Source organism: Agrobacterium sp. (genome assembly GCF_032092815.1).
In the GTDB taxonomy this organism is placed as follows: Bacteria; Pseudomonadota; Alphaproteobacteria; order Rhizobiales; family Rhizobiaceae; genus Agrobacterium.
The window spans coordinates 67,497-110,631 of the sequence record NZ_DAMDBP010000017.1; the positions used below are offsets into that span (position 1 = coordinate 67,497).

General features: G+C 56.0%; 36 protein-coding genes. 16 read left to right on the top strand and 20 right to left on the bottom strand.

What is annotated here, in order from left to right; translation table 11 throughout:
• A partial coding sequence (locus RT613_RS12550) for a DeoR/GlpR family DNA-binding transcription regulator (RefSeq protein WP_409558818.1) occupies nucleotides 1-687 on the bottom strand: 687 nt, incomplete at its 3' end.
• 389 nt (nucleotides 688-1,076) lie between these two features.
• Between RT613_RS12550 and RT613_RS12555 the strand changes: the two genes are divergently transcribed.
• The 9 genes from RT613_RS12555 to RT613_RS12595 all read left to right on the top strand — a co-directional run bounded on the left by RT613_RS12555 (nucleotide 1,077) and on the right by RT613_RS12595 (nucleotide 12,149).
• Nucleotides 1,077-2,123, top strand: coding sequence for an autoinducer 2 ABC transporter substrate-binding protein (locus tag RT613_RS12555; protein WP_313615796.1), 1,047 nt, complete (start codon nucleotides 1,077-1,079; stop codon nucleotides 2,121-2,123).
• 71 nt (nucleotides 2,124-2,194) lie between these two features.
• Nucleotides 2,195-3,694: a sugar ABC transporter ATP-binding protein gene (locus RT613_RS12560; RefSeq protein ID WP_313615798.1), complete on the top strand. Its 1,500-nt coding sequence runs from the start codon at nucleotides 2,195-2,197 to the stop codon at nucleotides 3,692-3,694.
• A 13-nt stretch (nucleotides 3,695-3,707) separates the two neighbouring features.
• Nucleotides 3,708-4,685: an ABC transporter permease gene (locus RT613_RS12565; RefSeq protein ID WP_313615799.1), complete on the top strand. Its 978-nt coding sequence runs from the start codon at nucleotides 3,708-3,710 to the stop codon at nucleotides 4,683-4,685.
• Nucleotides 4,686-4,699: 14 nt separating this feature from the next.
• Entirely contained in the window at nucleotides 4,700-5,698 is a 999-nt protein-coding gene (locus RT613_RS12570; protein ID WP_313615800.1) for an ABC transporter permease, read from the top strand.
• Between the two features lie 4 nt (nucleotides 5,699-5,702).
• On the top strand, nucleotides 5,703-6,785 hold the full coding sequence (locus RT613_RS12575; RefSeq protein ID WP_313615801.1) for an aldose 1-epimerase family protein: 1,083 nt from the start codon (nucleotides 5,703-5,705) through the stop codon (nucleotides 6,783-6,785).
• Between the two features lie 25 nt (nucleotides 6,786-6,810).
• Nucleotides 6,811-7,737, top strand: coding sequence for a ribokinase (gene rbsK / locus RT613_RS12580; RefSeq protein WP_313615803.1), 927 nt, complete (start codon nucleotides 6,811-6,813; stop codon nucleotides 7,735-7,737).
• 19 nt (nucleotides 7,738-7,756) lie between these two features.
• Complete coding sequence (gene deoC, locus RT613_RS12585) at nucleotides 7,757-8,716, top strand: deoxyribose-phosphate aldolase (protein ID WP_313615805.1); 960 nt, start codon at nucleotides 7,757-7,759, stop codon at nucleotides 8,714-8,716.
• Between the two features lie 11 nt (nucleotides 8,717-8,727).
• A complete protein-coding gene (locus RT613_RS12590; RefSeq protein ID WP_313615807.1) occupies nucleotides 8,728-11,124 on the top strand; it encodes an aldehyde dehydrogenase family protein in 2,397 nt (798 codons plus the stop codon).
• 263 nt (nucleotides 11,125-11,387) lie between these two features.
• The gene (locus RT613_RS12595) at nucleotides 11,388-12,149 is read left to right on the top strand and encodes a siderophore-interacting protein (RefSeq protein WP_313615808.1); all 762 of its coding nucleotides are present in this window, start codon (nucleotides 11,388-11,390) and stop codon (nucleotides 12,147-12,149) included.
• A 233-nt stretch (nucleotides 12,150-12,382) separates the two neighbouring features.
• Here RT613_RS12595 and RT613_RS12600 read toward each other — a convergent pair whose 3' ends face one another.
• Nucleotides 12,383-13,207, bottom strand: coding sequence for an arginase family protein (locus RT613_RS12600; protein WP_313615809.1), 825 nt, complete (start codon nucleotides 13,205-13,207; stop codon nucleotides 12,383-12,385).
• A 147-nt stretch (nucleotides 13,208-13,354) separates the two neighbouring features.
• Here RT613_RS12600 and RT613_RS12605 point away from each other — a divergent pair, with 147 nt between their 5' ends.
• Entirely contained in the window at nucleotides 13,355-13,699 is a 345-nt protein-coding gene (locus RT613_RS12605; protein WP_313615811.1) for a gamma-glutamylcyclotransferase family protein, read from the top strand.
• Nucleotides 13,700-14,074: 375 nt separating this feature from the next.
• Here RT613_RS12605 and RT613_RS12610 read toward each other — a convergent pair whose 3' ends face one another.
• From RT613_RS12610 to dinB, 5 genes are all read right to left on the bottom strand, one after another.
• Nucleotides 14,075-14,683 carry a J domain-containing protein gene (locus RT613_RS12610; RefSeq protein ID WP_313615812.1) on the bottom strand — a complete coding sequence of 203 codons (609 nt, stop codon included), beginning with the start codon at nucleotides 14,681-14,683 and terminating at the stop codon, nucleotides 14,075-14,077.
• Nucleotides 14,684-14,927: 244 nt separating this feature from the next.
• The gene (locus tag RT613_RS12615) at nucleotides 14,928-15,152 is read right to left on the bottom strand and encodes a hypothetical protein (RefSeq protein ID WP_313615813.1); all 225 of its coding nucleotides are present in this window, start codon (nucleotides 15,150-15,152) and stop codon (nucleotides 14,928-14,930) included.
• Between the two features lie 7 nt (nucleotides 15,153-15,159).
• A complete protein-coding gene (locus tag RT613_RS12620; protein ID WP_313615814.1) occupies nucleotides 15,160-16,938 on the bottom strand; it encodes an EAL domain-containing protein in 1,779 nt (592 codons plus the stop codon).
• Between the two features lie 235 nt (nucleotides 16,939-17,173).
• Complete coding sequence (locus RT613_RS12625; RefSeq protein WP_313615816.1) at nucleotides 17,174-17,692, bottom strand: 2'-5' RNA ligase family protein; 519 nt, start codon at nucleotides 17,690-17,692, stop codon at nucleotides 17,174-17,176.
• 116 nt (nucleotides 17,693-17,808) lie between these two features.
• Nucleotides 17,809-18,900 (bottom strand): DNA polymerase IV, encoded by a 1,092-nt coding sequence (gene dinB / locus RT613_RS12630; RefSeq protein WP_313615818.1) that lies wholly within the window; start codon nucleotides 18,898-18,900, stop codon nucleotides 17,809-17,811.
• A gap of 315 nt (nucleotides 18,901-19,215) precedes the next feature.
• Here dinB and RT613_RS12635 point away from each other — a divergent pair, with 315 nt between their 5' ends.
• Nucleotides 19,216-20,622, top strand: a complete 1,407-nt coding sequence (locus RT613_RS12635; protein ID WP_313615819.1) for an adenylate/guanylate cyclase domain-containing protein — start codon at nucleotides 19,216-19,218, stop codon at nucleotides 20,620-20,622.
• Between the two features lie 120 nt (nucleotides 20,623-20,742).
• On the opposite strand, the gene RT613_RS12640 is transcribed toward RT613_RS12635, so the two are convergent.
• From RT613_RS12640 to RT613_RS12690, 11 genes are all read right to left on the bottom strand, one after another.
• On the bottom strand, nucleotides 20,743-21,807 hold the full coding sequence (locus RT613_RS12640) for an HD domain-containing phosphohydrolase (protein ID WP_313615820.1): 1,065 nt from the start codon (nucleotides 21,805-21,807) through the stop codon (nucleotides 20,743-20,745).
• A 4-nt stretch (nucleotides 21,808-21,811) separates the two neighbouring features.
• Nucleotides 21,812-23,995: an ATP-binding protein gene (locus RT613_RS12645; RefSeq protein ID WP_313615822.1), complete on the bottom strand. Its 2,184-nt coding sequence runs from the start codon at nucleotides 23,993-23,995 to the stop codon at nucleotides 21,812-21,814.
• The gene (locus RT613_RS12650; protein WP_313615823.1) at nucleotides 23,996-24,493 is read right to left on the bottom strand and encodes a molybdopterin-dependent oxidoreductase; all 498 of its coding nucleotides are present in this window, start codon (nucleotides 24,491-24,493) and stop codon (nucleotides 23,996-23,998) included.
• A gap of 90 nt (nucleotides 24,494-24,583) precedes the next feature.
• A complete protein-coding gene (locus tag RT613_RS12655) occupies nucleotides 24,584-26,185 on the bottom strand; it encodes a globin-coupled sensor protein (protein ID WP_313615825.1) in 1,602 nt (533 codons plus the stop codon).
• A gap of 284 nt (nucleotides 26,186-26,469) precedes the next feature.
• Entirely contained in the window at nucleotides 26,470-27,492 is a 1,023-nt protein-coding gene (locus RT613_RS12660) for a PAS domain-containing protein (protein ID WP_313615827.1), read from the bottom strand.
• Between the two features lie 377 nt (nucleotides 27,493-27,869).
• Complete coding sequence (locus RT613_RS12665; RefSeq protein WP_313615829.1) at nucleotides 27,870-28,466, bottom strand: ATP-binding cassette domain-containing protein; 597 nt, start codon at nucleotides 28,464-28,466, stop codon at nucleotides 27,870-27,872.
• Nucleotides 28,463-29,197, bottom strand: coding sequence for an ABC transporter permease (locus RT613_RS12670; RefSeq protein WP_313615831.1), 735 nt, complete (start codon nucleotides 29,195-29,197; stop codon nucleotides 28,463-28,465). The genes RT613_RS12665 and RT613_RS12670 overlap by 4 nt, the downstream gene beginning before the upstream one ends.
• Nucleotides 29,194-30,108 (bottom strand): ABC transporter substrate-binding protein, encoded by a 915-nt coding sequence (locus RT613_RS12675; protein ID WP_313615833.1) that lies wholly within the window; start codon nucleotides 30,106-30,108, stop codon nucleotides 29,194-29,196. The genes RT613_RS12670 and RT613_RS12675 overlap by 4 nt, the downstream gene beginning before the upstream one ends.
• Before the next feature lies 1 nt (nucleotide 30,109).
• Nucleotides 30,110-31,114 (bottom strand): class I SAM-dependent methyltransferase, encoded by a 1,005-nt coding sequence (locus tag RT613_RS12680; protein WP_313615835.1) that lies wholly within the window; start codon nucleotides 31,112-31,114, stop codon nucleotides 30,110-30,112.
• Nucleotides 31,108-33,216 carry a TonB-dependent receptor gene (locus RT613_RS12685; RefSeq protein ID WP_313615837.1) on the bottom strand — a complete coding sequence of 703 codons (2,109 nt, stop codon included), beginning with the start codon at nucleotides 33,214-33,216 and terminating at the stop codon, nucleotides 31,108-31,110. The genes RT613_RS12680 and RT613_RS12685 overlap by 7 nt, the downstream gene beginning before the upstream one ends.
• Before the next feature lie 90 nt (nucleotides 33,217-33,306).
• A complete protein-coding gene (locus tag RT613_RS12690) occupies nucleotides 33,307-34,227 on the bottom strand; it encodes an AraC family transcriptional regulator (protein ID WP_313615838.1) in 921 nt (306 codons plus the stop codon).
• Nucleotides 34,228-34,602: 375 nt separating this feature from the next.
• Between RT613_RS12690 and RT613_RS12695 the strand changes: the two genes are divergently transcribed.
• The 5 genes from RT613_RS12695 to acnA all read left to right on the top strand — a co-directional run bounded on the left by RT613_RS12695 (nucleotide 34,603) and on the right by acnA (nucleotide 41,370).
• Nucleotides 34,603-35,574 carry a Bug family tripartite tricarboxylate transporter substrate binding protein gene (locus RT613_RS12695; RefSeq protein WP_409558817.1) on the top strand — a complete coding sequence of 324 codons (972 nt, stop codon included), beginning with the start codon at nucleotides 34,603-34,605 and terminating at the stop codon, nucleotides 35,572-35,574.
• Nucleotides 35,575-35,627: 53 nt separating this feature from the next.
• Entirely contained in the window at nucleotides 35,628-36,101 is a 474-nt protein-coding gene (locus RT613_RS12700; protein ID WP_313615839.1) for a tripartite tricarboxylate transporter TctB family protein, read from the top strand.
• A gap of 10 nt (nucleotides 36,102-36,111) precedes the next feature.
• Complete coding sequence (locus tag RT613_RS12705; protein ID WP_313615841.1) at nucleotides 36,112-37,611, top strand: tripartite tricarboxylate transporter permease; 1,500 nt, start codon at nucleotides 36,112-36,114, stop codon at nucleotides 37,609-37,611.
• An 86-nt stretch (nucleotides 37,612-37,697) separates the two neighbouring features.
• Nucleotides 37,698-38,582 (top strand): GntR family transcriptional regulator, encoded by an 885-nt coding sequence (locus tag RT613_RS12710; protein WP_313615842.1) that lies wholly within the window; start codon nucleotides 37,698-37,700, stop codon nucleotides 38,580-38,582.
• 172 nt (nucleotides 38,583-38,754) lie between these two features.
• Nucleotides 38,755-41,370, top strand: a complete 2,616-nt coding sequence (gene acnA / locus RT613_RS12715) for an aconitate hydratase AcnA (protein ID WP_313615844.1) — start codon at nucleotides 38,755-38,757, stop codon at nucleotides 41,368-41,370.
• A 223-nt stretch (nucleotides 41,371-41,593) separates the two neighbouring features.
• On the opposite strand, the gene RT613_RS12720 is transcribed toward acnA, so the two are convergent.
• Together RT613_RS12720 and RT613_RS12725 are read right to left on the bottom strand one after the other, a co-directional pair.
• Nucleotides 41,594-42,118 carry a GNAT family N-acetyltransferase gene (locus RT613_RS12720; protein ID WP_313615846.1) on the bottom strand — a complete coding sequence of 175 codons (525 nt, stop codon included), beginning with the start codon at nucleotides 42,116-42,118 and terminating at the stop codon, nucleotides 41,594-41,596.
• A 453-nt stretch (nucleotides 42,119-42,571) separates the two neighbouring features.
• The coding region (locus RT613_RS12725) for an EAL domain-containing protein (RefSeq protein ID WP_313615847.1) at nucleotides 42,572-43,135 on the bottom strand (564 nt) is incomplete at its 5' end.

Here is a 43,135-nt window from a genome sequence, read left to right on the forward strand (position 1 = left end):
GGCAGCTTGGTCTGAAATAATCGAATTGAAGTCACTGATCGACGCGTAACGTGCCGCACGTACCTTGCTGAACTTGCTGCTATCCACCACCAGATGTTTTTGCACCGATCGTTGCATGACCATCTGCTTGATCGGGACCTCGTGGAAATGCGAGCAGGTCACGCCGTGCTGTTCGTCCACGCCACCGGCCGACAGAAACGCCTTGTTGATGTTGATGCGTTTCAGAACCTCAATGCCTTCATCACCGGAAAACGAAGCAGCTTCCGGGTGGTAGACACCGCCCAGCATGATCAGGCGAACATCATTTCGTCTTGCCAGTTCCTCTGCCACGTTAAGCGAATAACAAATCACGGTCAGGTGCGCATTGGCCGGAATCTGCCGTGCCAGATGCGGGGTTGTCGTGCCGCAATCGATAAAGACCGTATCGTAGGGTTCAATCAGCACTGCTGCTGGCGAACAGGCGCGCGCTTTGGCGCTGGCGTGGCTATCCTTTTCCTGATCCAGCACGTAATCGCTGACAACGGCTCCGTCCTGAATGGGCAGGATATAACCGCCCAGGCAGCTTAGCTGCTCGCTATCGGTCGCAATGTCGCGACGAATGGTGATTTCGGACACGCCAAGCCGGGAGGCCGCATCGCGCAGTCGCAATACGCCTGTTTCCTGAACCAGAAGGGCCAGAGCATCCATCCTGGCATTGCGTGCACTTGTTCTGCTCACCGTATCTCCGTTTGGGTTCGTCCCATCTGCGCTTCATATTGTGATGTTACTTTCTTAGCAATTACCCTTTGCTGAGCTTGACAAGGGAACATCAAACATGAAACGATCGAAACATAATGATCGGATTGTAACATTATAATTCGCATTATCGGGAGAGGAAAACAACAGGTTTCTGGGTCACGTGGTGATCCCTGGGTCAAGCATGATCCATCGGTACAGGGCATGGGAAGCCTTTTCCGCAGGAGTGAGGAGGCGTCAGGCGCGCGACAGGCGATTGCCGACGTTAGAGATTGAACATTTAAGGGTGCAGCAGTCGGTTACGGCGCTGGCCTGTTGAGCTTCAAAGGGAGGAGTTGTCAGTGAATAAAATTTTCGCAACCATCGCGCTTGCCGCCACGCTTTCGGCGTCGGCTGTTTTTGCGCAAAGCGCCGTCGATACGTCCAAGGTCAACAAGGAGTTGATCACCTCGGCGAGCGGCAAGAAATACACCATCGCCACCGTTGTGAAGGTGGATGGTATCGCCTGGTTCGACCGCATGCGCGAAGGTGTTGAACAGTTCAAGGGCGACACTGAAAATGACGTTTGGATGGTTGGCCCAAGTCAGGCCGATGCTGCAGCCCAGGTGCAGATCATCGAAAACCTCATTGCGCAGGGCGTTGACGCCATCACCGTCGTGCCGTTCTCGGTAGAAGCCGTTGAGCCGGTGCTCAAGAAGGCCCGCGATCGCGGTATCGTTGTCATCAGCCACGAAGCATCCAACATCAAGAATGTCGATTTCGATATCGAGGCTTTTGACAACAAGGCTTACGGCGCCAACCTGATGAAGGAACTTGGCAAGTCGATGGGCGGCAAGGGCAAATATGTTGCCACTGTCGGCGGTCTGACCTCCAAGTCGCAGATGGAATGGGTTGATGGTGCCATCGAGTACCAGAAGGCCAACTTCCCTGAGATGTCGCTGGTGACCGAGCGTCTGGAAACCTATGATGACGCCAACACCGACTACAACAAGCTCAAGGAAGCAATGACCACCTATCCGGATATCACCGGTATTCTGGGGGCGCCAATGCCGACATCGGCAGGTGCTGGTCGTCTGATCGCTGAAGGTGGTCTGTCGGGCAAGGTGTTTTTTGCAGGCACGGGTCTGGTTTCCGTTGCTGGCGAATATCTCAAGGACGACAACATCCAGTACATCCAGTTCTGGGACCCAGCCGTTGCTGGTTATGCCATGAACATGCTGGCCGTTGCGGTTCTTGAAAAGAAGAACGACCAGATCAAGGCCGGTCTCAATCTCGGTCTGCCAGGTTACGAAAGCCTGCTGGTTCCTGATGCCACCAATCCACACCTGCTGTACGGCGCAGGCTGGGTCGGTGTGACCAAGGACAACATGGATCAGTACGACTTCTGATCTCAATCGCGGAGGGAGGGGCAACCCTCTCTCCCTTTCAATCCGCGTTTCCAGCCTTGTACGAGGCCATTATGACTGAAAATCTGATCGAACTGCGCCATATCGGCAAGCGGTTTGGCGGGGTGAGGGCGCTCGACGATGTGTCGCTCAGCATCCGGCCGGGAGAAATCCATTGCCTTGCCGGTGAAAACGGCTCCGGTAAATCCACTGTCATCAAGATCATGTCGGGGGTTTACACACCCGAAGACGGCGAGATCCTGATTGACGGAAAACCTGTCGGCAAGCTCGATCCGGTCAAGTCCGTTCACCATGGCATTCAGGTGATCTATCAGGATTTCTCGTTGTTCGGGAACCTGACCGTGGCCGAAAACCTGTCGATCAACACCTTCCTGATGGAAGGCCGCAAGACGGTGGACTGGCGGCGTGTGCGCCACCTGGCGCAAGAGGCGCTGGATCGCCTTGGCGTGACCATCGATCTCGACGCCGAGGTGGAAAGCCTGCCAACATCAGGAAAGCAGATCGTGGCGATTGCCCGTGCTTTGATGGCTGACGCCCGTCTGATCATCATGGATGAGCCGACCACGGCTTTGACGCGCCACGAGGTCGACGCGCTGTTCAAGATCGTGCGGGATATTCAGGCGCAGGGCATCGCCGTGCTGTTCGTCAGCCACAAGATGCGTGAAATGCTTGAAATCAGTGAACGCCTGACGGTGTTTCGCAACGGCAAGAAGGTTGCCGAGGGCCCAATTTCAGAATTTGACGAGCCGGCAATCACCCGCGCCATGACAGGCCAGGACCTTGCTGCCCACAGCTATCACTGGGTACCGCAAGCGGGAGCAGATACGCCGGCGCTGGACGTCCAAAATCTCTCCGTTCCTGGGGCAGTGGAAAATGCAAATCTGACCCTCCGGCCGGGTGAAATCGTCGGGATTTCCGGCCTGATCGGCTCGGGCCGTACCGAACTTGCGCTTGCTTTGTTTGGCATGCGGCCTGATTTTACCGGGTCCGTGCGTGTCGCAGGTCGTGAGGTTCATCCCCGCACCGTGCAGGATGGCATTGCCGGCGGCATTGCCTATGTGCCGGAAGACCGACTGACCGAGGGCCTGTTCCTGACCCAGTCGATCGAACGCAATATCATTGTCACATCAATCGACAAATTTGTTCGCGGGTTGTTCATCAACCGCAAGAAGGCCGATGACACGACCCGCGAGATGTTTTCAGCCATGCAGATCGTTGCGCCAGGACCGCATACGCCGGTCAACCACCTCTCCGGCGGCAATGCGCAACGCGTGGTTCTTGCCCGCTGGTTGCTGACCGGTGCCAAGGTGCTGATCCTCAACGGTCCGACGGTTGGCGTCGATGTCGGCTCCAAGGCACAGATCCACAACATCATCCGCAATCTCGCCGAAAAAGAGGGGCTGGCCGTGCTGATGATTTCCGATGACGTGCCTGAACTCGTGCAGAACTGCAACCGCGTGCTGGTCATGCACCGGGGCCGTTTTGTGGGTGAATTGTCGGGAGACACCATGACTGAAGACGCCGTCAATGACCGGCTCAAGACGCTGAATTGAGGGGTCAAACACCATGAAATTCGTCAAAAGCACAGAATTTATCATCGCCTGCGTTCTGCTCGCAGCCATGGTCATCATCGGCCTCATCAACCCGGCCTTCTGGTCACTCGACAACATCTTTGGTCTGCTGCGTTCCAATGTCGTCATCGGCATCATGGCGCTTGGTGTGCTCTTGGTGATGATCTCGGGCGGTATCGACGTGTCGTTCACGGCCTTTGCCATTGCCGCGATGTATCTGACCGTGCGCGCCATGGTCTATCTCGGTTATGATGGCGTTCTCATTCCCTTTATCGCTGCGACATTGATCGGTCTGGTGCTCGGCGCATTCAACGGCTTCATCATTCACCGCTTCAAGATGATCCCGCTGATTGTGACCTTGGGCACCGGTTCGATCGTGCGTGGCCTGGTTCTCGGCGTTGTTGGCACCAGCATCGTCAATATCAACAAGATGCCGAAGGAACTGATCGGCTTTGGCAAGACCGACGTGATTTCGCTGACCTCGGCCACCGGTTCGACCTTCGGTCTGACGGCGATGTTCCTCGTCTATCTTGGGCTGGCCTTGGTCATTCACCTCATCCTCACCTACACGATGATGGGGCGCAGCGTATATGCCTATGGCGGTTCGCCTGAGGCGGCAAAACGTGTCGGGTTCAACACCGGTGCAACCATCTTCTTTGTCTACTGCGTTGCTGGCGCGCTGGCGGGGTTTTCGGGCCTGCTGCACTCCTCGATGATCTGGCTTGCAAACCCGCGTGACTTCGTTGGTCTGGAACTGGATGTGATCGCGGCCGTGGTTCTCGGTGGCGCGTCGATCTTTGGTGGTCGCGGTACGGTTCTCGGCACCTTGATGGGCGTGTTCATGCTGGTGATGGTCAAGAACTCACTGATCATCATGAAGGTAGACACCACCTGGCAGAAGGTCGTCGTCGGCCTGATCATCATCGTCGCCACCGCCATCACCGCATGGCGTGATCGTAAAAGCATAGCGTGACGGGAGAGCGCATCATGAAAAATTCGTTCGACATGCGCCGGCTTCTCGGCAACGACAACAACATCATTCAGCTGCTTGTCATCACCGTCATCGTCTTTGCGCTGATGACGTGGATGAACCCCAACAAGTTCCTGAACTACTACAATTTTGAGTCCATCAGCTACATCATGCCGGAACTGGGGATCCTCTCCATCGCCATGATGATTGCCATGCTGACAGGCGGCATTGACCTGTCGGTGGTTGGCATTGCCAATCTCGCGGGCATCATTGCCGGTGTCTATTTCCACTCCACCATGGTTCAGGCAGGCCAGTCTTCCACCTCCAGCATGATATTCTACACGGCCCTTGGCATTCTGCTTGCCATGGCGGTTGGTCTGGTGGCCGGCCTGGTCAATGGCCTGCTGGTTGCCAAACTGCGTATCACCCCGATCCTGGCGACCCTTGGCACCGGCCAGGTGCTGATGGGACTGGCACTCGTCATGACCGGTGGTCCGGCCATTGTCGGTTTTCCCGATGCATGGAACTGGATTGGTAATGGCAAGATCCTTGGCATCGCTACACCCTTCATCCTGTTCATCGTGGTCTGCCTGATTGTCGCTGTGCTGCTGACGCGCTCGACGCTTGGCATCAATCTCATGCTGATCGGCACCAACCCGCGTGCAGCGGTATTTGCCGGGATCCGCAAGGATCGCATGATGCTCTATTCCTACATGCTGACCGGTGTGTTGGCATCTTTGGCGGGCATCATCCTGTCCGGTCGCACCAATGCGGCGAAGTCCGATTACGGCGCATCCTACCTGTTGCAGGCGGTGTTGATCGCGGTTCTTGGTGGCACCAATCCGGCTGGCGGCAAAGGGCGCGTCCTTGGCATTGCCATTGCCCTGATTGCACTGATGCTGCTTTCCTCCGGCTTCCAGATGATGCGGTTCTCCAACCATCTCATCGATTTCATCTGGGGCGCATTCCTCATCATCGTCATCGCCATCAATGCATGGCGCAACCCCGGCAGGTGATCCCATGCAGGCGACAGAATTTCATCTCCGCAAGCAGGACTTCACCGAGGTCCCGCATCTGCTGGCTGCTGCCGACGGGCTGAAGGTTACGACCTTTCGTTACGCCAGCGGTATCGAAGCGCTACAGTTGGAAAACCGCCACGGTCGCATCGTCATCCTGCCTTTCATGGGGCAGATGGTCTGGAGCGTGGAATTCAATGGCGTCGATCTGACCATGGGAAGCCGTTTTGCCATGCCGCGACCGGCCGGTTCGATCGTCGAGACCTATGGCTGTTTTGCGTTTCACAGCGGCATGCTGCGCAACGGTTGCCCGTCACCGCAGGACAATCATGCCCTGCATGGTGAAATGCCCTGTGCGTTGATGGACAAGGCCGGTTTCGTGATCGGTCATGATGATCGAGGCGCTTATGTCAGGGGCACCGGTGAATATGAATATGTCATGGGGTTTGGCGCCAATTATCTGGCCCGCCCCAGTGTAACGCTGCATGCCGACGATACGCTTTTCGACATGGTCATGGACATCCAGAACCTGTCATCGGCACCCATGGACCTCATGTATATGTGTCATGTGAACTTTGCCTATGCCGAAGGTGCACGGATCGTTCAACCGGTGCCTTACACGCCGGAGCAGGTGAAGGTGCGCACCGCCGTGCCGGGCCACGTCACACCCAATCCGGATTATATGGCGCTTCTCGATACGCTGGCAAAACAGCCCTCCGCCATGGAAGTGCTGGACGAGCCGCAACGCTACGATCCCGAGCAGGTGTTTTATATCAACGGTCTGCCAGCTGATGCAGAGGGGCATACCCATCTGATGATGCAGCGACGTGAGGGTGATGGTTTTGCCATCTCCTATCCGCTTGCCGCCTTCCCGAAGACGGTCCGTTGGGTTCTCGTCAACGGCGATTCACAGGTGGCGGCATTTGCGCTGCCGTCGACCTGCGAACCCGAGGGTTATCTGGCGGAAAAAGCCAAAAACAACGTGCAAATCCTCTCGCCGGGCGAACGTAAGATGTTCCCCGTGCGGCTCGGTTATCTCGACCGTGCCGCCGCCGATCAGTTCGGCGCCAGGATAGGCACTCTTTGAAACAGCATATTCAGGGACGTTCATCATGAGCAAGAAAATCGGGGTCGTTGGCTCCAACATGGTCGACCTCATCACCTATGTGGACCGCATGCCAGGTCCAGGCGAAACGCTCGAAGCGCCAACCTTTGAAATGGGGTGTGGTGGCAAGGGCGCCAATCAGGCGGTTGCTGCGGCCCGCCTCGGCGCTGACGTGATGATGGTGACGCGGGTTGGCGATGATGTTTTTGCCGACAACACCATTCGCAATCTGAAAAGTTTTGGCGTCGATACCCGCCATGTCGGCAAGGTCGAAGGCAAGTCCAGCGGCGTTGCACCCATTTTCGTGGAGCAATCCGGCGAAAACTCGATCCTGATCGTCAAGGGCGCCAATGCCGATCTTCTGCCAGCGGAAGTCGACAAGGCGGCCAATGACCTGAAGCAATGCGGCCTCATCCTCATGCAGATGGAAGTGCCCGTCGAGACCGTGTACCACACCATTGCTTTTGCGGCTGAAAACGGCATTGAAACAATTCTCAACCCGGCACCTGCTGCTGCCAATCTTGATCCGGAGCGCATTCGTCAGGTGACGTTCCTTGTGCCGAATGAAAGCGAGCTGGCCCTGCTTTCCGGCCTGCCAACAGACACTGATGACGACATTGTCAAAGCTGCCCGTTCATTGATTGCGCGTGGTATCCGCACCGTGATGCTGGGCGGACGCGGCGCACGCATGATCACCGCCACCGAAATCGTCAATATCGAACCCGTCAAGGTCACGCCAAAAGACACCACCGGTGCAGGCGATGCATTTATCGGCTCCTTTGCCCGCTTTTATGCCGAAACGGGCGATGTCGTATCCTCACTGAAGAAGGCGTCGCTGTACGCGGCCCACTCCATCACCCGTCCCGGAACACAGAAGGCCTATGCCAGCATCGAAGAGTTCGAGGCATTTTGCCGCGAACATGGCGCAGCCTGACCCAAAGAATGGACAGAACATGAGCGAAACATTTCCCAGAAACAATGGCACGGCGCTCAAACCGGAATGGTTTGAAGATGTATCGGTCAATCGCAGTGCCTCTGAACGGCGCGCAGCAACCATAACGGCCCGTCGATCCATCAAAAAGGAATATCAGGTTGCATGGCAGATCAAGGCCATCACCTGCATCGACCTGACGACCTTGTCCGGCGATGATACTGCCGGACGTGTCCGCCGCCTGTGTGCAAAAGCACGGCGACCGGTGCGTGACGATATTCTTGAGGCGCTCGGCCTTGCCGATGCTGGCATCACGACGGGTGCTGTCTGTGTTTATCCGACCATGGTTGCCCATGCCGTCAAGGCACTGGAAGGCACCAATATTCCCGTTGCGTCAGTAGCGACAGGTTTTCCGTCCGGTCTTACACCGCTGCCGCAACGCCTTGCTGAAATCCGCTATGCGGTGGAGCAGGGTGCGAAGGAAATCGATATCGTCATTACCCGCGAATTTGTTCTGACGCAGAACTGGGCAGCACTTTATGACGAGATTGCCGCGATGCGCGAAGCCTGTGGCGATGCCCATATGAAAGCCATTCTGGCCACCGGTGATCTCAATACGCTTACCAATGTCTATCGTGCATCCATGGTGGCCATGCAGGCGGGTTCTGATTTCATCAAGACCTCCACCGGCAAGGAAGAGGTCAATGCGACGCTGCCGGTCAGCCTGACCATGGTGCGCGCGCTGCGCGACTACGGCGAACTCTCCGGCCAGATGGTCGGTTTCAAACCTGCGGGCGGGCTGAAGACGGCAAAGGACGCTTTGTCCTGGCTGACGCTGATGAAGGAAGAACTTGGCAATCGCTGGCTGGAACCTGACCTGTTCCGCATCGGTGCAAGCTCGATGCTCGGTGATATCGAGCGGCAGCTCGAACATTTTGTAACCGGCCGCTACTCCAGCGCTCATCATCACGCTGCCGCATAAGGACTGAAAAAATGGTATCCATTAAGGACATTTTGCAAACCATGGAATATGGACCTTCTCCTGAGGCCAACGGCGATGTGAAGCAGTGGCTCGACAAGCACGGCCGCACGTTCGGTCACTATATTAACGGCCGGTTCGTGTCTCCCGAAGGCCGTAAGGTGATTGCCGTATCGAACCCTGCCAATGGTGAAAGCCTGGCGGAGATCATCTGCGGCAATGACGAAGACGTCGATCAGGCGGTCAAGGCTGCCAGAGCCGCCTTCGGCAAGTGGTCGAAACTGTCCGGCCATGAGCGTGCCCGTTATCTCTACGCGATTGCCCGTCATGTTCAAAAGCGCGAACGTTTCTTGTCGGTGCTGGAAACCATGGACAATGGCAAGCCGGTTCGCGAAACCCGCGACATCGATATCCCGCTTGTTGCCCGCCACTTCTACCATCACGCCGGTTGGGCAGAGATGGTCGAAGACGAGTTCCGTGGCTTCTCACCGGTTGGCGTTTGCGGTCAGGTCATTCCGTGGAATTTCCCGCTGTTGATGCTGGCATGGAAGATTGCGCCCGCACTGGCCGCCGGCAACACCGTTGTGCTGAAACCTGCCGACCTGACGCCGTTGACAGCGGTTGCTTTTGCCGAAATCTGCCATGAGGTCGGTCTTCCAGCCGGTGTTGTCAATATTGTTCAGGGCGATGGTTCAACCGGTGCCGCAGTTTGCGGCCACCCGGGTGTCGACAAGGTCGCCTTCACCGGTTCGACCCAGGTCGGTCGGGTCATCCGGGAACAGATTGCCGGTTCGGGCAAAAAACTGTCGCTGGAACTGGGCGGCAAGTCGCCATTCATCGTCTTTGAAGATGCGGATCTCGATGCTGCGGTTGAAGGTGTGGTTGATGCCATCTGGTTCAACCAGGGTGAGGTCTGCTGCGCCGGTTCCCGCCTGCTGGTGCAGGAAGGCATTGCCGAGACATTTTACGCTCGCCTGAAAAAGCGGCTTGAAACGCTGCGCGTTGGTGACCCGCTCGACAAGTCGACGGATGTCGGCGCCATTGTTTCCGCCACGCAGGTCAAGCGCATCACCGATCTGGTTCGCAAGGGCGTGGATGAAGGGGGCGAACTCTGGCAGAGCAAGAACCCGCTGCCAGCGAAGGGCAATTATATCGCCCCCGGCTTCTTCACCGATGTCGATCAGGCCTCGACCGTGTGCCAGGTGGAAATCTTTGGCCCGATTGCAGCCGCCACCACCTTCCGCACACCGGATGAAGCGGTGTCTCTGGCCAACAACACCCGTTATGGCCTTGCCGCCTCGATCTGGTCGGAAAACATCAATGTCGCGCTTGATCTGGCCGCCCGTGTGAAGGCAGGCGTGGTGTGGATCAACTGCACCAACATGCTGGATGCCGGTGCTGGTTTTGGTGGTTACCGTGAAAGCGGCTTCGGTCGCGAAGGTGCGCGTGAGGGTCTCTACGAATATCTCGCTGCCGATTGGGAAAAGAGCCTGCCGGTTGCCAAGGCCCTTGAAGCTTTCACACCATCTGCCTTGCCTTCAGGTGATACAAAGACGGCGATCGATGGTCTCGACCGCACCATGAAGAACTATATCGGCGGCAAGCAGGCCCGTCCGGACGGTGGCTACAGCTACTCCGTGACAGGCAAGGGCGGTGTCGTGATTGGTATGGCGGGTATCGGCAACCGCAAGGATATCCGCAACGCCGTGGAAGCCGCCTCCAAGGCAACAAGCTGGAGTTCTGCCACCGCCCATAACCGTGCGCAGGTTCTCTATTATCTCGCAGAAAACCTTGATGCACGGCGCGCGGAATTCATTGCACGCATCGTTGAAAGCACCGGGGTCAGCGAAAAGAAGGCAACGGAGGAGTTCGAGGCATCCCTGCGTCGTATTTCCTATTACGCTGCGCAGGCCGACAAGTTTGATGGCGCCGTGCATTCGACCAAATCGCGTCACGTCACGCTCGCCATGAATGAGCCATGGGGCATTGTTGGTGTCGTTTGCCCTGACGAGGCGCCGCTTCTGTCACTGGTATCGCTGGTGCTGCCGGCAATCGCCATGGGTAACCGCGTTGTTGTCATCCCGTCGTCGCGACATCCACTGATCGCCGGTGATTTCTATCAGGTGCTGGACACATCGGATGTGCCCGGCGGCGTGATCAACATCGTCACCGGCGAACGTGATGTGCTGGCCAAGACACTGGCTGAACATGATGAGGTGGCAGCCGTCTGGTACTTCGGTTCGGGCGAGGGCAGTGCGATGGTCGAAAAGGCATCGGCCGGTAACCTCAAGGCAACCTGGGTCAATAATGGCCGCCAGCCGGATTGGCAAAATCGCGCCGAAGCGCAGGGTCGTGACTATCTGCGCCGGGCCGTTCAGGTGAAAAACATCTGGGTGCCATACGGAGCCTGACCGGCATTGCCGGGACGGTGAACATCATACGCGCGAATTTGCGGGGCCGCACCGGCCCCGCATGTTTTTGAAGGTGAGCGATCATTCTGCTGCCTTGCAAAACATAAGTCTCCGTCCTATTTGACAGGCATACTGTCGAGCATAGTGCTTGGCACGTAAGCGTTAACGTCACTCAACGCGCATGATCAAACGGGCTTTCCCGGTTCTGATCTGCGCGACCGTGTCCTGCAGATCGATCCGTCGGCCCTCTGAAAGGACATAAATTGCCAACCGACGTATTTGCTCCTGCACCAAAAATCGAACGCATCCGCCATGAGTTGAAGCGGCGCGACCTTGTGGTTGTCGCCAAGCAACATGTGACGCCTGCCATGCTGCGGATAACCCTGAGCGGTGAAGCTGCGGCTGACTTTGTCAGCCTCGCGCCCGATGACCACATCAAGATTTTCATCCCGGCAGAGACTGGCGACATCGAGCGCCGGGATTACACGCCAAGATCCTACAATCCCGCCACACGAACGATCGTCATCGACTTTGCCCTGCATGAGGCAGGTCCGGCAACCCTATGGGCACTTGAAGCACAGGTGGGCGATACGCTTTCCATCGGCGGCCCCAAAGGCTCTGCTGTCGTCTCACCCGATATTGCCCATTGGTTGCTGATTGGAGATGAAACGGCGCTGCCAGCCATTGGGCGTCGTATCGAAGAGGCACGTGCGGGCCAGAACATCACGGCGCTGATTGCAGTGACCGGACCAGACGAACAGCAGGATTTCGTGTCGCAGGCCAATCTCGACATTCATTGGGCGCACAGGCCGCTTTCCGATGCCGCCAATGCTGAGCCACTGCTTCAGAAACTGCAGGATATCGAAATCCTGCCGGAAACCTTCGTCTGGATCGCGGCTGAAGCCATGGTGACACGGGAACTGCGTCGTTACCTCCTGGAACAGCGGGCTCACCCACTATCCTGGACAAAAGCTGCCGGTTACTGGGTCAAGGGCAAGGCGGATTCCCACGAAAAATTTGAATGACATCGTGAGATAAGGGCGACCTTTATTGCTCTCTTGCAGGGACCTCGCCTGCAAGAGGCAGGTCGGCCAAGATTGCGACGCGCTTCTGTTGTCGAAGAGGCACATTGCCTGCGCGTGTTCTTTGCACGCTCCCGTCATGCTGTAGCGATGTAGGCTGGACGATCTGGCGTACATCGCTCATCGTTTCGGCTGATATTCCTGTCGGTTCGTTTCGATCATGTGCAAGGCTTGTTTCATGCGGCGATGGCGGTACTTGGCAACAACGACGAGACGATGTCGAGCAGATGGGCGAGGTATGACGCGTTTTCGCTGTCATCCTGGGACGCCTCGAATTCTGTCAGTTCCACACCGACAATCTGGTCGCGTGGGATGGCCTGCAATATGTCGCGCAGGGTGGCGGGCAGCAGGCCGTCAGCGATGGCATAGGCTGCCGGTACGAAGCCCGGTTCCAGGACATCCCAATCAATGTGAATCCAGATCGGTGCCTTGCCAATCATCTGCCTGATTGTCTGCGGTTGCGTCTGTGCAGGTGACAGAACCTGAACGCCCGCTTCCTGCAGGTGTTCTGCCTCCAGCGTATCGATGTCACGTGCCCCGGCGATCAGCACCTGTGCCGGTCTGATGCCCTTGCCAAGGCCACTGTCCCAGCGGCCGCAGGCCGCGGCAAGTACCATGCCCCCGAGATAACCGCTTGCTGTCGTGTCTGGCGTGTTGAAATCGCCATGAGCATCGATCCACAGAACCACCGCATCAGGATGGTGTTCTGCCAGGACAGGCAGCGTGGCAAGACTTGCAGAGCAGGTGTTGGCCACGATCAATGGTCTGTTACCACGCGCGAAAATGGCGATTGTCGCTTTTTGCAGAGCATCAAGTGTCCTGCGGGCGGCCGGAAGACTGTCAGTCCAGTCGTCACAGCTGGGCGGCGATGGTGTGCCGACAATAAGCGGGATCAGTCCGGTTTTGTGCTGAATGGCGCCGGCGGCCAACTCCGCCCCTTTGATGGCACCTGCACTTCGGTCTGCGACACGGCCCTGCGAAACAACAAATTCAAATGACAAACCAGACTCCCGGTGGTTGGATGATCGCCTCGTCAATTCTCCAGCGGAATTGCCAAATGGCGGTCATGGACGTTATGTCTATCTGGATATATCGCTGGTAACGATAATTGCAATCACTGGTTTCCACGCAATGAAAGGGGTCACAACATGACGACGGACACTGTCCATCTTTTCTCCTACGGGACACTGCAGTTGGAGAGTGTGCAACTGTCGTCTTTCGGACGTTTGCTAACAGGGCATCCCGACACGATGCCGGGCTTCCGCAAGGAGATGGTTGAAATTACCGATCCGGACGTTCTTGAAAAGAGCGGCGAAAAATTCCACCCGATCGTCATTCCCTCAAATGACCCTCAAGACACTGTATCCGGAACCGTCTTCCGGATGACCGAGGCAGAGCTTGCAGCGGCCGACGATTACGAAGTCGCTGACTACAAGCGCATTGAGGTGGTACTGGCCTCAGGGATCAGCGCCTGGGTTTACGTCAAGGCGTGACCCTTGCTGTCATGACCCGCCGGTCCAATTTGTTGTAAGTTGAGTTCACGTCGCTGCCGGTTAATCTCCCCTGAACAGCCAGGGAAAAGGGTTGAATCGGCAGCGATGAGCACGATGCGGCGGCCGACCTTGCTCATCACCAAATTCCAAGCCGCCGTTTCAAAACCAGGATCGCGAGAGACTTGCGGTGTCTGGCCCCATCGGCGGGCGTCACCATGGACCTTGCCGAGCAGGCTTTGATTTCAAAGCGTAATCAGCAGGCCGTGCAGGATAATGATGGGGCGCGGCTTTGACAGCAAAATGCTCAAAGCCACGCCCAGACGATTACGCGGTCAGAAATTTTACCGTGCCAGCAGTGCGGCCCAGGTCGCTGTCTCAACAAAAGCCATTCAGCTTGAGGATTTTGTGGGCATTGATCGTTGCCTGAAGCTCCTCTTCAGAGCTGCGGTTGCCCTGGTTTGCATCCGGGTGATGCTGCTTGAGCTTCTGTTTGTAGCGCGCCTTGATTTCGTCAGGCGTGGCGTCCTGCGTCAGACCGAGGGTCTCAAACGCTTTCGCCTCAAGCACCTTCAACTTGCGTTGCTGAAGGTCAGCTTTTTCCTTCTGTCGCTGCTCGGCATTTTTGCGGGCATTGATTGTCTTGGCAGAGCCTGAACGGGCAGACGAAGGAAGAGGTGCTTCCGACGGCCGGTTAACCGCCGTACCCCAGGTCTTTCTAAGACCAGTCGCCGCCTCTTTTTGATAGCGTGCAACCACGGGGTCGGACAGCTCGGTCGCGAAATTATAACCGCTGTTATATTCCTTGGTGTGCTTGGGACAGAACAGAAGATACAGGCCTTCGCCGTCTCTTCCGACGGGGGCGCGATGCACACCTTCGTTTTCACAATTGTCCCACTGACATTTGTGGCCGAGCGATTTGGACGGCGAAGCCGCCTTCTTTTTGGTTGACCGGAGGCCAACGAAGATTTTTGAATCAGAAGTCATGGGGCCTTATAAGTTGATCGGGATCATACGATCAAGAAAGCAGGTCAAATACCTGCCTAAGGCTTATCAGAAAAGAGGCCCAAGCCAAATTATGCAGATTTTTGGGCGAGTGTTGCACCGTCGTCAAGCAGATCTGCGGCAAGGGTGAGGCCTTGCGGGCCGGGGCCACCAACCTCATGAGAGAGTGGTGCCCCCTTATTTCAGGGTTATTCAGATCACGCAGACTGTCTTTGCAGCGTGAGCCTCAAAACTCCGTCCAGTCCGTTTTGACGGCTGCATTACCGACGAAAGCTGTCGCAATCTTGCTGGTCAGCGAGCGAACCGGCGATGCCTGCTGGAGGCGATGCGATGAGGTTGCTACCTCTACCGTCTTTGCCACATCCGATGTCGTCTTGAACTGCGCAAGCAACTGGCTCAGCGACGAGACTTCGCGGGCAAGACCATGGCTTGCAGCCGTGGTTTCTTCCACCACTGGTTTATGTGTTCGATGAACGCGGTGATGTGTGCCGGCCCAACAGGGCTGCCGCCTGGGCCTTGCTCGCGACACCCAGTTTCTTGAGTATCTGCTCCATGTGATATTCGACGCCCCGTCGCGACAGCCCGGTGATGGTCGCAATATCGGTGTTTGATTTCCCAGCGGCTGCCCACGTCAGAAGATCGAGCTGCTGGGCGCTGAGTTTTGTCAGCGCAAGGCTGCTTTCAAATTTACCATCGCTGCGTGCGGATGATGATGGGTCGGCGGCATCTGTCATCAGGCCAATCCAGCTCTCCGCCCGACCGTGCTCATTGAAACTGGGTTTTGCGGTACTTCTAACAAGGCGCCAATGGCCGGATGCATCAAGAACCCTGAAATGTTCCTCAAAAGGCTTCTTGGACGGCAACCATTCCAGCCACTTTTTACGCACCCTGATATGATCGTCTGGATGCATGCGCGCATACCAGTCCTTGATACGATCTTCCATGCTGACGCTTTCCGTCGCGGTGAGGGTCGGCCCCAGATATTCAACGGTGCCAGCCTCATTGGCCGCCCAGATAATGTGGAGCCTCTGTTCCGTGCCGAGCAACCGGGCATACCCTTCATCGGCTTTCAAGACCTCCTCAACCTGCCGGAGGCGGCTGATATCCGTCAGAGCCAGTGAAAAGCCGATGAAATCGCCATCATCATCTCTAACATGTGTGCAATTGACCACATAGGTCTTGCCGGATCGGCGAACGTGCAACTCCTGCTGGCGGATTTGACGACCGCGCTTCAGATGGGACAGTATTTGCGTGATCTTGCTGCAATTTTTGTCGTCAAAATGCTCCGCGAGGCGTGAGCCTATCGCCTGATTTCCAACAAAGTGCATGATATGCGCAAACTGATCGTTCATGCGCAAAAGCCGCCCGTCTGCATCAAGCAGCGCCAACGCACTTGGGCTGTGTTCATAAATGGCCTGCGAATGAAACATCCGCTGATACCGCGATGCGGCCGACGAGCGTTTCGACGCGCAGCCCAAGGGGTAACGAAGATCGGTTGGCAATGTCCCGATGGATGGGCGGCCAAGATAAAATCCCTGACCGACATTACATCCCATGCGCTGCAGTAAATTGAGCTGATGCGCGGTTTCAATGCCTTCTGCGACAACACTCATGCCCAGGCTCTGGCCGAGATCGATGACAGAGGAGACAATACGTCGGTTGGGCGGGCTGTTTTCCATGTTGCCCACAAACTGCTTGTCTATTTTAAGCGTGTTGAACGGCAATGCGTGCAGGCGTGTGAGGCTTGAAAACCCGGTTCCGAAATCGTCGAGGGACAATAAAAAGCCTTCAACCTTGAAGCGGTTCGCAACCTCTTGCGCTGTTTCGATGTCTTCGATGAGCGCGCTTTCCGTCAGCTCTATTTCGATCTGCGAGGGAAGAAGCCCCGCATCTGCGACAATTTTGCAGATGGGGGAAACAATCTCTGCATTTCGAAACTGGACGGGGGAGAGGTTCAGGGCAAGTGTGAGATCATTTTTGGCCTGGCGAAATTCACGACATGCCTTTTCCATGACCTGTAATGTGATCGAATTGATCACACCTGCGATCTCCGCCTTGGGGATGAAAACATCCGGACCGATCACGCCAAGGTCAGGATGCATCCAGCGTGCAAGGACCTCAAAACCAATTGTCTTGTGTGTCTCCAGATCAACAAAAGGTTGGAACGCCGGCACGAACTGACTTGCCTCGGCCGCAGCCAGCAAATCTTCTATGGAGGGCAGAAACGTGCTCGTCATAATCGCTCATGTGGCTCGACAACTGGAAGTCCTGCGGACTTACAACCAGTTCCGATAGAAAAGTATGAACGATAACAAATTATCACGCGCTTTTGAGATGTGACACGGACCAAAGGTGGAGTTCCCCATCCTTGATTTCATGGCGGGCGTTGCATGATCGCTGATAGGGCCAAATCCACACGGCGTGGCGCAGGCTCTTGCGAGAACCATGTTGCCAACAGCCTTCCATGCCTTTTCAAGAGCCTCGACCAAACTGCACCGTTGTCGTGTGCTGCCATGGACCGCCAAGATATTGCCAGACATCAAGCCCTGATATGTGGATCGGATGCGGCTGAAAGCTGTGGCTCAAGTTGCGGTAGAGGTCGTCAGCCCTCTGTTTCGATACCTTGTTCTGCACCGTGATGTGCGGTTGCCATTTCTGTCTGTCCTGCGGACCAAGCCACGCGATCAGTTCAGCCGCTATCGTCGCCCTGATGTCGAGCAATTGCGGGCAGGTAATGGCATAGGCAACGCCTGCACCGAGATGCCTGACACCGCTGACTTCGGCGATCATCATATCGGTGTTTTGAACGATGCCATTGAGTGTATCGACAATCCGTGCCTCGTATTCACCAGGCAACCGATGAAACATCGTCATATGAGCGCGCAGGAAATTGCGATCCGCTGGGAAATGCGCCTGTCGAAGACGATCAAACGGCTCGAGGTCACTATCGGTGATCCGGGCCGTGACAATAAGCGGTTGGCGGGTTTTCAATCGCGGGTCCTGCTGCTGTTTGGCTATAACAAGACTGCACTATTTTTGCAGCCGCGCAAACTTTCAAGCGAAGGCATGAGCTTGCACCGTTGCCGTTTTGGGCAGCCTGGCCTCGATCACAAATCAAATCCGAGCTGTTTCTGGTCTGTATTTGCAGCAATGTCTTCATTGGTCAGCGCTGACAGCGTCACCCCCAAAAGCCGAACAGGTCGTTTGAACGGGTAGACCGTGGCCAGCAAGCCTGCCGCCGCTTCCAGAATGTCATTGCTGTTGGCGAAAGGCAGGGCTGTCGTTCTGCTGCGTGTCGCCTGCGTGAAGTCGGAATATTTGATCTTCACGGTCACGGTCTTGCCGCTGAACCCTTTCGTTTCGCAATAACTCCAGACCTTTTCGGTCAATGGTTTCAGCTCGCTGGTAGCCGACGCGAGATCGTCAATGTCCTGCATGAACGTGTCCTCAGCACCGACGGATTTTCTCACCCGGTCAGGCTGAACCTGGCGCTCGTCAATCCCACGGGCAATGCCATAGAAATAGGGGCCTGATTTCCCGAAATGCTCAGACAGAAACTGCAATGACTGCGCCTTGAGGTCTGCGCCGGTCTCAATCCCCAGCCTGTGCATCTTCTCTGCGGTGGCTGGCCCAACGCCATGGAATTTCTTGACTGCCAGTCGCTCGACAAAACCAGGCCCATTCTTTGGTGTTATCACCGCCTGGCCGTTTGGTTTGTTGAGATCGGATGCCATCTTGGCGAGAAACTTGTTGTAGGAAATCCCGGCCGATGCATTGAGCCCGGTTGCTGCCTTGATCTTTGCCCGGATTTCCAGCGCAATCTCGGTGGCGATTGGCATATCCTTGAGGTTCTCGGTGACATCAAGATAGGCTTCATCAAGCGAAAGTGGCTCGATCAGCGGCGTATATTCGGCAAAAATCTCCCTGATCTGCTGCGAGACGGCGCGATAGACCTCAAAGCGCGGCTTTACGAAAATCAGGTCAGGGCATTTGCGGGCGGCCGTCACCGACGGCATGGCAGAATGAACCCCGAATTTGCGAGCTTCATAACTTGCGGCGGCGACAACGCCTCTGGCGGCCGCACCGCCGACGGCAATCGGCTTGCCGCGCAGGTCAGGATTGTCCCGTTGCTCGACGGAGGCGTAAAAGGCATCCATGTCCACATGGACTATTTTTCTCAACCGTGCGGTGTCACTCATGGCGCAAACTGAAAACAGTCCTGCTTGTGTTGTCTGGAACAAAAAAAGAACATAGCAGTTTTGCGACAAACCGCAATCGTGAACCTTTGAAGGTCGATTGGACAATGGATGTTTTAGCCGTCGTCTACGACCTTGATGTCCCGACCGGTGACGAACCTGTTCAGAGGGGGTAGATTGGTTGCTCGCTCGACCCCGCGACTAATCAGATAAGGGTAGGGGTCACCCAAGACCTATCGATTTCTATTGATAAGCTCCCGTGATATAATCACGACCCTGGCGTCGTCCGCCGTGGTCTTGCACACGGAGACTTGTCTCATGAGCGAAATGGACGTGATTTTTGCCAATCTGCGACAGGCGGCTGATCCGAACACGGTCGCCTGCATTGAAACCGTCGTCAAACATGGCGCAGATCGTGACCTCAACCGCATCAATGCGCTTGCCTTTGCCGGTAAACATCATCTCGACGAGGAGAAAACCATTGCGGCGTTTCTCCATGCCGCGCGCATAGGCGCATTCGAGATGACCTGGAATGTCCTTTGTCCAGGATGTGGCTGCGTGCTTGACAGTGGCACCACCCTCAAGCGCGTCGTTCAGGACACCTACCATTGTGCGCTCTGCGCCGCCGGTTATGAACCGTCCCTCGACGAAATGGTCGAGGTAACGTTCACCGTCAGCCCGAGAGTGCGCAGGATCGCAGCGCATGACCCCGATCGGCTGCCGCCGCTTGAATATTACCGCCAGATCTTCTTCGGCTCCGGCATGGACCTGCCGGACGATCTGGAGGCGCGGTTCGAACGTATCCTGCTGGAGATGATCGAACTCGCCCCCGGCGAAAAGGCCTTCGTTTCTCTGCAACTGCCGGCACAGTTTGTGATCATTTTTGATGCCGTCACCCATTCGGCACAATTCATTGACGTGCAGGGTGAACCGACCGATGAACGGCAAAATCTCTCGATGTTTCTGAGCCAGGCGCATACGCTGAACGAAACGATTGCCCTGCATCCTGGCCCACTGCGGCTCACCTTCGAAAACCATACCGATCGCCGGGTGGTGCCCAATGTCTGCGTTGCGGGAGATGACCTGCACGATCTCTTGAGCCAGCGCCGTGCCTTTCTGACGGCCAAACGGCTGCTGACCAACCAGAGCTTTCGCGATATTTATCGAACCGATACGCTCGATGTCGACCAGCGCCTCAAGATCACCAGCCTGACGTTTCTGTTTACCGATTTGCGCGGCTCGACCGCGCTTTACGAGCGTGTTGGTGATCTTCCCGCTTTCGATCTGGTGCGTGCGCATTTCAAGGTGCTGCACGAAATCGTTGCGACAGAGGCCGGAGCCGTGGTCAAGACCATCGGCGATGCGGTGATGGCGACCTTTCCGAGCCCCGACCGCGCGGTGGCAGCCGCGCTGAAGATGCGTGAAGCGATGCGTCGGTTAAACGCTGAACATGGCAGTGACGATCTCCTGTTGAAGATCGGCATTCATGAGGGACCATGTCTCGCCGTCAACCTCAATGACCGCCAGGACTATTTTGGCCAGACCGTCAATATCGCCTCCCGCGTGCAGGGCCTTGCCGATCCCAATGTGATCATGGCAACGGAATCGATCATCGGTGACAGCCATGTTTCCGAAATCCTCCGCAATGGTGGCATCACTTCGGTGTCGAACATGGAGGAACTGCACGGCATCGGGCATGAGGTGAGGATTTTTGCGCTGTCGTGAGTTATTTTGCCTGTCGCCGAAATTCCCGGTCGCCATTCCATTATGGGCCATACTTGCGGATTGCAAAAATCCTGTCCAATCAGTCGTCACAATGTCTGTTCGCGCAACCGCAGGAGCCAATCAGCCAGCTTCGAGTTGAATATATTCTTGTGGTGAATCCGAATAGCTATGCATTATTTCTCGAATGCGGGATTTCGCAAAAGTAAAGGCGACCACACAGGCTGGATCGAAGTGTGAATCCGCACAGGATACGATGTGTGAAAATGCCTCTTCGAAACTCCAGGCTTGTTTGTAAGGTCTTGCCACAGTCAATGCGTCGAACGTGTCAGCGATCGCCACAATTCGGGCAGACAGAGGAATGTCGAAATTGCGCTTTTGTTGCGGATATCCGGTTCCATCCCACCGTTCGTGATGGTTTCCAGCAATCTCTGCTGCAAGCTGCAACAACGTCGACTTTGACCCGGCAAGTATCTGATAGCCGATGGTCGCATGTTGTTTCATTTCGTTAAACTCGTCGTCCGTCAGCTTGCCCTTTTTCAAGAGTATCGCGTCGGGTGTAGCGACCTTGCCTATGTCGTGCATGGGCGCGGCCCAACGAATATCAGTGGCCAGGTCTGGTTCCAGCCCATAGGCGATCGCTATGGCTTCGGCATAGGCACCAACGCGTTGCGTGTGTTTGCCAGTTTCAGGATCCTTGTAGCCCGCTGCCATGGTCAGTCGGTCAATGATTTCATGCTCGCGCTCTTTCAGTTCCGCCGTTGCCTTGTCGACTTCAGATTTGAGCCAGGCAGCATGATTTGAAAGCTTTTTGCGGGCATCTGCCAACGCGATGAGATTTCGCACCCGTGCGCTGAATTCCAATGGGTTGATCGGCTTGGTTAGATAATCGATTGCACCGCAATTTAAAGCGGTCATCCGTGTGTCCAGATCGGTGTCACCCGTGACAAAAACAAATGCCTTTTCACGATGTTGATCAAAGGTCACGAGTGCCTTCATCAATTCAATGCCGTTCATGCCAGGCATCTGGAAATCAAATATTGCGATATCGAAGTCGAGTTGCGGTGCCTGCTCCAGCACAAGATCCGGCCTTATAAAAGGCACGGCCTCGCAACCATCCAGTCGCTCTACCAATTGGGTCAACAGGGCTAGGTTTGTCTTGTTATCGTCCACCAGTAGAATACGCATCTGTTTACCTGACAACCTGGTTGCGGGATTGGTCAATCATATTGGAAAGGGCATTCAGTTCAGAATAGCCAGTCTGGGGACTGCGCAAGGACTGCGATTTCTGGGCAATGCTGTCAAAGCCCAGATTGGCGGCGGTCCCTTTCAAGGTGTGAAGACAGGCATCCATGGCACGATGATCGGCATTTTTCAGCGCAGTGCGGGTGTCTTCCAGCAGGACTACTGCATCATCGAAAAATGACAGAACCAATTCGTCGAAGGCGGATCTGCCAAGGACTGCGATGAGTTCTTGTGCGCGGGGTGATATGTCGTCGGTTTCTGCCTTGTCGGCTATTTCGGTGACTTTCGGTTGATGTTGGGAAATCACCTCATGCAGGTGTTGCAGCTTGATGGGTTTAAGCTGGAAGCCGTCCATGCCTGCCTCCAGGCAGCGTTCGCGATCCTGATCGGACGCATTGGCAGTCATCGCAAAAATTGGAGTGCTGGCACATGGGCCAGAGCCTGACCTTATCCGACGCGTCGCTTCGATCCCGTCCATGACGGGCATCTGCATGTCCATGAAGATCATATCAAAATGGCGTGTAGCGGTTACTTCGACCGCGATGACGCCATTTTCAGCAAGTGTGACATTCTGCCCAAGGTGTTTCAGAAATTGCAGTCCCACCTGTTGGTTGACGAGGTTGTCTTCAACCAACAGAATGTCCAACCGTGGTAATGGTTTTGCGTTCGTCTCGGTTGTTTCCACCACGGCAGGACCGGTGGCGGCGGCATGTTCTACCGGCACTTCAAACCAAAACGTGCTCCCTTGGCCCAAAACGCTGTCAACGCCAATCTCGCCATTCATGGCGGCAACAATCTGCTTGCAGATGGTAAGGCCAAGGCCGGTGCCACCGTATTTGCGAGAAATACTGGCATCTACCTGGCTGAATGGCTGGAAAAGTCTGGCCATGCCATCCGCGTCGATGCCAAGCCCGGTGTCGCGCACGGCGATGCGCAGTCGCAGGCCTGTTGATGTTTCCAACTCCCTTACCAGCAACGTCACCGTACCATTGTTCGTGAACTTGATGGCGTTGCCAAGCCGGTTCAGAATAACCTGACGCAGACGGGTGGGATCAGTCATTATATGCTGGACCGGCAAGCGGGTCGGAATATCGACCAGAAGTGTGTTGCCACCATCAGTTGCGCGGCCACGCATCATCTCAGCGGTGTTGTCGATCAACTCTGCCAGATCGGCCGCACGATACTCCAGTTCCAGTTTGCCATGCTCGATCTTTGCAAAATCGAGTATCTCGTTGATGACATCCAGAAGCGCTTCACCAGCGCGCTGAATGGTCTTGATGTTGGGAACGACATGGTCTGGTAGCGGTTTGAGCTTGAGCAACTCGACCATTCCGAGAATGGCATTTAACGGCGTTCTGATTTCATGGCCCATGGTTGCCATGAATTGCGATTTCGCGCGGTTGCCTGCCTCTGCTGCGTTGTACGCATCGTTGATACGGCGCGCCATCGCTTCAAGACTAAGACCAGCTTCACGCACATTCTTGAGTTGGCGACGCAACGTGTAGATAAGGAAAGCTACACATAGAATTATCAGCAGCGTCAGAACCATGGACGCGCGTGCGAGCCCGCTGAGAATGTTGCGATTTTCCGCCCGTGCAATGCTCAGAGCGTTGTTGCTGTAATTGAGCAGTTGTTCACTGCTCCTGGTCATCTGCACGGCATCTTTCAGCAGCAGTTTCAGATCTTGCGTGTCTGGTTTCTTGTCGGCGGCGATTGTGTCAAACAATGGCGCGTTGGAAAATATGACCGACCGAATGCTCTGAAGGTAGTTTTGAACGGTGGGGTCGGTTGAAAAATAATGTTCAAACCGGGCCTGATCAAGCATCTCCATGCGTGAATAGAGAATGTCATAACGCAACGACAGGTTCTGGACGGCCGCGTTCGATGTGTCTGACACCAACATCATGCGGGTAAGTTCTTCTTCAAACCTGCGGGATTCCCGCTCAAGTTGGTAGACAGACCACAGGGCATTTTCCTTGATGCCGTCCTGAAGCTCACTGTAACGTTTGGATATGTCGGAATAGACCCATGCCAGCAATGCCAGCAGAATGACGGCGAAGACCTGCAGGATAGCTGTCGATTTGCCAGCCTTGCGGATGACTTCACCACTGGCATGGGCCGCCTGGATCATTTAGTGGACCTCGATCGACTTGATTTGCCAGACCGAGCGCGAGAAGTACTTTTCATTGTAGGTTTCCGGCTTGAGGTCAAATGGATAGACAAGGAAGAGTGGACCTTTTTCCCTGACATTCATTGGTGCATCATTCATGCGTGTTGCAAGAATTGTGTCCAGGTCATAGGCATCGGCAAGCGGCACGTCCGCCGCGTAGTCGTTCAAGGCAACCACTTTCAGATTGGCACCGTCGGCACCTGCTGCTTCCAAAACCGAGCGCAATAGTGGACCGCTAAACTTCACTGTTCCTTCCGTCCAGGGCGTTTCCATCGAGCCGCTTCGACCAGCCAGTGCCTCAAGCATCGGAAGGTCAAATTGTGCCGTGTCACCGACATTGGCATGGCTGACATGACCGGTGATGGTCAAAACCACCTTGCCCTTTGGGGAATCAAGGCAGAACGCATGCTGTGCCGACATCAGACTGATGGCAAAGCCGGTGAGAAGTGCGAGTTTCATTGGAGTTCCCTCTGTGGATGTTAAAGACGCGTCGGTCGTTCGTTGCGAGCAACGCTGACTGCGGGTGGCGGGCTATGTTTGTGTAGGGGCTCAGAACTCTTCCCAAGTATTGCCACGCAGTGCAGCGGTTGGACCGCTGGAAAAGCCGGATTTTACAGCCTTTAAAAGCTGATGGGCGGGAGAGCGAATGGGGCGCACGGCGGGATCGGTCATCGCTGGATGGCCAGAGGAAGGGTGTGATGGCACCTTGAAGTTTGCGATCAGCTTTTCCAGTTTAATTGCTTCGTCTGACAGTTTGGCGGTTGCTGCCGAAGACTCCTCCACCATGGCTGCGTTTTGCTGCGTAATGTTATCAAGGCTGCCGACAGCTGCGTTGATCTCTGCAATACCGGTCGCTTGTTCCTGCGATGATTTGGAAATGGATGCCATGTGATCATTGATCGAGCGGACCTGCTCACCAATGCTTTGCAATGCGGCACCCGTGCGATTTACCAATCCGACGCCACGTACAACCTCCTCCGAGGATTTGCCGATAAGGGCGGTGATTTCTTTGGCAGCCTTTGCGGAACGCTGGGCAAGTTCGCGAACTTCCTGTGCCACCACGGCAAACCCTTTGCCCTGATCCCCGGCACGCGCTGCCTCGACACCTGCGTTTAATGCCAGAAGATTTGTTTGAAACGCAATCTCGTCTATCACGCTGATGATCTCGGTCATTTCCTTGGACGAGCTTTCAATCTGGCTCATGGCCACAACGGCCTGTTCCACAACGATGCCGGAGTCGACAGCTTCCATGGCAGACTTGTGCACGAGACCCTGGATTTCAGTCGTGCGCTCCTGCGCTTGGCGGGAGATGGTGCTGATTTCCTCCAGCGCTGCCGCTGTTTCTTCAAGGGCTGTTGCCTGCTTTTCCGTGCGGCGTGCCATCTCATTGGTTGCCGACGATATTTCATGAGACTGCGCAGAAACCAGTTCCACCGCTCTATGAATTTCTGCGACGGCCGTGCCCAGTCCAAGCAGGGACGAATTGTAATTGTCTTTTAGTGCGGTGAAATTTTCGGCCACCTGTTCCGTCAGTGGTGATGTCAAATCGCCGGAAGCAAGCGTTGCCAGGGCGCGGTCAAGCGCGTCTATTGCAACATCCTGCTCTTGCTTGAGGAGAGCCTGCTGCTGCTCAGCTTTTTTGCGGTCCTGATCAAGAGACTCCAGGTAGACCGAAATGGCGTAGTCCATGTCGACAAGTGCGGCCTTCATGACGGCAGAAATGCCATCTGACACCTTTTCGCGCTTTTTGCGCAACAATCGTCCCGGCATCTGTGCGGCGATGACGCGGCGCACAATCTGCTCGAGGATCAGGGCGTAGCCGCCGATGTACCAGCGCGGTTCAAGACCAAGGCGAGCGTGGGTGCGTCCAACCGTCGTTACCGCCTCGACATATGTCTCGTCAAACCGGGCGGATGCGATGTTTTCCCAATGACCAACCTGGCGTGACTTGGCATGCTGAATATTGGCTTCACTGGAAAAGAACTTCGCCGTATCCGGATGGACCCTTGCCTTGCTGTAGAAAACGTCGAGTGCGCCATCAAGAGACGCTGCAATGACTGTTGAGAGTTCGGCCAATGCCGCCCGTTGCCGGTTGTCCAACCCAACAAAGTCGAGCCGTTCCTGAAGCTGGTTATGAGCATGATGGTGCATTTCACATGACTTTCTGTCCGGCGAGCAATCGGCGCGCGTGCAAGGTTGACATTGCAGATAATGAGAGCATGCGGAGATTGGACTGCGTCATGCAGGTGACGTTATTGCTCCCCGTCAGAACCGCAGATTAGCCGGCTCCATTTAGTGGATGCTTTACTGTCATATATTTGGGAGTGCTTTTTTAGTGGGCCGATTCTGCTCAAAAATGCAAAGTGAGCCAAATTTGCTCACCAGACAGCAAGTAAGTTGCAGTTTGTGGGCGAAATTTGCCCAGGATAGTTTGTTTAGTTGGCTTCGGAGTCTTTGTTGCTTAACACAATTGACAGGCCGTTTTCATTTTGAACGAAGGTAATCCCCTTCGCTTCAAAGGCAGATCGCACTGCGTCGATTGCTTCGGGCCGAACCGATGTGGTGGAGGCTTCCATGCGGCGTATCGTGGAAAATGACACGCCTGAATGATGGGACAGGTCCTGGGCGGACCAATTTAGGAAACCGCGTGCAGCGCGAATCTGGGAGGCGCATAAAGCGGTTGGCGCCTGCTGTGCAAATTGTACAGGCTCGACCATCACCGAATGCCCGACCCACTGTTCGATGCGGCCATGATTCCCAAAAATGGGCATGGCGCGGTTGCTAATATGCACATAATTTCCGGCAATGGTTCGTACACGGATCGTCACCGCATACTCCGCCCGCGTGGCGATTGCTTCCTTCCAGGCCGCACGAAACGCACTTCTGTCGTCTGGATGTATTGCCGCAAGCTTTTCCCAGTCATGGGCCTGTGCGGCGGTTTCGCCGGTCAGCTTTGTCCAATCAGCGGTTTCAATCAGCTTGCCATTTGGATGCGCCCGCCACACCTTGCCTTTGAGGAGTTGTGTCAAGGCGGTGTTGGTGCGTTCTTCGGCAAGCAATGCCAATCTCGTTTCTTCTTCCTGTGTAACATCGGCAATCACGCCGAACAGAACCATTGTCTTGCCATGACGATCGTGATGCGGTTGCGCCTTGCTGAGCAGCCAACGCAAGGTGCCATCGGGCCGAATGATACGAAAGCGTCGGTTCTGTGTACGTTGATCAGAAGCCAAGCCGACAGCATTGTCAAAATCCAGTTGATCGTCGGGATGGATTAGAGACTGAAAGAGGTCGAGACTGGGAACCACGGCTGTGGGTTCATATCCGAGCATTCTGAAGAGGCCGTAGGACCAGACAAGCTCGTTGGTATCAAGATCCCAAATCCATGTGCCGACGTTGAGTTTTTCCTCCAGCAGTCTCAATCTGGAGTCTGCTGTTTTCAACGGTCGGGTCTGTGTCATAGATGTTTCCCGGTTTATTTTCAAATTAAGGCATCTTTCACATGCATTTGGCGAATTACGAGGAACCTCGGAAAATAGCAAAGGTCTAGAGGGCGATCTTCGTCCGACCTTAGTATATGATAATTGAAACAAACCTCTTGATATTGATCGAAATCAAATTTTGTAAAACTTAACTGACTTGAATCTGACCAGTGCAATACGTCGCAGGGTCACATGTTATGTCGCCGAATGCGCTCATCGAAGCTGCTTGCAGTCCGTCAGCGCAAGCCGCCCTAATCGGAACCGGCATAGGCTGATCCGTGATAGGAAATCACCTGGTTTTCTTCTTTGCGAGGGGCACTCACCGATAAGTATTCGGCGTTACCGACCAGTTGATGTCAACACAAGCGGCTTTGTTGAATCCCTATGGTGCGGGCATCGGGAGCGATCAAACGTGCCGGGTCGTGACTGATTTCAACCAGCGCAAAGGCGTTTTCCTGGCGCTGTGAGGTGATCAGATCGCGGGCGATCAGCCACGTTGCGTGGTCAAGACCACCCAATGCTTCGTCCAAAAGCACGATCTGTGGTCGCACGGAAAGGCAGCGGATCAAGGCGACGCGCTGCGCCTGCCCCTTGGAAAGACCCGTGACCTTGCTGTCGCGCAGATCATCGATCATCAGCATTTCAAGCATTTTTTGCAGCGCGTTGCCGGCATTGGGTGCAACGAACAGCAGGTTATCCATCACCGTCAATTGCGGTAACAGGCGCGGCTCGGCGAATGCCATGCCAACGCTTTTGGGAGAGGTGGAAATCTGCCCCGAGGTGGGATGTTCGAGACCGGCGATCACGCGCATCAGGCTGGTTTTTCCCGCGCCACTAGGACCCGTCAAACGCAGGTCTTCACCTTCACGGATGTCGAGCGTGACATCCTGAAAGGCCGGTTCGGGGCGGCCGGAATAATGGAGGCCAAGTCCTTCAGCTGAAAACAGCATCATTGATCACGCCTCCTCGGTACCATGGCTGTCAGAACAGCATCCGTCAGGCCGATCAGAAGCAGGATGATGATGACAAGCGCAAACAGCCGGTCGGTTTGCAACCAACTCTGGGTACGTTGTACCGCTGCGCCCAGCCCTTCGGAACCGGCCAGAAGTTCGGTCAACAAGGTCACGCGCAGCGCATTGGCAACCGCAACCCGCAAAGCCGGCCCGAGCGCGGTCCACACTGCCGGCAGCAGGATGCGTTGGAACTGGCGCAACATCGGCACACGGAAAATCCGCGCCATCTCCTGCAATTGCTGGTCAATCGCGTCCATGCCTTCCGTGATGGCAATCTGCAGCACCGGAACCAGCAGTGCCGCGACCGTCAGAATGACCGTGGTACTGCCGCCATCAAACCAGAGAATGCACAATATGGCGAGGATTGGCGCTGGCATGCCGAGCAGGATGAGCCTGAGAGGTGCAAACAGCGCGGAAATCACCGGCCAGCGCCATCCGGCCAGCCCAAAGGCTGCGCCAAAAACAAATGCCAATGCCAGGCCTGCTGCGGCCCGCCCGATGCTTGGTAGCAGCGTTTCGGTCCAGAATTCCTTTGCAAGCACAAGCGTCACGAGCGCCTGAAGAACCGGGATGGGACCCGGCAGAATGGCGGGCAGATTGTTTGCTGCCGCCAGTGCCCAGATTGACAACAGCAGAACAGTCCCAACCACAAAGGCAAGCCGCTGTTTCATTCGCCAAAGAAGTCCTGATCCGGCACCCTGCCACCAATTGCTGCCGGTTCGACCTCAAGGATTGCACCGTAGAAATCACGCAACACAGTTGCATGTTGCGGCATGGGCAGGTCAATCGCCTTGATCCGGCCGAAACCGTCGCTTGCTGCGGCCATTTCCGGGAAATGCTGCGCCAGCAGCTCGGCGGCAAGGCCTGGATTGTCGGCAAGGCGGGCAAATGCCGCGCGATAGGCGGCACGGACCTCCGGTTTTTGACCAAATGCCGGGTTGGCAATCACCACGCCAGCCGGCGGGCAATCAGCAAGGTCAGTGGCATCGCGCCACAAGGTGCAGAGATCAGCGCGGCGGACAAGTGTCTTGTCCTTGGCAAGCGCCAGGGTGGCCATGGGTTCAGCCAGCATGGCGGTATCGACCTTGCCAGCCAATAACAGCTGCATGCCGGCCATCAGGCTGCCGGTATAGGTCGGTCGCCAGGTTGTCGGGCCTGGTTGCTCGATACGGCGCATCATCAGGTCAGGCAGGTAACCCTTGAAGGGCAGGGCAAGTGCTTGTCCCTTGAGATCGGACAGGTGGGAAATGGTGTCACCTTTGCCAACCAGTGAAACACTGCCTTCGGTCACGGTTGCCGATACGAGCTGAAGATCAATGCCGCTTGTCGAAAAGATTGCTGCCGTCGGGGCAGGGGCAACGGCCAATAACGGCGTGTCCTCCATCACCATCTTGCGCAATTGCTCCGGGTTGGCCCAGGGTTTGAAAATGAACCGTGTTCCTTCAACCGGCTGGGTTTGCACCAGTTCAATCAGCGGCGCACTTTCCCAGATCGGTGGCCCGGACAGCACGATGTCGTCCGCCAGCGCCGGAAGGGCAGCAAGCGACAATGCGAGCGAAACGAAAAAGGACACATGTTTCATATCAGGCCTCTTTGCGGGCAGCATCCAGCCGGAAGCGGCCAAACGGGGTGGAGACAAGTTGGGTGGTGGGGTGCGTCAACCCGGCTTCTGCCATCGCCTCTGTTATTTCACCGTCGGCAAAGGACACGTCCCCTTGCCGCAGCGCCGGGATCAACCGACCGAGCACATGTTCTGCCGGTCCGGTCCTGTTGTCGGTCAGCGCTTCGTGAAAGCTGACGAGCACACCACCCGGCGTCAGCAGATCACTCAGCCGCCGGATCAGGGAGCCGAGGCCCTGATCATGGAAATAGAGCGTCATCGAACACCAGATGATATCGAAAGCGCCATCTGGCAGTTCCTTGTTGTAATTGCCGGGAACAACGGTCAGCGGAAGGTCGTGAACCTCATCCTGAATGCGTCTTGCCACCGGCGGAAGGTCAAACAAGGTGATGTTGATGTCAGGGCGTTTTGCCAGAAGCCGTCGCGTCAGCACGGCGGAACCGGCGCCAACCTCGAGCAGATTGTGTGCCTTCTCCCACTCCGGCAGGCCGGTCAGACACGGTTCCATGGCATCGGCCGCAATGGCCTCATGGAAGGCGGCAAGCGAACGGTGGTTTGCATCCCAGTGGGCATCATCGAACAGACGTGGCCCCTCAGCGACGCTGATGCCGGCGACGAGATCGCCGAACCGGTCCAGCTGCGCATGGCGGGTTTGCGCCATCGATCGAAGGGTCTCGCGCATATTGCGCGCACTGCCGTTCGTCACGAAGGGAAGAATGTCAGGCGCGGTATAAAAGCCGCTGCCGTCTCTCTGCATGAAACCTGCCGCGACCAGTGCTTTTAACGCAAGGGCAAGAGATGCAGGCGGCAGGCCCATTCGTTTGGAAAGCAGCTCCGGGGTCACAGCGGCCTGGCAAAGGTCGAATATGCCAGATGTCAGCGCCCAATCCAGCAAGGCATAACGGATCGGGCCCTCCAGCGTTTCCAGAAGAAGCCCGGCTCCGGTGCGGCGTTCAGGCATCACCATTTGATGCGCCAGTTCATGCCGACGGTCCGCGGGCTGCCATCCTCAACCACCACACCCCGGATGGTGCTGGCGGCGGCGCTGTAATATTCCTCGTCAAACAGGTTTTTTGCCCAGAGCGTCAACTCGCCCTTGCCAAGCTTGCGCGATACTTCGGCATCAACGGTCACGAAGCCCTTCTGTTTGATAGTATTGCCTGGATCGAACCAGTAACTGCCCGTGCCGTTGAGGCTGACACGTCCCCGCCAGACCTCGCCCTGATGGGACAGCGCCAGACCCCAGGTGGTTTCCGGTGCCATCGGCAGATCGTTTCCGGACCAGTCGACGGCAACCAGCGTTCCGGTCGAAAGGTTCATGGATGTGGTCTGGAACGAGGTGGCGCGCGCATGCAGCCATCCTGCATTGGCAGAGATTTCCCATTCGTCGTTAAGCGGTGCGGTAAACTCCGCTTCAATTCCGTAACTCCGGGCTTCGCCGGCATTCGAAATATATTGCGCAGCCCCTGGAATGGTTTCGGTGATCTGTTTGTTTTTCACCGTGGTGTGGAAGGCGGCGAGGTTGAATGTCGCGCCGGTGGAAAACTCATGTTTGATGCCGATTTCGCCATTCCAGCTATATTCGGCATCATAGGCCAGGCTGGTTGCGCTGTTGGCAAAACCGTAATTGTAGCCAGCCGGCATGTAACCACGGGCGTAGCTGCCATGCAGTGTCGTTGCGTCCGTCAGGTCATAAGCCACCGTGAATTTGGGCAGAAGCGTCGTTGACGCGTCATCGGCGCCGTAGCGCTGGTTGACCAAAGGTGAGGTGAATTGCTGCCAGGCGTCGGAGGAGAGGTAATCCACACGCATGCCAGCACCCAGACGAAGCCGCTCGTTCACGGAATATTCGGTAAAGCCGTAAAGCGCCGCACCCGTCTGGTCGATTTCCGTGTGCCGGTCGGTTGACATCGAACCGAGGTTGAAATCCGCATCAGTCGCTTGCCGGAAAGCGTTGACGCCAACGGTCCATTTCCATGGTCCCTCCGATGTGGAGGTCAACCGCACGTCCTGCGAGATGGTGCGATCCTTGATATCGAGGGAGGTCACGCCGAGGCGCAAAGGTGAACTGTCGAAATCGAGCACGAATTCGCGGTCGAAGGTGGTAAATCCTGTGATGGTGGTCAGATCGAAATCTTCAAAACTGGTGCCCCATTCCAGTGCGGTGACCGAGCTGCGCCGGCTTTCCCATGAGGGATCGGAATAGATGCTGTCATACCGGCTGGTCGCCAATGCACCGGTGATGTAACGAAACTGCTCCTTGTTGAACTTCTGGTCCTCGGCAACCGTCGTCAGTTTCAGATAACCGCCATCATGCAGTTCCCATTCGGCGCCGGCAAAACCGGTGACGCGCCGGTCTTTTCCGCCGTCATCGGCACCCGATACCGGGTTGCTGATTACACCGGGGCTGCGGGTAAATTCGAGGCCCATGGACAGAGCAGGGCCATTTTCCGGCCGGCCGGACCACATCACCGACCCGGTGCCACCAACCGGTTTGGCGCCCCTGTCCGAACCATGGATGCCGATATTGACCTCACTGCCCGCATCGCTTCCGGGAGCAATGGTGTTGAAGGATAAAAGACCGGCTTCGGAATTGCGGCCGAAGGTCGTGCCTTGCGGTCCTTTAAGAAGCGTGACGTTCTGCGCGCCAAAGAAATGCGGCAGCTGGATCGTGCCAAGCGGCAGCGGCACGCCGTTGACCATGTAACCGACGGGATCGGCGAGTGCATTGTCGAAGGCCGACATGCCGCGAACCACCAGCCGCTCCTGCGAATTGGCACGCTGGAAAACCGTGTTGGCCGATCGCGTGGCAACGCTGTCGAGATCCGGAGACACCGGGCGCGCCAGGACTTCACGGTTCAGAACCGTGACAGTTGCTGCCGCCTTGCGGGCCAGTTCTTCCCAGAAGTTGGAAAACACCGTGATGGGCGAAAGCTGAAGGGGTGTTTCTTCTGCGAGTGCCGCAACCGGCAAAACGCTGCACGAGAGCGCGGTCGTCAGGCTGAGAAGCGCAGCACGGCGCGCGGTTTTGCGAAAAACATGCGATCGGGAAGTGGTTGAGCGGGACATTGGCGAACTCCTGGTTGGAGCGTTACCTGCCATGTCGCGCGGACTGTTTCTTGAACTTGACGAAAATACTCTTGTATTTCGTGAAAGCGATCAGGAATTTTCCTGCTGGGCCCGTCGCCAGTCGCTTGCGGTCATGCCGTAGCGCTTGCGGAAAGCGTTGGAGAGATGGCTGGCATCGGAAAAACCACACTCACCCGCAATGTCGGTAAAACTGCGGTTGGTGTGGTGGATCAGGCGTTCTGCGGCCTCCATGCGCAAGGCGCGTACACGCTCAAACACCGTCATTCCGGTAATGGTGCGGAAGATCTGATTGACGGTGACGTGGCTGAGGCCCGCTCTGCGTTCCACCTCCGCCATGGTGATGGTGTCGGAGAGATGCTCTGCTAGAAAGGCGGTGACACGTTCGACGAGCAGCACATGATCATGCGACGTGCCGTTCGAGGCCGGTGTTGCAACAATTTCTTCCAGCGCATGGCCCAGGAGTGCCAGGCACTGACCTTCCTTGCGCAGCATCGCCGCCGGGTCGGTGCGACCGTCGAGCAGGGTTTCCAATGCGCTGTTGCCGGGCACGGGCAGGCGCAGGCGTCGAAACGGTTCCGTCTCCGGCAAGGCGCGCTCGAGCAAGGCGAAAAGTTCGGGTGCAAGCCGCGAGACACTCAGCGCAATGACGAGATTGGAGCATCCGTCACCCTTCTTGACGATCCTCTTGAGCTGTTTGCCGCCGGAGCGAATGATCCAGCCCTGACCGTCAGTGATATCATGCGCTTGGCCACGTGGGTCGACCAGCCGCATGCGGCCGGACAGGTTGAATGCCAGGATCAGCTGGTCTTCAGGCCGGCGTATGTTGTCGTCATGTTTGATATCAGGCGAAAAGTGGCTGTGTGCCAGAACAAGCCCGGAATTGATGCGCAGCACATCGACCTGGGTGTGTTGTGACAGGCCCGGCAATGTCACGGATGTCGTGTTGCCAGCCTCGAAGGGTACGAAGCGATGTGGCTCTATCAAGGTCATGATGCTGCTAGCCCGTTGCAAGCCATGCCATACATCCTCTCCTTGCCGACTTCAAACTGGTAAAGCGGGATGGGGGGAATTACCTCTGGAATGGTCATGGTCTGCGCCAGCAATATGGGGCCAGACGTCTCGCGCCCGTTGTCTGCGGCCCGGGCGAAAGGCGCGCAGTGAGCACGACAAGTCATTGTAAAAAATGAAGCATGCACTGCCAAACATTCCCCCGTGGTGGGGACATTTGTTGATGTCGGGAATGCCTCTACCCTGCGATCCCAAAATCATGCATTCAATTTCGATGAACAGGATTTACTTTTATAATCATTTAATGCAGTTTATGTGAAGCTCGGAGGAGCAAGCTAGTCAGTGGAGGATGACGACATGCGAAAGCTGCTTAAAATTTTTCTTGCTGCGACAATGGCCGTGACGGCCGCAGGCGTCGTGGTCAACCAGGCACAGGCCCAGAGCCTTGAGCTCAATATCATGGCGCCAGCCGGTGCCGGCGGTGGCTGGGACTCTGCCGCACGCTCGCTTCAAGAAGTCATGATGGCGACTGGCGCTGCCAAAAGCGTTCAGGTTGTGAATGTGCCCGGTGCAGGTGGTACTGTCGGCCTTGCGCAGTTCATTGGCTCTGCCAAAGGCAGCCCGAACCAGCTGTTTGTTGCCGGTATTACTCTGGTTGGGGCAAGTATCTCCAACAATTCACCCGTCGATCTTACAAAGGTCACGCCCATCGCCCGCCTGACTGGCGATCCTCTTGTTGTCGTCGTTCCGAAAGATTCCCCCATCAAGACGATGGCCGATCTTCAGGCCCAGATTAAAAGCGATGTCGCAAAAACGATTTGGGTTGGCGGCTCTGCTGGCGGAGCAGACCACATTCTTGCAGCCTTGGTGACAAAGGAATCCGGCGCTGACCCGTCGAAGGTGAATTATGTTGCCTATTCTGGCGGTGGTGAGTCTCTCGCCGCAATGCTGGGCGGCCAGGCGACTGCAGGCGTCTCCGGCTACGGCGAATGGCAGGGTCAGATTGAATCGGGCGATCTACGCGCCCTTGCGATCTCGTACCCCGAGCCCATCGATGGCATCGAAGCCAAGCCGCTGAAAGCACAAGGGCTTGATATCGAGTTGGTGAACTGGCGCGGTATCTTTGCTGGTCCCGATGTGGAGGCTGCAGACCTTGATGCACTGAAGGCGGCAGTCGAGAAGACCGTCAAATCAGAGCAGTGGCAAGCGGTGCTCAAGGCACGCGGTTGGGCTGATTATTATGCGCCGTCTGATGAATTCCAGACCTTCATCGGTTCGGAAACAACACGCGTCCACGACGTTCTGAAGTCCATCGGACTGGCAAACTGATCCTGTCAGGGGCGGAAAGCGGCGTGTCGTCGCTTTCCACACATGAGGAAATCATGACATCCAAAACACCATCTATTGCTAACCGCCCTGCGGCGGTCGTGGCGATCATCCTGCTTGTGATCGCCTTCATCACCTATTGGGATGCCTCGCAAATGAAGGTGCGGGCCACCTACGGTATCGGAGCCAACGCGGCCTCGCATTTTGTGGCCTTGCTGTTTCTGGTTCTTGCCATTGGCCATTTGTTCAGCGCCTTCCGCCCGTCGGATATCGAACAGGAAGCTGTCGATTGGAAGGCCGTTGGCTGGATTGGTCTGGCGCTTGCCGGACTGGTTGGTTCAGTATGGCTCGGTGCTGGTTTCATTCTGGGTTCGACACTGTTGTTTGCGCTCACCGCCAGAGGTTTCGGACGCAAGGCGTTGCTGAAAGACCTCTGTCTTGGGGCCGTCATCGGCGTTCTGATTTTCCTGATGTTCAACAAACTTCTGGCGCTGACGCTCCCGCAGGGTCCGCTTGAGCGACTGTTGTGAGGTGCCGGACATGGATTCTCTTTTCTTGCTCATTCAAGGTTTTGCCACCGCAATCGAGCCCGCCAACCTCATTTACGCGGCGGTCGGGGTCATCATAGGCACCGCCGTTGGTGTGCTTCCGGGCATCGGGCCGGCTTTGACCGTAGCCTTGCTTTTGCCCGTTACGTTCAAGTTGGATCCCGGTGGCTCCATCATCATGTTCGCGGGGATTTATTACGGCGGAATGTATGGTGGATCGACAACGGCGATCTTGCTGAATACCCCTGGAGAAAGCGCCTCGGTGGTCACGGCGCTGGAAGGCAATCAGATGGCCCGATCTGGCCGGGGTGGTCCGGCGCTGGCGACGGCAGCAATCGGGTCTTTCGTCGCGGCGCTGATTGCGACCGTTGGCTTGGCGTTTCTCGCTCCCATCCTGGTCAAGGTCGCGGTCAAGTTTGGCCCATGGGATTATTTCGGCCTAATGCTGATCGCGTTTGTCACCGTGTCCGCCACCTTCGGTTCGTCGCCTCTGCGTGGCCTCACCAGCCTGGCGTTTGGTCTATGGTTGGGACTGATGGGTATTGATCAGTTGACCGGTCAGGCACGCTTGACCTTTGGTGTGCCGGAGCTTCTTGACGGCGTTGAGGTCACAACATTGGCTGTTGGCCTGTTCGCAATTGGTGAGGCACTGCTCGTTGCCTCAAGACATCTGTTCAAGCCGGAAAAGCCCATACCTGTCAAAGGTTCGATCTGGATGACGAAAGAAGACTGGAGCCGTTCGTGGAAGCCCTGGCTGCGCGGGACCGTGCTCGGTTTTCCGATCGGTGCCCTTCCTGCGGGCGGCGCGGAAATTCCGACGTTCCTCAGCTATAATGTGGAGCGCAGGCTCTCCAAAAAACCGGAAGAGTTTGGCCATGGCGCTATTGAAGGCGTGGCTGGTCCGGAGGCTGCCAACAATGCATCGGCTGCGGGCACGCTTGTTCCACTGTTGACGTTGGGTCTTCCGACGTCCGCCACGGCAGCCGTCATGTTGGCCGGTTTCCAGCAATACAACATTCAACCGGGCCCGTTGCTGTTCACCCAGCATGCTGACCTTGTCTGGGGTCTGGTGGCCAGCCTGTTCATTGCCAATGTCATGCTTCTGGTGTTGAACCTGCCCCTGGTCGGCCTGTGGGTAAGATTGCTGGCGATCCCTCTTCCATGGCTTTACGCGGGCATTCTGGTGTTTGCATCGATGGGAACGATTGCGGCAAATCCATCGGTCGTCGAGCTGCTGCTTTTGACTGGATTCGGTGTTGTCGGTTTCCTCATGAGAAAGTTCGACTATCCGATTGCGCCAGCGGTTGTTGGGCTGATCCTTGGGCCGCTTGCCGACAGTGCGCTTCGCCGTTCGATGCAGATGAGCCTTGGTGATCCCATGATCCTGCTCCAGCATCCCAGCTCTGCCATCATGATCGGCATTGCTGTTGTCGCTCTGGTTGCTCCTTTCATCTTCCGCGGATTGTCGAAGTTCCAGCAGGATGAGGATTGACAGTTGTCGGCAGCCTTGCGGGCTGCCGACTGTTGCAACAGTCGTGACGATGGTAATACAACGGAGATCATCAACGAGCAGGTTCCATGCCGCGCAAAAGCCTTACACCGCAGATTACCGGAAGCATCGTCGACTACGTGAAAGCGAACGGATTGGAGAAGGGGGATCATCTGCCACTGCAGATGTTTGCAGACGCTTTCCGGGTTTCTCGAGCGCCGATTATGAGTGCGTTGAAACTGCTCGAGAAGCAGGGTGTAGTAAAGGCAGAGTCCAATCGCGGTTATTTTCTTTGCGTTGCGCCTCAGGATTTAAACGCTGCAGAGCCAGACGACAGCGCTAACGACGACGGTGATGATCCTATCTATTTCCGGATTGCGGAAGATCGCGTTTCCGGCAAACTGGAAGATCGCGTCAGCGAGAATGAGCTGATGCGGTTTTATGATCTGCCGCGAACGCGGTTGCTGAGGGTTCTGCATCGCATTTCCGAAGAAGGGTGGATGGAGCGCCTTCCGGGAAATGGCTGGGCATTCACGCCCGCACTGACATCCAAAAAAAGCTATGAAGATGGCTATGCATTCCGCGCAATAATCGAACAGCAAGCGATGTTGCTTCCGACATTCAAGCTCAACGCCGAAGGGGCCAAACGGGCCCGCGAGGTCCAGACAAGATTGCGCGACGGTGGCTTCGAGACGTGGTCTCGCGCGGAAATTTTTCGAGCCAATAACGAGTTTCACGAAATGCTCGTTGCCTGCTCGCAGAACGAGTTCTTTTTGGAATCGTTGAAGCGCATCAATCGTCTGCGCCGTCTGATCGAATATCACATCACCATTGACCGTAGCCGTTTGCCAAAGCAAACGGTCGAGCACCTGCAAATTCTGGATTTGCTGGAAGATGGCCGCCGTAACGAGGCCGCCGCGTTTCTCTATACCCACATCATGGGCGCAGGTCGCATCAAGAGCCCCAAAATCTGATCTTTGGTCGCAGCGCTTGGGTTCGATGTTCAACAAAACCGGTTGTTGAATGTCACATGCAATGTGAACATTTTATTCAGGCAAATTGAAATTGCATTTTATGATCACAATATGTAGATAGGGGATATGTTGCAAAAAGCTTCGTTCGAGATGGGACCTTGAGGTGAATCGCATGCCGGCCAACACAGAAATCAACGGCGCCAGTTACGCCATTATCGACCTTGTGAGCGAGGCTGGCGAGCATCTGGCAAAGATGCCTTACATCCATCGTATCCTGCTTGAGAACGTGCTCAGGACAGCAGGGGATGATGCTGCTCGTGCGAAAACCGCGATGATTGAGTGGCTGGCAACAGGCCAGAGCGACATAGAAATTCCATTCCTGCCAAACCGTGTGCTGATGCACGATACGACCTGTGGGCCGGCATTGGTCGATATCGCCGGGATGCGGTCGGCCCTGGCGGAAGCGGGGGGGGATCCAGCCCTTTTGAACCCTGTTGTTCCTGTTGACGTCTCGACCGATCATTCGGTCGCGGTTGATGCGTTTGGAACGTCCGCGTCTCTGGATCGCAACATGACCCGTGAATATGAGCGCAATAGCGAGCGCTACAGCTTCATGAAATGGGCGACAAACACGCTCCGTGATTTTCGGGTGCATCCTCCCGGTACAGGCATCATGCATACCCTGAACCTCGAACGCCTCGCCACGGTTGCCACCGTATTGAACCGGGACGGTAAACGCTGGGCGGTTCCCGATACGCTGATTGGAACAGACAGTCACACACCCATGATCAACGGCATCGGTGTTCTGGCCTGGGGCGTTGGTGGCCTTGAAGCGGAAAGCGTGTTTTTTGGAATGCCTGTTGCGCTTAGGGTTCCCGAGGTGGTCGGTGTACGTTTGACGGGGAAGATGAGGGATGGTGTCCTGGCAACGGACCTTGCATTGGTCGTTACCCATATGCTCCGCCAGATTGATCTTCAGGACAAGTTCGTCGAGTTCTTTGGTCCAGGCGTTTCAAACCTGACGGCAGGAGACCGGGCCGTCGTGGCAAATATGACGCCTGAATTCGGAGCCAATAGCGGCTATTTCCCGATCGACAGGCAATCCATTGATTACCTGGTCAAGACTGGGCGTAATCCTGACCACGCATCTTTCGTGGAGGCCTATGCGAAACGTGTCGGCATCTGGTTCGATCCTGATGCCAATCCGCGCTATACGACCGTCCATGAACTTGATCTTGCCACGGTGGAACCGAGCCTGGCTGGTCCACGGCGACCGCAAGACCGAATAGCCATCAACACGACGCGCAGTGTGATGGCCGGCATGAAAAAAAGCGGCGGTGCGGGACAGGTTGATGGGCAGCCCAATGATGGCGCGGTGGCCATTGCCGCCATAACCAGTTGCACCAACACCTCCGATCCGCGCCTTCTGATCGCGGCAGGCCTTCTGGCCAAAAAAGCCAATGCCTACGGGCTGCGGCCGCCACATTGGGTCAAGACCTCCACAGCACCAGGCTCCCCGACCGCAGAGCGGGTTTTGGTCCGTGCGGGCCTAATGGCCGATCTCGAGGCCGTGGGGTTCGGGATCGTAGGATACGGCTGTACCACCTGCATAGGCAACTCTGGCCCACTCACCGAGCCTGTCGCCCATGCGATGGCTGATCGTGGGATCGTGCCCGTCGCAGTTCTTTCGGGAAATCGTAATTTTCCGGGGCGCGTTCATCCGCAGCTTGAGGCAGGTTTTCTCGCATCGCCGCCCATGGTTGTCGCCTTTGCGTTGGCGGGAACGGTGGAGCTTGACATCATGGTTGACCCTATCGGGATATCCAAGGACGGCGAAGCCGTAACCCTCTCAATGATCTGGCCCAGCACGCAAGACATTGACGATGCGCTTTCCGCTGCCGCCAGCGTTGAGGATTTTGCACCCGCATATGATGCGGCCGAGGCGAGCAAAGCCTGGAAGCAATTACCGGCGCCGAGTACGACGCTGTTTCCCTGGGACGAAAAATCGACCTATATCCGCCGACCACCATTTGCGGGTTTTGGTACCGGCACGAGACTGGGCAATTACGAGGCGACACCGATCCTCGTCATCGGTGACGATATTACCACCGACCACATATCTCCTGCCGGGGCCATCCCGGCGAAAGGGCAGGCCGGACGGCATCTGATTGAGCGTGGCGAAAATCCGCTTGACCTCAATGTCTTCTCTTCAAGACGCGGCAACTGGGAGGTGATGATCCGTGGATTGTTCACCAACAAGACGGTTCGCAACCTGCTGGCGTCCGATATCCCGCCCGGTTCAACGGTGCATGCCGGAACCGGAGATGTGCTTTCACTATGGGATGCAGCCCAGCGTTACGAGGCTGAAGGACGGTCGGCGGTGATCATCGCTGGCGAGCGATACGGGATGGGTTCATCCCGTGACTGGGCTGCCAAAGGCGTTGCCTTGCTTGGAGTTCGCGCCGTTCTGGCTTCGAGCTTTGAGCGTATTCATCGCTGGAACCTGATCGGTATGGGCGTGCTGCCGTTGCGTCTGCCAAAAATCGCAGTTCAGGAGTTAGATATCACCGCCAACGATATTGTCGTCATCAATGCGGACCTGTCGTTGATTTCGCCACGCTGTCCAGTCGAGGTTGTGATCAAGCGAGCAAATGGCGAAACGCGGTCAATCCAGGTGACGGCTGCGATTGAGACCGGTGCTGAAGTAAAGATCTTGCGTGCGGGGGGCGTGTTGCCGCTTATTCTTAACGGATTGGTGGCCAACAGTCAGAGTGGACAGACCGCGTGAGTTGCGCGGACCAGCGTTGGGGGAGAGGGCCTTAATCAAGGGTGGCATCAGGTGAAATTGCGATCTTTGCCGAGAAACAGGGGGAAACGCCTCACTGTGGCTCGAGAACCTGCCCTCCTTGTCGCCACTGGGTCGCGGACAGGTCAATGCCACGTATTGGTCCGTGAACCAAGCGCGCCAATGGAGGCCTGTTGGGAAGTTCTTTGGACGGCTGCCGGACCGCTTATATCAACGACACCGGCACTGTCCGCTCGAGCACGACCAAAGATTGCCCCTTGTAATCTCGCCTGTCGAAGGCGTTGTAGCCCAGACGACCGGCCATTTTGAGAGAGGCTGTGTTGACGGGGTCGATAAGACAGACGGTTCGGTTCTGACGCAAATTGTCGGTGTACCATTGGTGCGCAGCCCCGGCAGCCTCCAGCGCAAATCCACGCCCATGCACGCGGGAAATGAACGTCCAGCTGGCTTCACCATATCCATCAAAGGCATTGCCAAGGCCTCTATGGAAATCTGCGATGCCGGTTTCACCGATATATTCGCCTGTGTTTTTTTCGATGACAGCGAAGATGCCGTAATTCAGCATTGACCAGTGGCCTGCATAGCGCAGGATTCGATGCCAGGCATCATCGGCAGAGAAGGGACGCCCGCCCAAAAACTTGAAGACGAGCGGATCGGCGCACATTGCCAGATAAGACTGATATTCCGCCAATACATATGGCCGCAGCAAAAGCCTTTCGGTCTCAATCATATCTCACTCGTTCTGGAAGAGCTTATCGAGATATTTCTATCAAGCTCACAACAATTTGCAACGGAAGATTGTATGTCCTGCACGCTTGAAGGGCAAAGTCTGGCTGGACGGTGGTGGGTTGAAGGGATGTCTTGAACTCGGCCCTGATGACCCAGTAGCAATGTTATCGCCAGGAACGCGGTTGGACATGCAGCCCTGGCGCAAAGGCGGCGCGATGAAACGCGGCATCAGTGTAGGGATATGCACGGGCTTTTGCTGTAACCCGTTGAAAATGAATAAGTGTTCCACTTTTTTTCTATAAATATACAAAGAAAGAAGAAATATAAGCGTCTCTACGGCGTTATTGATATGATTTGTGCGATGTTTGTACCCCGCATCCTGCATCACTTAAACACTATCAATGGCTTGCGGGAAATTTGCAGCCATTTGGGTGCCAGCGTGGCAACTCGAGGCTCATCCATGCACCGCGGTGATCAAAGCGGAGCGTTCAAATTCGTCTGCCGCCACGGGTTTGCCAAAAAAGAAACCTTGAAATGCGTCGCAACCGCATTGCTGCATGAATTTGAACTGTTCGGTCGTCTCAATCCCTTCGGCAAGCACGCTGAGGTTCAAAGCACGTCCCAATCGCACGATGTTGCGCGCAAGTTCGGCATCCTTGTCGTCTCTGAGCACGCCTGCCACGAAACTTCGATCGATCTTCAGCTCAGAAAGTGGCAGTCGCCTTAGATATGACAGTGATGAATAGCCTGTTCCAAAGTCATCAAGCGAAATATCGAAACCAGCGCCTTTAAGCGTTTCCATCTTGGAAATCACGTTTTCAACATTTGTCAGCAAAACGCTTTCGGTCAATTCCAGCTTGAGTTTTCTCTCGTCGACATTGAATTTCCTGCAGCATTCAGAAATTATTCGCTCGAAATCCGGCGTCAAAAACTGGTCCGCTGACACGTTGATTGACAGGGTCAATCCACTGATGGGTTGGATGCCCCTCCCACCGGCATCGCAGTGTGCCATGATGGT

What these genes read in the sequence shown, in the direction of transcription:
- RT613_RS12590 (WP_313615807.1), top strand. Translation starts at nt 8,728, where the DNA reads ATGGTATCCATTAAGGACATTTTGCAAACCATGGAATATGGACCTTCT.
- RT613_RS12650 (WP_313615823.1), bottom strand. Translation starts at nt 24,493, where the DNA reads ATGAAACTCGCACTTCTCACCGGCTTTGCCATCAGTCTGATGTCGGCA.
- RT613_RS12635 (WP_313615819.1), top strand. Translation starts at nt 19,216, where the DNA reads ATGAGCGAAATGGACGTGATTTTTGCCAATCTGCGACAGGCGGCTGAT.
- RT613_RS12705 (WP_313615841.1), top strand. Translation starts at nt 36,112, where the DNA reads ATGGATTCTCTTTTCTTGCTCATTCAAGGTTTTGCCACCGCAATCGAG.
- RT613_RS12640 (WP_313615820.1), bottom strand. Translation starts at nt 21,807, where the DNA reads ATGCGTATTCTACTGGTGGACGATAACAAGACAAACCTAGCCCTGTTG.
- RT613_RS12685 (WP_313615837.1), bottom strand. Translation starts at nt 33,216, where the DNA reads ATGTCCCGCTCAACCACTTCCCGATCGCATGTTTTTCGCAAAACCGCG.
- RT613_RS12660 (WP_313615827.1), bottom strand. Translation starts at nt 27,492, where the DNA reads ATGACACAGACCCGACCGTTGAAAACAGCAGACTCCAGATTGAGACTG.
- RT613_RS12605 (WP_313615811.1), top strand. Translation starts at nt 13,355, where the DNA reads ATGACGACGGACACTGTCCATCTTTTCTCCTACGGGACACTGCAGTTG.
- RT613_RS12645 (WP_313615822.1), bottom strand. Translation starts at nt 23,995, where the DNA reads ATGATCCAGGCGGCCCATGCCAGTGGTGAAGTCATCCGCAAGGCTGGC.
- RT613_RS12560 (WP_313615798.1), top strand. Translation starts at nt 2,195, where the DNA reads ATGACTGAAAATCTGATCGAACTGCGCCATATCGGCAAGCGGTTTGGC.
- rbsK (WP_313615803.1), top strand. Translation starts at nt 6,811, where the DNA reads ATGAGCAAGAAAATCGGGGTCGTTGGCTCCAACATGGTCGACCTCATC.
- RT613_RS12620 (WP_313615814.1), bottom strand. Translation starts at nt 16,938, where the DNA reads ATGACGAGCACGTTTCTGCCCTCCATAGAAGATTTGCTGGCTGCGGCC.
- deoC (WP_313615805.1), top strand. Translation starts at nt 7,757, where the DNA reads ATGAGCGAAACATTTCCCAGAAACAATGGCACGGCGCTCAAACCGGAA.
- RT613_RS12720 (WP_313615846.1), bottom strand. Translation starts at nt 42,118, where the DNA reads ATGATTGAGACCGAAAGGCTTTTGCTGCGGCCATATGTATTGGCGGAA.
- RT613_RS12675 (WP_313615833.1), bottom strand. Translation starts at nt 30,108, where the DNA reads ATGAAACATGTGTCCTTTTTCGTTTCGCTCGCATTGTCGCTTGCTGCC.
- RT613_RS12710 (WP_313615842.1), top strand. Translation starts at nt 37,698, where the DNA reads ATGCCGCGCAAAAGCCTTACACCGCAGATTACCGGAAGCATCGTCGAC.
- RT613_RS12680 (WP_313615835.1), bottom strand. Translation starts at nt 31,114, where the DNA reads ATGGTGATGCCTGAACGCCGCACCGGAGCCGGGCTTCTTCTGGAAACG.
- RT613_RS12610 (WP_313615812.1), bottom strand. Translation starts at nt 14,683, where the DNA reads ATGACTTCTGATTCAAAAATCTTCGTTGGCCTCCGGTCAACCAAAAAG.
- RT613_RS12575 (WP_313615801.1), top strand. Translation starts at nt 5,703, where the DNA reads ATGCAGGCGACAGAATTTCATCTCCGCAAGCAGGACTTCACCGAGGTC.
- acnA (WP_313615844.1), top strand. Translation starts at nt 38,755, where the DNA reads ATGCCGGCCAACACAGAAATCAACGGCGCCAGTTACGCCATTATCGAC.
- RT613_RS12665 (WP_313615829.1), bottom strand. Translation starts at nt 28,466, where the DNA reads ATGATGCTGTTTTCAGCTGAAGGACTTGGCCTCCATTATTCCGGCCGC.
- dinB (WP_313615818.1), bottom strand. Translation starts at nt 18,900, where the DNA reads ATGAGTGACACCGCACGGTTGAGAAAAATAGTCCATGTGGACATGGAT.
- RT613_RS12700 (WP_313615839.1), top strand. Translation starts at nt 35,628, where the DNA reads ATGACATCCAAAACACCATCTATTGCTAACCGCCCTGCGGCGGTCGTG.
- RT613_RS12565 (WP_313615799.1), top strand. Translation starts at nt 3,708, where the DNA reads ATGAAATTCGTCAAAAGCACAGAATTTATCATCGCCTGCGTTCTGCTC.
- RT613_RS12655 (WP_313615825.1), bottom strand. Translation starts at nt 26,185, where the DNA reads ATGCACCATCATGCTCATAACCAGCTTCAGGAACGGCTCGACTTTGTT.
- RT613_RS12695 (WP_409558817.1), top strand. Translation starts at nt 34,603, where the DNA reads ATGCGAAAGCTGCTTAAAATTTTTCTTGCTGCGACAATGGCCGTGACG.
- RT613_RS12690 (WP_313615838.1), bottom strand. Translation starts at nt 34,227, where the DNA reads ATGACCTTGATAGAGCCACATCGCTTCGTACCCTTCGAGGCTGGCAAC.
- RT613_RS12670 (WP_313615831.1), bottom strand. Translation starts at nt 29,197, where the DNA reads ATGAAACAGCGGCTTGCCTTTGTGGTTGGGACTGTTCTGCTGTTGTCA.
- RT613_RS12570 (WP_313615800.1), top strand. Translation starts at nt 4,700, where the DNA reads ATGAAAAATTCGTTCGACATGCGCCGGCTTCTCGGCAACGACAACAAC.